Annotated in this window: 59 protein-coding genes and 2 pseudogenes (2 of these 61 cut by a window edge); 30 read left to right on the forward strand and 31 right to left on the reverse strand. The window is 70.3% G+C overall.

Annotated elements, in window-relative coordinates; translation table 11 throughout:
- Positions 1-180, forward strand: partial view of an alpha-glucuronidase family glycosyl hydrolase gene (locus tag ACYVF6_RS09890; protein WP_460518952.1) — the 3' end only. 2,685 nt of this gene lie to the left of the window's left edge; only the last 180 of its 2,865 coding nucleotides appear in the window; the start codon falls outside the window, past its left edge; the stop codon is at positions 178-180.
- A gap of 6 nt (positions 181-186) precedes the next feature.
- Here the strand turns inward: ACYVF6_RS09890 and ACYVF6_RS09895 are convergent, their stop codons facing one another.
- The 3 genes from ACYVF6_RS09895 to ACYVF6_RS09905 all read right to left on the reverse strand — a co-directional run bounded on the left by ACYVF6_RS09895 (position 187) and on the right by ACYVF6_RS09905 (position 2,520).
- Positions 187-1,230 carry a LacI family DNA-binding transcriptional regulator gene (locus ACYVF6_RS09895; protein ID WP_460518954.1) on the reverse strand — a complete coding sequence of 348 codons (1,044 nt, stop codon included), beginning with the start codon at positions 1,228-1,230 and terminating at the stop codon, positions 187-189.
- A 205-nt stretch (positions 1,231-1,435) separates the two neighbouring features.
- Entirely contained in the window at positions 1,436-1,957 is a 522-nt protein-coding gene (locus ACYVF6_RS09900) for a DoxX family protein (protein ID WP_460518957.1), read from the reverse strand.
- Between the two features lie 173 nt (positions 1,958-2,130).
- Positions 2,131-2,520 (reverse strand): hypothetical protein, encoded by a 390-nt coding sequence (locus ACYVF6_RS09905; protein ID WP_460518960.1) that lies wholly within the window; start codon positions 2,518-2,520, stop codon positions 2,131-2,133.
- A gap of 191 nt (positions 2,521-2,711) precedes the next feature.
- Between ACYVF6_RS09905 and ACYVF6_RS09910 the strand changes: the two genes are divergently transcribed.
- Together ACYVF6_RS09910 and ACYVF6_RS09915 are read left to right on the forward strand one after the other, a co-directional pair.
- Complete coding sequence (locus ACYVF6_RS09910) at positions 2,712-3,899, forward strand: hypothetical protein (RefSeq protein ID WP_460518963.1); 1,188 nt, start codon at positions 2,712-2,714, stop codon at positions 3,897-3,899.
- Positions 3,900-3,962: 63 nt separating this feature from the next.
- The gene (locus ACYVF6_RS09915; protein WP_460518966.1) at positions 3,963-4,340 is read left to right on the forward strand and encodes a hypothetical protein; all 378 of its coding nucleotides are present in this window, start codon (positions 3,963-3,965) and stop codon (positions 4,338-4,340) included.
- Here the strand turns inward: ACYVF6_RS09915 and ACYVF6_RS09920 are convergent.
- From ACYVF6_RS09920 to ACYVF6_RS09935, 4 genes are all read right to left on the reverse strand, one after another.
- Complete coding sequence (locus ACYVF6_RS09920) at positions 4,330-5,313, reverse strand: patatin-like phospholipase family protein (protein WP_460518969.1); 984 nt, start codon at positions 5,311-5,313, stop codon at positions 4,330-4,332. The genes ACYVF6_RS09915 and ACYVF6_RS09920 overlap by 11 nt on opposite strands.
- A 110-nt stretch (positions 5,314-5,423) precedes the next feature.
- Positions 5,424-6,698, reverse strand: a complete 1,275-nt coding sequence (locus ACYVF6_RS09925) for an RNA polymerase sigma factor (protein WP_460518971.1) — start codon at positions 6,696-6,698, stop codon at positions 5,424-5,426.
- 311 nt (positions 6,699-7,009) lie between these two features.
- On the reverse strand, positions 7,010-7,360 hold the full coding sequence (locus ACYVF6_RS09930; RefSeq protein WP_460518974.1) for a YciI family protein: 351 nt from the start codon (positions 7,358-7,360) through the stop codon (positions 7,010-7,012).
- Between the two features lie 22 nt (positions 7,361-7,382).
- Positions 7,383-8,087, reverse strand: a complete 705-nt coding sequence (locus ACYVF6_RS09935) for a DUF998 domain-containing protein (RefSeq protein WP_460518977.1) — start codon at positions 8,085-8,087, stop codon at positions 7,383-7,385.
- 153 nt (positions 8,088-8,240) lie between these two features.
- Between ACYVF6_RS09935 and ACYVF6_RS09940 the strand changes: the two genes are divergently transcribed.
- Both ACYVF6_RS09940 and ACYVF6_RS09945 read left to right on the forward strand, forming a co-directional pair.
- The gene (locus tag ACYVF6_RS09940) at positions 8,241-9,608 is read left to right on the forward strand and encodes a class I adenylate-forming enzyme family protein (protein ID WP_460518980.1); all 1,368 of its coding nucleotides are present in this window, start codon (positions 8,241-8,243) and stop codon (positions 9,606-9,608) included.
- The gene (locus ACYVF6_RS09945; RefSeq protein ID WP_460518983.1) at positions 9,605-10,735 is read left to right on the forward strand and encodes an epoxide hydrolase family protein; all 1,131 of its coding nucleotides are present in this window, start codon (positions 9,605-9,607) and stop codon (positions 10,733-10,735) included. Before ACYVF6_RS09940 ends, ACYVF6_RS09945 begins: the two co-directional genes overlap by 4 nt.
- A 4-nt stretch (positions 10,736-10,739) precedes the next feature.
- Here the strand turns inward: ACYVF6_RS09945 and ACYVF6_RS09950 are convergent, their stop codons facing one another.
- Positions 10,740-11,462 carry an AfsR/SARP family transcriptional regulator gene (locus ACYVF6_RS09950; protein WP_460518986.1) on the reverse strand — a complete coding sequence of 241 codons (723 nt, stop codon included), beginning with the start codon at positions 11,460-11,462 and terminating at the stop codon, positions 10,740-10,742.
- A 207-nt stretch (positions 11,463-11,669) separates the two neighbouring features.
- On the opposite strand from ACYVF6_RS09950, the gene ACYVF6_RS09955 reads away from it, so the two are divergent.
- The gene (locus ACYVF6_RS09955; protein ID WP_460518989.1) at positions 11,670-14,975 is read left to right on the forward strand and encodes an AfsR/SARP family transcriptional regulator; all 3,306 of its coding nucleotides are present in this window, start codon (positions 11,670-11,672) and stop codon (positions 14,973-14,975) included.
- Between the two features lie 89 nt (positions 14,976-15,064).
- Here the strand turns inward: ACYVF6_RS09955 and ACYVF6_RS09960 are convergent, their stop codons facing one another.
- Positions 15,065-15,697: a hypothetical protein gene (locus tag ACYVF6_RS09960; protein WP_460518992.1), complete on the reverse strand. Its 633-nt coding sequence runs from the start codon at positions 15,695-15,697 to the stop codon at positions 15,065-15,067.
- 96 nt (positions 15,698-15,793) lie between these two features.
- Between ACYVF6_RS09960 and ACYVF6_RS09965 the strand changes: the two genes are divergently transcribed.
- Positions 15,794-16,621: a class I SAM-dependent methyltransferase gene (locus tag ACYVF6_RS09965; RefSeq protein WP_460518995.1), complete on the forward strand. Its 828-nt coding sequence runs from the start codon at positions 15,794-15,796 to the stop codon at positions 16,619-16,621.
- Here ACYVF6_RS09965 and ACYVF6_RS09970 read toward each other — a convergent pair.
- From ACYVF6_RS09970 to ACYVF6_RS09980, 3 genes and pseudogenes are all read right to left on the reverse strand, one after another.
- Positions 16,585-16,902: a hypothetical protein gene (locus ACYVF6_RS09970; protein ID WP_460518998.1), complete on the reverse strand. Its 318-nt coding sequence runs from the start codon at positions 16,900-16,902 to the stop codon at positions 16,585-16,587. The two genes, ACYVF6_RS09965 and ACYVF6_RS09970, sit on opposite strands and share 37 nt — an antisense overlap.
- Before the next feature lie 25 nt (positions 16,903-16,927).
- A pseudogene (locus ACYVF6_RS09975) lies at positions 16,928-17,029 on the reverse strand (hypothetical protein); the annotation flags it as partial.
- Between the two features lie 24 nt (positions 17,030-17,053).
- On the reverse strand, positions 17,054-17,368 hold the full coding sequence (locus ACYVF6_RS09980; RefSeq protein WP_460519001.1) for a hypothetical protein: 315 nt from the start codon (positions 17,366-17,368) through the stop codon (positions 17,054-17,056).
- 45 nt (positions 17,369-17,413) lie between these two features.
- Here ACYVF6_RS09980 and ACYVF6_RS09985 point away from each other — a divergent pair, with 45 nt between their 5' ends.
- Positions 17,414-17,917, forward strand: a complete 504-nt coding sequence (locus ACYVF6_RS09985) for a universal stress protein (RefSeq protein WP_460519003.1) — start codon at positions 17,414-17,416, stop codon at positions 17,915-17,917.
- Positions 17,918-17,940: 23 nt separating this feature from the next.
- Here the strand turns inward: ACYVF6_RS09985 and ACYVF6_RS09990 are convergent, their stop codons facing one another.
- A complete protein-coding gene (locus ACYVF6_RS09990; RefSeq protein WP_460519005.1) occupies positions 17,941-18,816 on the reverse strand; it encodes an LLM class oxidoreductase in 876 nt (291 codons plus the stop codon).
- 180 nt (positions 18,817-18,996) lie between these two features.
- Here ACYVF6_RS09990 and ACYVF6_RS09995 point away from each other — a divergent pair, with 180 nt between their 5' ends.
- The 8 genes and pseudogenes from ACYVF6_RS09995 to ACYVF6_RS10030 all read left to right on the forward strand — a co-directional run bounded on the left by ACYVF6_RS09995 (position 18,997) and on the right by ACYVF6_RS10030 (position 26,519).
- Positions 18,997-19,875, forward strand: coding sequence for a glycoside hydrolase family 16 protein (locus ACYVF6_RS09995; RefSeq protein WP_460519008.1), 879 nt, complete (start codon positions 18,997-18,999; stop codon positions 19,873-19,875).
- Between the two features lie 14 nt (positions 19,876-19,889).
- Positions 19,890-20,972 carry a LacI family DNA-binding transcriptional regulator gene (locus tag ACYVF6_RS10000; protein ID WP_460519011.1) on the forward strand — a complete coding sequence of 361 codons (1,083 nt, stop codon included), beginning with the start codon at positions 19,890-19,892 and terminating at the stop codon, positions 20,970-20,972.
- Positions 20,969-21,811, forward strand: a pseudogene (locus ACYVF6_RS10005) (TIGR02452 family protein); the annotation flags it as partial. The gene ACYVF6_RS10000 and the pseudogene ACYVF6_RS10005, both read left to right, overlap by 4 nt.
- Positions 21,812-21,845: 34 nt before the next feature.
- Positions 21,846-22,556: a type 2 periplasmic-binding domain-containing protein gene (locus tag ACYVF6_RS10010; RefSeq protein ID WP_460519013.1), complete on the forward strand. Its 711-nt coding sequence runs from the start codon at positions 21,846-21,848 to the stop codon at positions 22,554-22,556.
- Between the two features lie 98 nt (positions 22,557-22,654).
- Entirely contained in the window at positions 22,655-23,434 is a 780-nt protein-coding gene (locus tag ACYVF6_RS10015) for a 6-phosphogluconolactonase (protein ID WP_460519015.1), read from the forward strand.
- Positions 23,435-23,451: 17 nt separating this feature from the next.
- Positions 23,452-24,732, forward strand: coding sequence for a family 4 glycosyl hydrolase (locus tag ACYVF6_RS10020; RefSeq protein ID WP_460519018.1), 1,281 nt, complete (start codon positions 23,452-23,454; stop codon positions 24,730-24,732).
- Complete coding sequence (locus tag ACYVF6_RS10025; RefSeq protein WP_460519021.1) at positions 24,729-25,736, forward strand: BadF/BadG/BcrA/BcrD ATPase family protein; 1,008 nt, start codon at positions 24,729-24,731, stop codon at positions 25,734-25,736. Before ACYVF6_RS10020 ends, ACYVF6_RS10025 begins: the two co-directional genes overlap by 4 nt.
- Positions 25,737-25,778: 42 nt before the next feature.
- A complete protein-coding gene (locus ACYVF6_RS10030) occupies positions 25,779-26,519 on the forward strand; it encodes a GntR family transcriptional regulator (RefSeq protein ID WP_460519024.1) in 741 nt (246 codons plus the stop codon).
- A gap of 104 nt (positions 26,520-26,623) precedes the next feature.
- Here the strand turns inward: ACYVF6_RS10030 and ACYVF6_RS10035 are convergent, their stop codons facing one another.
- Positions 26,624-26,779: a hypothetical protein gene (locus tag ACYVF6_RS10035; RefSeq protein WP_460519027.1), complete on the reverse strand. Its 156-nt coding sequence runs from the start codon at positions 26,777-26,779 to the stop codon at positions 26,624-26,626.
- A 93-nt stretch (positions 26,780-26,872) separates the two neighbouring features.
- On the reverse strand, positions 26,873-27,964 hold the full coding sequence (locus ACYVF6_RS10040) for a cobalamin-independent methionine synthase II family protein (RefSeq protein ID WP_460519029.1): 1,092 nt from the start codon (positions 27,962-27,964) through the stop codon (positions 26,873-26,875).
- Positions 27,965-28,020: 56 nt separating this feature from the next.
- On the opposite strand from ACYVF6_RS10040, the gene ACYVF6_RS10045 reads away from it, so the two are divergent.
- A complete protein-coding gene (locus tag ACYVF6_RS10045) occupies positions 28,021-29,172 on the forward strand; it encodes a baeRF2 domain-containing protein (protein WP_460519032.1) in 1,152 nt (383 codons plus the stop codon).
- 144 nt (positions 29,173-29,316) lie between these two features.
- On the opposite strand, the gene ACYVF6_RS10050 is transcribed toward ACYVF6_RS10045, so the two are convergent.
- Both ACYVF6_RS10050 and ACYVF6_RS10055 read right to left on the reverse strand, forming a co-directional pair.
- Positions 29,317-29,622 carry a hypothetical protein gene (locus tag ACYVF6_RS10050; protein WP_460519035.1) on the reverse strand — a complete coding sequence of 102 codons (306 nt, stop codon included), beginning with the start codon at positions 29,620-29,622 and terminating at the stop codon, positions 29,317-29,319.
- A 5-nt stretch (positions 29,623-29,627) separates the two neighbouring features.
- Positions 29,628-30,272, reverse strand: a complete 645-nt coding sequence (locus tag ACYVF6_RS10055; RefSeq protein WP_460519037.1) for a uracil-DNA glycosylase family protein — start codon at positions 30,270-30,272, stop codon at positions 29,628-29,630.
- A gap of 165 nt (positions 30,273-30,437) precedes the next feature.
- Here ACYVF6_RS10055 and ACYVF6_RS10060 point away from each other — a divergent pair, with 165 nt between their 5' ends.
- Genes ACYVF6_RS10060 through ACYVF6_RS10115 form a run of 12 tightly spaced genes read left to right on the forward strand, consistent with a single transcriptional unit; the run spans position 30,438 to position 37,682 of the window.
- Positions 30,438-31,397, forward strand: a complete 960-nt coding sequence (locus ACYVF6_RS10060; RefSeq protein WP_460519040.1) for an SDR family oxidoreductase — start codon at positions 30,438-30,440, stop codon at positions 31,395-31,397.
- A gap of 5 nt (positions 31,398-31,402) precedes the next feature.
- Positions 31,403-32,011: a DNA polymerase ligase N-terminal domain-containing protein gene (locus ACYVF6_RS10065; RefSeq protein ID WP_460519043.1), complete on the forward strand. Its 609-nt coding sequence runs from the start codon at positions 31,403-31,405 to the stop codon at positions 32,009-32,011.
- A 23-nt stretch (positions 32,012-32,034) separates the two neighbouring features.
- Complete coding sequence (ligD, locus tag ACYVF6_RS10070; RefSeq protein WP_460519046.1) at positions 32,035-32,949, forward strand: ATP-dependent DNA ligase; 915 nt, start codon at positions 32,035-32,037, stop codon at positions 32,947-32,949.
- Complete coding sequence (locus ACYVF6_RS10075; RefSeq protein WP_460519049.1) at positions 32,949-33,464, forward strand: hypothetical protein; 516 nt, start codon at positions 32,949-32,951, stop codon at positions 33,462-33,464. Before ligD (ACYVF6_RS10070) ends, ACYVF6_RS10075 begins: the two co-directional genes overlap by 1 nt.
- Complete coding sequence (locus tag ACYVF6_RS10080) at positions 33,461-33,712, forward strand: monovalent cation/H+ antiporter complex subunit F (protein WP_460519052.1); 252 nt, start codon at positions 33,461-33,463, stop codon at positions 33,710-33,712. Before ACYVF6_RS10075 ends, ACYVF6_RS10080 begins: the two co-directional genes overlap by 4 nt.
- Positions 33,709-33,978 carry a monovalent cation/H(+) antiporter subunit G gene (locus ACYVF6_RS10085; protein WP_460519055.1) on the forward strand — a complete coding sequence of 90 codons (270 nt, stop codon included), beginning with the start codon at positions 33,709-33,711 and terminating at the stop codon, positions 33,976-33,978. Before ACYVF6_RS10080 ends, ACYVF6_RS10085 begins: the two co-directional genes overlap by 4 nt.
- Positions 33,975-34,247, forward strand: a complete 273-nt coding sequence (locus tag ACYVF6_RS10090) for a Na(+)/H(+) antiporter subunit B (RefSeq protein WP_460519058.1) — start codon at positions 33,975-33,977, stop codon at positions 34,245-34,247. Before ACYVF6_RS10085 ends, ACYVF6_RS10090 begins: the two co-directional genes overlap by 4 nt.
- Complete coding sequence (locus ACYVF6_RS10095) at positions 34,247-34,987, forward strand: MnhB domain-containing protein (RefSeq protein WP_460519061.1); 741 nt, start codon at positions 34,247-34,249, stop codon at positions 34,985-34,987. Before ACYVF6_RS10090 ends, ACYVF6_RS10095 begins: the two co-directional genes overlap by 1 nt.
- A 3-nt stretch (positions 34,988-34,990) precedes the next feature.
- Entirely contained in the window at positions 34,991-35,356 is a 366-nt protein-coding gene (locus tag ACYVF6_RS10100) for a sodium:proton antiporter (RefSeq protein WP_460519064.1), read from the forward strand.
- A complete protein-coding gene (locus ACYVF6_RS10105; protein ID WP_460519066.1) occupies positions 35,353-37,077 on the forward strand; it encodes a complex I subunit 5 family protein in 1,725 nt (574 codons plus the stop codon). Before ACYVF6_RS10100 ends, ACYVF6_RS10105 begins: the two co-directional genes overlap by 4 nt.
- Before the next feature lie 32 nt (positions 37,078-37,109).
- The gene (locus tag ACYVF6_RS10110) at positions 37,110-37,343 is read left to right on the forward strand and encodes a hypothetical protein (RefSeq protein WP_460519069.1); all 234 of its coding nucleotides are present in this window, start codon (positions 37,110-37,112) and stop codon (positions 37,341-37,343) included.
- A gap of 6 nt (positions 37,344-37,349) precedes the next feature.
- Complete coding sequence (locus ACYVF6_RS10115; protein WP_460519072.1) at positions 37,350-37,682, forward strand: DUF3140 domain-containing protein; 333 nt, start codon at positions 37,350-37,352, stop codon at positions 37,680-37,682.
- A gap of 22 nt (positions 37,683-37,704) precedes the next feature.
- Here ACYVF6_RS10115 and ACYVF6_RS10120 read toward each other — a convergent pair whose 3' ends face one another.
- On the reverse strand, positions 37,705-38,502 hold the full coding sequence (locus ACYVF6_RS10120) for an Fpg/Nei family DNA glycosylase (protein WP_460519075.1): 798 nt from the start codon (positions 38,500-38,502) through the stop codon (positions 37,705-37,707).
- The gene (locus ACYVF6_RS10125) at positions 38,502-38,924 is read right to left on the reverse strand and encodes a CBS domain-containing protein (RefSeq protein ID WP_460519078.1); all 423 of its coding nucleotides are present in this window, start codon (positions 38,922-38,924) and stop codon (positions 38,502-38,504) included. The genes ACYVF6_RS10120 and ACYVF6_RS10125 overlap by 1 nt, the downstream gene beginning before the upstream one ends.
- Positions 38,925-39,011: 87 nt before the next feature.
- Here ACYVF6_RS10125 and ACYVF6_RS10130 point away from each other — a divergent pair, with 87 nt between their 5' ends.
- Entirely contained in the window at positions 39,012-39,275 is a 264-nt protein-coding gene (locus ACYVF6_RS10130) for a DUF6458 family protein (RefSeq protein WP_460519081.1), read from the forward strand.
- A 4-nt stretch (positions 39,276-39,279) separates the two neighbouring features.
- Here ACYVF6_RS10130 and ACYVF6_RS10135 read toward each other — a convergent pair whose 3' ends face one another.
- The 12 genes from ACYVF6_RS10135 to ACYVF6_RS10190 all read right to left on the reverse strand — a co-directional run.
- The gene (locus tag ACYVF6_RS10135) at positions 39,280-39,858 is read right to left on the reverse strand and encodes a type 1 glutamine amidotransferase domain-containing protein (protein WP_460519085.1); all 579 of its coding nucleotides are present in this window, start codon (positions 39,856-39,858) and stop codon (positions 39,280-39,282) included.
- A 9-nt stretch (positions 39,859-39,867) separates the two neighbouring features.
- On the reverse strand, positions 39,868-40,794 hold the full coding sequence (gene nrfD, locus ACYVF6_RS10140) for an NrfD/PsrC family molybdoenzyme membrane anchor subunit (protein WP_460519088.1): 927 nt from the start codon (positions 40,792-40,794) through the stop codon (positions 39,868-39,870).
- The gene (locus tag ACYVF6_RS10145) at positions 40,791-41,699 is read right to left on the reverse strand and encodes a 4Fe-4S dicluster domain-containing protein (RefSeq protein WP_460519091.1); all 909 of its coding nucleotides are present in this window, start codon (positions 41,697-41,699) and stop codon (positions 40,791-40,793) included. The genes nrfD and ACYVF6_RS10145 overlap by 4 nt, the downstream gene beginning before the upstream one ends.
- Positions 41,692-44,985, reverse strand: coding sequence for a formate dehydrogenase (fdh, locus tag ACYVF6_RS10150; protein ID WP_460519093.1), 3,294 nt, complete (start codon positions 44,983-44,985; stop codon positions 41,692-41,694). The genes ACYVF6_RS10145 and fdh overlap by 8 nt, the downstream gene beginning before the upstream one ends.
- 50 nt (positions 44,986-45,035) lie before the next feature.
- Positions 45,036-46,184: an enolase-like domain-containing protein gene (locus ACYVF6_RS10155; RefSeq protein ID WP_460519096.1), complete on the reverse strand. Its 1,149-nt coding sequence runs from the start codon at positions 46,182-46,184 to the stop codon at positions 45,036-45,038.
- 113 nt (positions 46,185-46,297) lie between these two features.
- A complete protein-coding gene (locus ACYVF6_RS10160; protein WP_460519099.1) occupies positions 46,298-46,687 on the reverse strand; it encodes an ATP-binding protein in 390 nt (129 codons plus the stop codon).
- A 125-nt stretch (positions 46,688-46,812) separates the two neighbouring features.
- The gene (locus tag ACYVF6_RS10165) at positions 46,813-48,012 is read right to left on the reverse strand and encodes a PP2C family protein-serine/threonine phosphatase (protein ID WP_460519101.1); all 1,200 of its coding nucleotides are present in this window, start codon (positions 48,010-48,012) and stop codon (positions 46,813-46,815) included.
- 117 nt (positions 48,013-48,129) lie between these two features.
- Entirely contained in the window at positions 48,130-49,044 is a 915-nt protein-coding gene (gene ligD, locus ACYVF6_RS10170) for a DNA polymerase domain-containing protein (RefSeq protein WP_460519104.1), read from the reverse strand.
- Between the two features lie 9 nt (positions 49,045-49,053).
- On the reverse strand, positions 49,054-49,962 hold the full coding sequence (locus tag ACYVF6_RS10175) for an ADP-ribosylglycohydrolase family protein (protein ID WP_460519106.1): 909 nt from the start codon (positions 49,960-49,962) through the stop codon (positions 49,054-49,056).
- 7 nt (positions 49,963-49,969) lie between these two features.
- Positions 49,970-51,433 carry a DUF2079 domain-containing protein gene (locus ACYVF6_RS10180; protein WP_460519109.1) on the reverse strand — a complete coding sequence of 488 codons (1,464 nt, stop codon included), beginning with the start codon at positions 51,431-51,433 and terminating at the stop codon, positions 49,970-49,972.
- A 37-nt stretch (positions 51,434-51,470) separates the two neighbouring features.
- Positions 51,471-53,012 carry a nickel/cobalt transporter gene (locus tag ACYVF6_RS10185; RefSeq protein WP_460519112.1) on the reverse strand — a complete coding sequence of 514 codons (1,542 nt, stop codon included), beginning with the start codon at positions 53,010-53,012 and terminating at the stop codon, positions 51,471-51,473.
- Between the two features lie 11 nt (positions 53,013-53,023).
- Positions 53,024-53,393, reverse strand: the final stretch of a protein-coding gene (locus tag ACYVF6_RS10190; protein ID WP_460519115.1) for a tetratricopeptide repeat protein. The gene runs 941 nt beyond the window's last position; only the last 370 of its 1,311 coding nucleotides appear in the window; the start codon falls outside the window, past its right edge — the gene reads right to left on this strand; the stop codon is at positions 53,024-53,026.

Consider the following 53,393-nt stretch of genomic DNA (forward strand, 5'->3'; position numbering starts at 1 on the left):
GCGAAGTCCGGCGGCGAGTTGCTGGCGGAGAGCGAGTTCCTGCAGAACGGCGTGTTCGCCTGGATCCGGTTCGCGCTGGACGGTGGTGCCACCGGCCGCGACGTGGACCTGGAACTGTCCAGCGTTCCTGGCCAGCACTGGCACCTCAACGCGTTCGTGCTGCTGGCCGCACAGGGTTGAGCGGGCTCAGCCCTTCGGTCGCGCGGGCGCGATCGTCGTGCCGGGAACGATCGAGCAGGGCACGACGATGCTGCGCCCGCGTTGGTCCGGGTCGCCGACCAGGCTGACGAGGGCGTCGACCGCTACCCGGCCGATCTGCTTCCTCGGGATGCTGAGGGTGTACCAGCTCGGCGCTTCGGGCGGGTCGGTGCCTTCGAGCACGACGACCGACACGTCCTCGGGCACGTGCAGGCCACGGACCGCGAGCCCTTTGCGCAAAGCCTCGGCCAGCGCACCGTTCTCGGCGACGACCGCGGTCTCCGGGCCGTTCGCGAGCCGGTCGAGCCAGTCGTCGGTGAGGCCGCTCTCGCTGTGGAAGCCCGGCGAACGGTCGACGAGGTGGTAGCGCTCGACGGCCTCGGCATAGCCGCGCCGCCGGTCCTCGAACGGCTCGATGTCGGCCTTCTCGCGGAGGTAGGCGAAGTGGCGATGCCCTTGCAGCACGAGCATGTGGACCATCTCGGCGGTCACGCCGGCGTAGTCGGGAACGATGCAGGGGATGTCGGCGCCCGGCACCTCGCGGCGGCCGATGTGGACGAACGGATAGCCGTCGTTCCACAGCCGTGCCAGGTCCTCCTTGTCGGTGGAGACGCCGAGCAGGATGCTGCCGTCGGCGAGGTTGAGCCGGTTGGTGCCGTCGCGGTAGACCCGCCGGCGGCCGTCGCCCGCACCTGTCGACGTGAACAGCACGATGTCGTAGCCGAGCTCTTCGGCACGTTCCTCGATGCCGAGCAGGAACTCGAAGTAGAAGTCCTCCCGCGCGTGCGGGAAGACCGGCTCGAAGGTGTGGACGCCGAGCAGGTGGTTGCGTTTGTTGCGCAGGTTGCGGGCGGAGACGTTCGGCACGTAGCCGAGTTCACGCACGGCGGCGAGGATCCGCTGGCGGGTCTCTTCGGGAATGCGCGTGGCGTCGTTGCCGCCGGCCAGCACGCGCGACACGGCACTTTGCGACACACCCGCGAGCCGGGCCACATCCGCCTGCCGCGGCGGCCGTTCGCGACGCTTGACCATTTCGACCGGCCTTCCTGCGGGTGCGGTGCCTCGACATGCTCATACGTATGCGCACAAGCTAGGGCCAGCGGCGAGCGATGTCAAGAGAGACTAGGCCGCCGCCGGGCGGTCCGCAGCCGAAGCGACTTTTCCCGAGGGGCAGAAACCAGCCGGCGGGGACGGATCCGATCCGTCCCCGCCGGGGCAAGTTCTGGTTGCTCCGCCGTCAGGCCTGGCGGCTCGCGCGGCGGTTGCGGTACCAGCGTGCGATCCAGTGGTCGACGCCCAGCCGGCCCGAGCCGGCGACGGCCACGACGAGGCTGAGCAGGCCGATCATGATGACCAGCTCCGGGCCGTTGTGGTCCATGGCGAACAGGCCGCTGGTGTGGACGAAGATCCAGGCGCCCGTCATGTTCGCGGCCATCGCGACGCCGATCAGCGGCAACGCGGCACCGGCGATCACAGCGATCCCGCCGGCGAACTCCAGGACGACGTTGAACGTCGCAGCGAGTGTGGGGAACGGAATGCCAGACTGCGCGAACATGCCACCCAGGCCGGAGAAGCTTCCACCGGCGAAGTCCCATTCCAGCTTCGCGTGGAGGATCATCACGACGCCCAGGCCGATCCTGGCAAGCAGCAGTACGAGGTCACGGCCGACCCCGGCAACGGCGGCCGTGCGGCGTCCGGTGGCGGTGGACGTGGAAGCGGTGTCGTTGGCGGGCGTCTGAACCGCGGTTTGGGTCGCCATTGCTCTTTCCCTTCATAGCTTTCGTTGTTCGTGTTGCCAGAAGAGACCAGAGCGGCCCGGAAAACTCATCGGTGCACCACGAAGAAAAGTTGGAGCGGGCTCCGGGAAGGTCGGCACACGGCCCCGGAGCCCGCTCCTTGTTCGCCCCTACCAAGGCGGTCTGTGGACGCTCGTCAGTCGTCGTCGTTGTCGAACGCGATGCCGCGCCAGTCGGTCACGCAGTCGCGGTCGATGAACGTCCAGCCGATGGCTGCGTTCGGGTCGCGAACGACAACGGCGGGGTCCGGGCCGTTGGCCGTGAACCGGTACCGCACTTCGGCCGACGGCGTGCCCACCGGGTCGCGCAGGGCACCGGTGTCGTAGTCGCTCGACGTGTAGTAGTTGGCGAACGCGCCACACGCGGGGTTCTCCGTGCTCGGCGAGCCGTCGGTGGCGACGTGCGGCGGCGCGTTGAAGTCGTAGCCGAGCGAACGCCGGTGTGCGATCCGGTTGCTCGTAGCGTCGCTGCACGACTCGGGCGCCGTGCCGGCCGACAGCGCTCCCGGCGGGATCCACGCGCACATGCTGCTCCGGCTCGGGGTTCCCGCCGCCGAGATCCCAGCCGACGAAGGGGATCGGGTGGCGCTGCTCCGCAACCGCCTCGACGGCCGGCGGGTCCTGGTCGTGCTCGACAGTCCGCCACTTCCCCCGACCACCACCCCACCAACCCAGGTACGCCCGCTGCTGGCCCGCCGAACCCGGCTGCGCGGCGATCGTGACCAGCCGGAACGCGCTCGCCGGCCTGGCCGCCGTCGACGACGCGCACGTGCTGACGTTGGACGCTCTGGAGCCGGACGAGGCGGTCGCCTTGCTGACCCGCGTCGTCGGTGCCGGCCGGGTACGCCGGGAGGTGGCCGCGGCCGGCGACCTGGCCGAGCTGGGCGCCCGGCTGCCCCTAGCCCTGCGGATCGTCTCCGCGCACCTCGCGACCCGGCCGGAGCTGGAGCTCGGCGAGCTGGCCGAACGACTGCGCGCCGGCAACCGGCTCGAGGCGCTCGCCATCCCCGACGACCCGCGCGCGACGCTCAGCGTGACCTTCGACCTGTCGTACCGCGCGCTCGGCGAGCCGGCCCGCCGCCTGTACCGCCTGCTGGGCGTCGTCCCAGGAGCCGACTGCACCCGCGAGACGGCGGCCGCCGCGCGCGACGTTGACGTCGCCGACGCGGAGCCGTTGCTCGCGGAACTGGCCGCCGCGCACCTCGCCGAGGAGCACGTTCCGGACCGCTTCCAGGTGCACGACCTGCTGCGTGAGGACGCCCTCGACCGCTGCTGTCGCGAGGACGACGAGCCGAGCAGCGTCGCCGCCGTGGCGCGCGTACTGGAGGGCTGGCTCGCTGCCGCCGGACAGGCCACGCTCGTCCTGGACGTAGGGGCGACCCGCAGGGTCACGACCGTTCGGACTCAGCACGGGCAGCAGCCCGGCGCAGGCATCAGCTCGCCCGCCGAGGCGGCCGCCTGGGTGGACGCCGAGCACGGCAACCTGCTCGCAGCGGTACGCCAGGCGGCCGCCGACGAAGCGCGCGGACCGGTGGCGCGGCTGTCGGTGTGGCTGACGGCGGCGCTGTACCGACCGTTGCACTTTCGCGGCTACTGGCAGGGACCTGCTCGCCCTGCGGCAGCTGTCCGCGCGTACCGCGGCCCGCATCGGCGACGGTGCGGGTCAGGCGCTGGCGCTGGAGGACGCCGGCTTCACCTCGTTGCAGGCGGCCGACACCGACCAGGCCATCGCGTCGGCCCAGCAGGCGTTGACGATCTGGCGTACGAACGCCAGGGCGACGCGGCTGCGGCCCGTCGCTGCTGGCGGCAGGCGCTCGACATCCTCGAGGCGATCGACGACCCGCGAGCGGCGGAGGTCAGAGCCCGCCTGGTGGAACCCGAGGGCTGGGCATCGGGCGTTGCCTGAGTGCCAACCAGCGTGCAACCCGCGTGCAACCAAGCCGCAGCCAAGCGGGCACAGGCTTTGGTCATGAGAGAGCGATTCACCTATGAGGTAGCGATCTGGGTCGACGGTTGCGGGGGTGGTGGTCGGGGGCAGTGGTGGGTCACGCTGATCCGCGAGGACACCTTCAGCCGCGACGCCGGCTCGATCGCCCGCAGCCTGCTCGAGCAGTGGATCGTCGGTCACCGGGGGCAGCTGCGCGGTGGCGGACGGGTGTTCGTGTACGACGGCCGCGCCGCCGCGCGTAACCGGCGGGCGGCGCCCCAGCACCTGGCCGCGACCGTACGCGTGCGCGTGTTCAGCGGCAGCCTCGCGCTGCGGGACGCCGATCCCGTCGCGGTGGCCTACCTCGCCGAGGCGACTCCCGACAACCCAGTGGATCTACAGGACCGGCTCAGCGCGTGACGGGGACCGGCGAGCGGAAGCGTTCCTTGTACGCCTCGAAGTCCCAGGTCTCGAGGAACGACTCGGCCGCGTCCCGGCCGGACTTGTAGAGCCGCGCCCGGGTCTCGTGGTCGAGGTCGAAGTCGATCGCGCTGACGTCGCTCGTGTCGACGAAGATGGTGCGCTCGATGGTGCCCGGCGCGTGGATGTGCATCTGGTCGTAGAAGCCCATCGCGGTGGCCACCATCGCCCGGCCCATGCTGATCGCGCCGCGCACGTGCATGAACGGCCGTGCCGAGTCCGGCCGCCCCGACAGCTTGATCCCGAACGTCGGCCAGCGCGGCGGGACCCCTTCCGTGCGGTCGAAGACGTCGATCGGATAGTTCGACAGCATCCCGCCGTCGAGCAGCCAGTGGTCGACCTCGTTCCTGCCGCGCAGCCGCGCAGGCTCGAAGAAGAACGGGATCGACATCGAGGCCCGTACCGCGTCCACGACTGGCACGTCGTCCGGGCTGATGCCGTAGACCGGCTCGTAGTGGAACGGCAGCCGGGCCAGCTGCCCGGTCGTGATGTCCGCGGCGTTGACGACGAGCCGGAAGCGCTCGTTCGGGTCCAGCGTCAGCTCCTGGTCGTGCAGCGCGAGATTGCCGAACGTGTGGACGTTGTGCCTGGCCAGCTGTTCGCCGAGCCACTTCTTGAGGTACTCGCCCTCGTACACGCCCTCGTCGAGGAAGATCGACAGGCCCTTGCCGAGCGGGCCCAGCTTGTCGAGCAGGTCGGTGTCGCGGAACTTCCGGTAGTCGACCGAGTTCATCAGCTCGGTCAGCTCGTCGGAGGAGCACCCGGCGGCGACCAGCGCCCCGACGACCGCCCCGGCCGACGTTCCGGCCACGCGATGAAAGCGATAGCCGTTCTCTTCCAGTACGCTGATCGCGCCGACGAGCGCGATCCCCTTTACGCCTCCGCCTTCCAGCACCAGATCGGCGTCCGGCATGATGCACCCCCTGTAGTGGAACCACTTCAAAGCCTCCACACGCTACGTGACAACAACCCGACCGGACGGGAGTCGTTGGTGCGAGCTTTGGGGCCGCGTGGGATTCCCTTTCAGGCAAGCTGTTCGGCGCGACGCACGAACACCGCGCGCTCACCCTCGTTTCGCGTCAGGGCGGCGGCCGCCTCGAACGCCGCTCGCGCCTCGGCCCGGCGGCCGAGCTTCTCCAGCAGGTCGCCGCGGGCGGCCGGAAGGTGGGCGTAGCCCTGCAGGCGGCGGTCTCCGGCCAGCGCCTCGACGAGTGCGAGACCCGCGGCCGGGCCGTCGGCCATGCCGACCGCCACCGCGCGGTTCAGCTCGACGATCGGCGACGGGGCGACCTGGGCCAGCACTTCGTACAGCCCCGCGATCTGTTTCCAGTCGGTCTCGTCGGCGGTGACCGCTCGCGCGTGGCAGGCCGCGATCGCCGCCTGGACGTAGAACGGGCCGGCCACGCCGCCCACCGACTCGGCGCGTTCCAGTGCCGCCAGCCCGCGCCGGATCAGCAGGCGGTCCCAGCGTCGCCGGTCCTGGTCGAGCAGCAGGATGGGTTCGCCGGACGGTCCGGTCCGCGCGGCGGTACGCGAGGCCTGGATCTCCATCAGCGCCACCAGACCGTGTACCTCCGGCTCGGTGGGCGCCAGCCCGGCCAGGATCCGGCCCAGCCGCAGCGCCTCCGTGCACAGCGCCGGCCGCATCCAGTCGTCGCCGGCGGTGGCGGAGTAGCCCTCGTTGAAGATCAGGTAGATCACGCCGAGCACCGACTGCAGCCGCCCGGGCAGCTCCGCGGCCGACGGCGTCTCGTACGGGACGTCCGGTGCGGCGAGCGCGCGCTTCGCCCGCACGATCCGCTGCTGGATCGTCGGCTCGGGCACGAGGAACGCCCGCGCGATCTCCTCGGTGCTCAGCCCGCCGAGCACCCGCAGCGTCAGCGCGACCCGGGCCTCCACCGACAGCACCGGATGGCAGGCGGTGAAGATCAGCCGCAGCAGGTCGTCGCCGATCGGATCGTCGAGCGCGGCCGCGAGGTCGGGGTCTTCGTGCTCCTGCAGGTCGCGGCCGATCAGCTCGAGCTTCCGCGCGTACGTCGACCGCCGGCGCAGCAGGTCGACCGCGCGGTGCTTGGCGGTCGCCGTCAGCCAGGCGCCGGGATTGTCGGGTACGCCGTCGCGCGGCCACTGCTCCAGCGCCGCGACCAGCGCGTCCTGCCCGAGCTCCTCCGCCGTGCCGAGGTCGCCCACGTAACGCGCCAGCCCGGCGATCACCCGTGCGGACTCGATCCGCCAGACCGCGGTGATCGCGCGGTGGGTGGCAGATTCTGACTCGTCGTCCGGAACGCGAATGACCACGTTAACCACGCTAGACGATCTATTCCAAGGGGTCGCCTGACGCGCGACGCCTGGCATCCACGCTGGCTGCGTTGTCGTCGATCGCCGGAGGCCCCTCCTGGCTCCTCCTCCGCCTTGCCAGCGCGGCGCCATGCGCCGCGCGCTTGACCGGCGACCCCTTGGAATAGATCGTCTAGTGGGTGGTTCGCCACGCGCCGGGGCGTGGTTAACCAGCCAATCACGTGGTTAACGTGGTCATTCGCGTTCCAGACGGGCGGGTGGGCCAGGCGGGCGGCGGCTGCGGTTCTGATTCAGCGGCTCCGCCGCGCGGCCTACGGCTCGAAGATCTGGCGGATCTCCGACTGCCCCTCCCAGCCCTCCCACAGGTCGAGGTGCAGCTTCATGAAGCGCTTCGTCCACTCGACCGCCTCTTCCTTCGACCGCGTCTCGTAGACGGCGTAGCTGATCAGTTCCTTGGTCTCGGTGAACGGCCCGTCGGTGATGCTCAGTTCGCCACCGGCGACGGTCACCCGGGCGCCCAGCGCGCTCGGCGCGAGTCCCGCGTTGTCGATCATGGCGCCGGCCTTGGTGGCCTCCTCGCCGAGCTGCATGATGCCTTCCAGCAGTCCGGCCGGTGGCGGCGTGGCGGGGTTGGTGCCGCTCAGGATCACGATGTAGCGCATGGCTTTGCTCTCTTTTCTGTGCTCAGTGGTTGGTCAGGCTACGGCGGTAGAAGTGCACGGAGAGGGCGGACACCCAGCTCCAGGCGACCAGCACGGCGACGACGAACGTGACGACCGTGGCGGGGTTGCCCTGGCCGGACGCGATACCCACGAAGCCTCCGAAGAAGATCACGCCGGTGACCGCGGAGTACGTCGCCCAGCCGCGGCTGCGCTCGCGAGCGAACCGGGTGGCGAGGACGAAGCAGGCGGCGATCAGGCAGAGGAAGCCGACTGCGCCGACCGCGAGGTGCAGCATCCCGTGCCAGCTCACGGCGTTGGCGTCCGCGGGCGTACCGGCCGGGAAGCCGGCTGCCGGATCGGCCCGGAACGCGCCGGCGCCGATCAGGCTCACGCCGTACACGCCGAGCAGTCGTGGCGCCCAGCGGCTGCCCCGAGATGAACGCAGCCCGGTTCCTCCGAGCGCACGGCTCAGGCCGACGGCCGCCGCGATCGTGAACAGGCCGCTGAGGACGAAGTTCGTGATCTGGATCCAGCCGAGGCTGCCGTTGGACAGCAGGCTCCAGGAGTGCCTGGTCAGGTCGAAGCCGTCGCGGGTCAGCGCCTGCGCGAGCGAGACGACGACGTAGAACGGGCCGGCCAGGACGCCGTAGCCCAGCAGCGACCTGGTGACGCGGGTCGCGGGGTCGCAGGTCACCGGGCGCTTGCTGCTGCGGGTGATGGTGCTCATTTGTGCCCTCATTTCGGAGGTTTCGGCGGCCGGTCCGTCCGGCCCTCTGACAACGCCTCGAACTAGACCGACTCGGATCGACATCGTCATCGAACTTTTCTCGGGGAATTTCGTGGACAGGGTGTGACCAGCGGTTCCTTGTTCCCTCAGCCCTTGCTCGAGGCGTTGGCGGCCTCGCCCGACCGTGTCGCGTTCGAGCACGGCGACCGGCGGGTGTCATACGCGGAGCTGCTCGACCTGATCCGTGGCACGGCCGCCGCGATGCGCGCCGACGGCCTGGCGCGCGGTGCGGTGGTGGCGGTGACGGTCTCGCTGACGCCGGAGGGGTTCGCGGCGCACCTGGCGGCGTACGCGCTGGGCTGCACGGTCGTCGCCGTCCGGCCCGGCTGGACTGACGAGCAGCTGGTCTCCGTGCTCGGCTCTCACGTCGTGGTCGCCGACGGGACGTACCGACCGATGCCTGCCGATTCGGTTGCTGCCGAGGCCCGGCCGGACGACCTCGCCAGGGTGAACTTCACCAGCGGAAGCAGCGGACGGCCGAAGGGCTGCTGCTGGACCTACGCCGCGCTGCAGCCGATGTTCCACCCGGGTCTGTGGGCGCCTCAGATCACCGAGCTGCTGGCGGGCTTCGACCGCTTCCTGGTGTTCGGTACCTGGTCGATGCCGGTCATGCTGACGTTCGCCGCGCGGACGCTGCTGACCGGCGGCACCGTCGTGATTGCCGACGACCTTCTGCCGCTCGCGCCCGCGATCGAACGGCATCGGACCACTGGTGCGGTGGCGGCGGTGCCTGCGTTCCACCAGCTGCTCGACGACCTCCGGGACACGCGTTACGACCTCGGCAGCCTGCGCGCGCTGGTCGTCACGGGTTCTCCGCTGGAGCCGCATCGCCTGGCCGAGGCGATCGAGCGGCTCGGGCCGGTGGTGTGGCAGGGGTACGGGCAGAGTGAGTCCGGCATGATCTCGCTGCTGACGCCGGCCGATCTCGCCGACCGGCCCGAGCGTGCGCTGCGTTCGGTGGGCCGGATCCTGCCGCACGTCGACGTCGAGATCCGGGACGGCCGGGTCTTCGTGCGGTCGGCGCAGCAGATGGCGGGCTACTGGGGCGCCGATGCGGCGGAGGACGCCGAAGTCCTGCGCGACGGCTGGCTCGACACCCGGGACCTGGGCGCGCTGGACGACGACGGCTTCCTCTACCTGACCGGCCGGGCGCGGGACATCATCCTGGTCGACGCGCACGTGCTGTACGCCGCGCCGATCGAACGGGTGCTGGCCGCTGCCGCCGACGTGGACCAGGCCTACGTGGTCGGGGCGCCGGACGAGTGGACGGGCGAGGCGGTGCACGCGTTCGTCGTACCGGCCGGTTCGCGGGCGCCCGACCTGCACGCGCTGGCGGCCGCCGTCCGGGAGGAGCTGGGCGAGGAGTCCGTACCGAAGACGATCACCGTGATTCCCGAAGCTCCGCTGGGCGCGGGCGGCAAGCCCGACAAGCTCGCGTTGCGTGCCAGACTGATCGGGTGACGATCGAGCCCTTCTCCATCGAGATTCCCCAAGCGGCGTTGGACGATCTGCGCGACCGGCTGGAGCGGGTCCGCTGGCCGGCGGAGGTTCCGGGCGCGGGCTGGGTGCGCGGCGTGCCGGTCGGCTATCTGCGGTCGCTCGCCGACTATTGGCTGCACGACTACGACTGGCGTACGCACGAGGCGGCGCTCAACCAGATCCCGCAGTACCTCACGACGATCGACGGGCAGCCGATCCACTTCCTGCACCTACGATCGCCGCACGCGTCCGCGCTGCCACTGGTGATCACGCACGGCTGGCCGGGCTCGTTCGTCGAGATGCTGAAGCTGATCGAGCCGCTCACCAACCCGGGCTCCGGCGACCCGGCCGACGCGTTCCACGTCGTCGTGCCGTCGATTCCGGGCTTCGGCTTCTCCACGCCGCTGCAGGCGGGCTGGCACAACCGGCGGATCGCGCGGGCCTGGCACGAGCTGATGCTGCGGCTGGGCTACACCCGCTACGGCGCCCACGGCGGCGACTCCGGCTCGATCGTCTCGCCGGAGCTCGGCCGGCTCGCGCCGGAGCATGTTGTGGGCGTACACATCTACGCGAACATGGATCCGCCTGCGCTGAGCGCGGAGGAGTACGCCGCGTTGACGCCATCGGAGCGGGCGCGCCTGGAGGCGACGCGGGCCCTGCTGGCCACCGGCTCGGGCTACGGCGAGATCCAGGCGACCAAGCCGCAGACGCTGGCGTTCGCGCTTTCCGACTCGCCGGTCGGTCAGCTGGCGTGGATCGTCGAGAAGTTCAAGGAGTGGACGGATCCGGCGCGCTCGCTGCCCGAAGACGCGGTCGATCGGGACCAGCTGCTGACCAACGTCAGCCTCTACTGGCTGACCGGCACGGGCGCGACCTCCGCGCAGCTCTACTACGAGGTACGCGCCGACGCCGCCGGCCCGCCCGTGCGTTCACCCGTGCCGACAGGGATCGCAGTCTTCCCGTACGACCCGGCGATCCGCGGCCGGCTGGACCGCCTGCACACGATCGTGCACTGGTCGGAGTTCGACCGGGGCGGCCACTTCGCCGCGATGGAAGCACCCGACCTGCTGGTGGACGACCTGCGGGCGTTCTATCGCGGGCTGCGCTGAGGCCCTACAGCCGGAGGATCGCCTGGTGCAGCTCGCGGGTCGCGGGCGACGGATCGGCGCCGAGCTCTTCGCTCAACGTCGTACGCAGCCGCTCGTACGCCAGCAACGCGCGGGCCACCTCTCCCGCGGCGAGCTGTGCGCGCATCAACGCGCGGCAGCCTGTCTCGTCGAACGGGTCCGCGTCGACCGCTGCCTGGGCGAGGCCCGCCGCCAGCTGCGGCGCGTCGGTACGCAACGCCGCCTCGGCCGCGGTGTGCCGGGCCCGCCGCAGCAGCTCGGCGTGGACGTATCGCGCCGGCAGCGGCCAGCCCGCCGTCGCCGCCTCGATGAGCACCTCGCCGTCGAGCAGCCGTAGCGCCTGCCGGGCACCGGCCAGGGCGGCGCTCGCCGACGGCTCGTTCTCGGCGGCGGTGACGAGCCGGTCGGCCTCGGTGAGGTCGACGCCAACTGCGGGACCGAGGCGGTAGCCGCCGCGCCCGCCGACGATCGTGTCCGTACCCAGTGCCGTACGGACCCGGCTGACCAGCGTCGCGACGTTCTCTTCCGGCCGTTTCGGTGGCGCGCCACCCCACAGCACGCCGATGATGCGGTCAGTGGGCAGCAGCTGGCCCGGCTCGACCGCGAGCAGGGCGAGTAACGTGCGTGCCTTCCGGCTGCCCACATCCGTCGCGGACAGCGGGCTGCCGTGCCGGCACACCAGGAACGTGCCCACCAGCCGAATCGACAACGCCGGAGCTCCGGCCGGCGCCTTTCCGAGGCGAGGTGCGATTGGTCCCCTACTGTGGTGATGCATCCGGATCCCCCTACTTTGGCCAAGCGGACAATCGGTTTCGTCCGCAACCATGTCGGAGGGTTCTGGGCAACGACTGGGCATTCGCTGGGCACGGATCGGGCATCGGTGGAAGAATGCGGGCCTCGACCGTCTGGGGTGCGTATGCGGTTCCACGTTCTCGGGCCGCTGGAGGTCTGGCACGACGACCAGCAGCTCGCCGTCGGAGGGCCACAGCAGCGTGCGCTGCTCGCCGTCCTGCTCCTCTACGCCAACCACGTCACTTCCTCAGACCAGCTGATCGCGTACCTGTGGGCCGAGCAACCACCACCGACGGCCCGCGGCCTGTTGCAGGGGTGCGTCGCCGGCCTGCGTCGCGCGCTCCGGCACGACGAGGAGCAGCGGTTGCTGACCCGGGCGCCTGGTTACCTGCTCGACGTACGACCCGGCGAGCTTGATCTGGATCGCTTCGCGGACGCGGAGCGAACCGCGCGACAGCTGGCGGCCCGCGGTGGCCGGCCCGACCTCGAACGAGCCGCGACGCTGCTGACCGAAGGGCTGTCACTGTGGCACGGGCCGGCGCTCGCGGACGTCGCGCTGGAGGCCTGCCGGGCAGAGGCGACCCATCTCGAGGAACGCCGGATCGCTGCCGTCGAGGACCTGGCCGACGTCGAGCTGCGCCTTGGCAGGAACGCGAAACTGGTCAGCGAGCTGCCGCTGCACATCGAGTCGTATCCGTTGCGCGAACGGCTCTGGGCCCAGCTCATGCTCGCGCTGTACGGAGCCGACCGGCAGGCCGAGGCGCTGGAGGCGTACCGACGGCTTCGGGAGACGCTGATCGAGCAGGCCGGCGTCGAGCCGGGTGCGACCGTACGCCAACTCCAGCACGACATCCTGGCGGGAGCCGACGCTCTCGACACCTACCTGGGCGCGCGGCGCGCCAAGCCTCTCGACGTCTCGAGCGGACCTGAGCGGCCGCCGCTGCCCGCCGGTCCGGCACAGCTGCCGGCGGCGCCGTCGGCGTTCACCGGCCGCGCTCGCCAGCTGAAGCGGCTCGACGAGTTGCTGTCCGGTAGCCGCGACACCGTACGGATAGCGATCATCACCGGGACGGCGGGCGTCGGCAAGACGGCGCTCGCCGTGCACTGGGCGCATCAGGCGCGCGAGCGGTTCGGCGACGGTCAGCTCTACGTCGACCTGCGGGGATACGCACCGGCAGTCGCACTCAGCCCGATCGAGGCGCTGTCCGGCCTGCTGCAGGCGCTCGGCCTGCAGGCGAAGGAGATTCCTGCCGAGCTCGACGCCGCGGCCGGGCTCTATCGCACGCTGCTGAACGACAAGCGCGTGCTTGTCGTACTGGACAACGCCCACAGCGTCGATCAGGTCCGCCCGCTGCTGCCGGGTAGCCCGGACTGCCTGGTGGTGGTCACCAGCCGCTACCGCCTCGGTGGGCTGGTGGCCCGCGACGGCGGCCGTCCGGTCGTGCTCGACGCACTCGACCCCGACGAAGCCGCCACACTGCTCGGCAGCATCCTCGGACCGGAACGGGTGGCGGCCGAGCCCGAAGCGACGGCCGGCCTGGCCGAGGTGTGTGCCCGGTTGCCGCTGGCGTTGCGGATCGCGGCAGCCAACCTCGCGTTCCGTCCAGAGCAGAAGGTCGCGGACCAGGTGGCCGAGCTCACCGGCGGGGACCGGCTCGGCGGGCTCGCGGTCGCGGGCGACGAGCGGAGTGCCGTCCGGGCGGCGTTCGACCTGTCCTACGGAGCGCTCGATGCTGGTACGCAGCGGCTGTTTCGCCTGGTGGGCCTTGCGCCTGGGCCCGACGTCACAGCGTCGTCCCTCGGCACGCTCGCAGGCGTTCCGGCCGGGTCGGCGTCGAGCGGACTGGACCAGTTGGCCGACGCGCACCTGATCGGCCAGTGGGCGCCGGGCCGCTACGCCTTCCACGACCTGCTTCGCCTGTACGCCGCCGAACGTTGCCTCGCCGACGAGCCGGACGGCGTGCGGGCGGACGCCCTCAGCCGGCTGGTCGAGGCGTACCTGCACACCGCGGACACCGCGGCGCGGCTGCTGTTCCCGGAGAAGCTGCGGCTGCCGTTGCCGGAACGCGACCGCGCGGAGTTGGCCCGGTTCGAGACGCCGGCCGACGCTCTCGCCTGGCTGGACGCCGAGCGCGCCAACCTGCGCGCGATCGTGCAGCACACCTCCGAGCACGGGCCGCGGCAGACCGCCTGGCTGCTCGCCAACACGTTGCAGGGCTACTTCCACTCGCGGATGCACGTACTGGACTGGCTGGCCGTCGGTGAGGCGGCGCTGGCGGCCGCCGAGACCGAGTCGAACCCAGGCGGTCAGGCAGCCGGCCTGCTGAGCCTGGGCGATCGGGAGGAACGGCTCGGGAACTACTCGACCGCGGCCTCGCACTACGGCGAGGCGTTGGAGCACGCCCGGCAGGCCGGCTGGCTGGAAGCGCAGGCGAGCGCGCTCGGCGGTCTGGCGATCCTCTATCGCCGGACGGGACGCGCGCAGGAGGCTGCCGGCCTGTACGCCGAGGCGCTCGAGCTCGACCGGCGTTCCCGCTGGGTGCCCGGACTGGCGTCCCGGCTCGTCGGGTTGGGCAACCACTACGCCGAACAGGGCCGGCTCGAGCAGGCGGTGAAGTACTACGTCCAGGCGCTGGAGGCGGTCAAACAGACCGGTTCACTCAGCGGCGAGGCGGTCATCCTCGGCAACTACGGCGAATGCTGCCTGGTGCTGGGACGCTACGACGAGGCGCTGGACCACTTCACTCGTGCGCTCGCGCTCAATCGTGAGATCGGGCATCGTGGCAAGGAGGCCGACACGTTGCGGGAGCTCGCCGCCGTGCACTGCGACACCGGCAACCATCGCGAGGCTCAGGAGCTCGCGCGGGCTGCCGTGACGCTCGCCCAGGAGATCGGCGACCGGCGGTACGAGGCCGATGCGCTGAACACGTTGGGAACTGTGCTGCACAGCGTCGGGCAGTTCGACTCCGCCATTGGGTTTCACCTGCAGGCGTTGGCGATCGCCCGCGAAACCGGAGCCCGGCAGCACGAGGTGACGGCACTCGTCGGGCTGGCCCACTCCTACCAGCATCGGGGCGAGTCCATACGCGCGCTGGAGTGCGCGGACCAGGCCCGCGAGCTGGCGGGACGACTCGGCCATCGGCTGCTGGAAGGTCCGGCGCTGACGGCCGGCGCGATGATCAGACTGGTGCAGGGTGACCTGGACGGCGCGGTCGCGGCGGCGGAGGCGGCGTTGTTCGTTCACCAGGAGACTGGTCACCGGCTGGGGCTGGCACGTACGTATCTGGTGCTGGGTCGTGCGTTGTATGCGCGCGGCGAGACAGCGGCCGCGGTGGCTCGCTGGGAGCAGGCGCGGGACGGGTTCGTCGCGTTGGGTCTGCCGGAGTCCAGTCACGTGGAGACGTTGCTGCGGGCGGAACCGCCTGGGTGACCTGGGCTCCCTTTCTTTTTGGGGTGGCCGGTGGTGGGCGACGGCCCGCGCCGTCACCCACCAGCGACCGCCCCTGTCCCGGTTGTGGTCTACGCGCCGCTGAGGATCGCCTTGACGGCTGCCTCGGCGGCTTCCTTCGCGACCTTCTCGGCCAGCTCCATGCCGAGTTCCTTCAGTTGCTGGCCCCAGGTCCGGCTGCTCGGCCAGCCGATGTCGCCGGTCGGGCCGCTGCGGTCGAAGTGGAGCAGCGGCTCGTGGGCCACGCTGTTGAAGATCGCCCAGTACTTCCTGGCCTCGACCGGCGTCCCCGGCTTCCCGCCGACGATCTGCCATTCGTACTTGGCCGGCTTCGACCAGTTCAGGTTGATGCCGACCGGACGCTCGTCGTAGTAGACGAACGAGGGCTCGATGCCGTAGCCCATCGCCACCTTCTCGCCGTACTTGATCGGCTCGGACTGGTTGCCGTTACGGGCGAAGAACCAGCGCGTGACCTTCTGTACGGTCTTGGGTTCGCAGTCGTCGGTGAAGCCGAGGTTGATACCCATGGTCTGCTTCTCGTACTGCAGGCACTTTCGGATCGCGGCGTTCTTGAGCGCATAGTTCCGGCTCGACGAGTCGGCGAATTTCGCCTTGGGTAGGACCAAACCGTTCTGGTCCGGGCCGATCATCCATTGTTTGTAATGGGCCTTCAGCTTCTCCGTGGCCTCGGTAAGGTCGCTCATCCTGTTCCTCCCTGGTCGCGCGACGTGATGTGACCCGGCCATCGTGCTGGTGGGGATCGCAACCAGGTTGCAATGCGATTTCAGAGGATCGGTCCCATGAACGAAGCCGAACCGAACGCCGGCGCCGGCGCAGGTGCGATGTGGGCGCTCGGCGACTATCCGAAAGTGGCCGCCGACGTGCTGACCGACCTGGGTCGGCAGTTGGTTTCGGCGGCAGGCATCGAGCCCGGGCAGCGGGTGCTCGACGTGGCGGCCGGCAGCGGGAACGCGGCCGTCCAGGCGGCCTTGGTCGGAGCGGACGTAGTGGCGTCCGACCTCACGCCGGAGCTGTTCGTGGCCGGCCGCGCGGTGGCGGCAGCCCGTGACGTCTCCCTGAAATGGGTGGAGGCCGACGCCGAGCACCTGCCGTTCGCCGACGGTGAGTTCGACGTCGTGATGTCGTGCATCGGCGTGATGTTCGCGCCCGACCACCACGCGGCCGCCAACGAGTTGGTGCGGGTGTGCCGTCCGGGCGGCACCATCGCGCTGCTCAACTGGACGCCCGACGGATCGATCGGTGACTTCTTCAGAGTCTTCGCGCCCTACGCGCCGTCACCGCCGCCCGGCTTCGTCTCGCCGGTGATGTGGGGCAACGAGGCATACGTACGTGAGCTGTTCGGCGATCGCGTGTCCGGGCTCGACGTCAGCCCGGACACGCTGCCGGTCGACCACTTCGGCTCGCCGGAGGAGTTCGTGGAGTATTACAAGGCCCACTTCGGCCCGACGATCGCGACGTACGCGAGCGTGGCCGGCACCGAGCGCGCCGCGGAGCTGGATCGAGACTTCTTGACCTACGCGATCCAGACCAACCGCGGCGAGCCGGACGGGCCGGCGATCTATGGCTTCGACTACGCGGTGATACGGGCGACCAGATCCGGCCAGTAGATCGCGAGCCGGCTGTCGCGCTTGTCGATGACGTGGGCACCGGCGAGCCGCTCGTCGGGCGTGCCGGCCGGATGCAGCTCGATCCGCGGCGGCCTGGCCGGATCCCAGCAGCGGACGTGGCCGGCCACGCGTCCGGCGAGCGCGTTGCCGTGGCCCACGACGCCGAGCTCCCAGATTCCCTTGCCCACGCGGCGATTGGTGAGGTAGGCGAGACGTGCGTCGTCGCAGACTGCCGCGCCTCCCCAGGTGAAGGTCGCTCGCGGCGTCGAACGTGATGGCATAGTTCCAGCCGGGCAGGCGCAACGGCACGACACACCGGCCGCCGGGCGCGAGTTGCCCGAGCCAGGCAGCGGGGACGTCCCAGGCGCCGGTGGTCACGATCAGCCGGTCGTACGGCGCGTTCGGCGCATATCCCCTCCGCGCCGTCGCCGGTCACCACTGTGACGTCCGGAAAGCCCGCGCTCGCCAGCGCCGGCCGGGCCGGACATCCAGCTGCTCCAGCATCCTGGCCACGATGGAGGGCGCGGAGGCAGAGCTCTGGGCACTGCCATCGGGATGCCGCTTGGTGATGACGGCGTCGTCGGCGTACGCCTGCGCCAGCGACACCTCCGGAACGAACAGATGCCGCGGCACCGCCTGGAACGCACCCTCGACCGCATCGGACCGGATCGGCCCGCCGTATGCCCGCAAGCCGGCGATCAGGGCTTCCTTCAGGGCTGCGTGGGAGGGCTGCGTGTCGGCGGTCATGCGGGAGGAGTTTGCCATCGACCACCCCCATGAAAAGCTGGCCTTGTGAGCGCCGAAGGGGTCAGCCGGGACGAGCTGGTCGAGGAGTACGGGCCGGCCTGGGAGCCGGGACCGTACGAAGCGGGCACGGACGGGCCGCGGACGATTCTGGTCGGGATCGACGGGTCACGGACGTCGCTGCGGGCCGGTGCGTACGCCGGTGGGCTGGCCAGGCGGCAGGGCGCGCGGCTGGTCGTCCTGTACGTCGCCAGCATGTCGTCGTGGTCGGGGATGGTGCCGGCCGCGGTCGCGGTGCAGGAGCAGACGTTCAACGAGTCGATCGACGAGCTGCGGGCGCAGATCCGGTCCCGGGTGCACGAGGCGGAGATCCCCATCACGTTCGTCGTACGACGGGGAGATCCGTTCGGTGAGATCCAGCGGGCGGCGACCGACTACCGCGCGGACATGGTGGTCGTCGGATCGTCGGAGCAGGCCGGCCATCGGCTGGTCGGCTCGATCGCGGCCCGGCTGGTCAAGGCCGGGCGGTGGCCGGTCACGGTCGTGCCGTAAGGCCGGCCACCACGAAATCAGCCTCAGCGCCCCTGGACGTACTTCGCGCGCGCTTCGGCCAGCACCTCGACCGCCGCCGGGTCGCACGGCTCGGGGTTGCAGATCACCTCGGCCACGCCCTCGGCCTCCCAGGCGGCGAACGCCTCCGCGATCGCGTTCGCGTCGAGCGGCAGGCCCTGCTTGAAGTCCGGTCCGATCAGCAGGCCCGCCGTCCGTTCGAGTGTCGACGGATCGCGCCCGACCTTCTCGCAGGCCGCGGTGAGCTCGGCGTTCGACTCCCGGAACTTGTCGGTTGGCAGGCCGTACCACGCGAGGTTCCACGTGTCGGCGTACCGCGCGGTGATCTCCAGCATCCGCGGCCGCTTGGCGGCGATCAGGATGTTCGGCGGCACGCGCCCCGGCCGTTCGCGGACCGGCGCGGAGTCCACCTGGTAGTAGTCGCCGTTGAACGTCGCCCGGCCGTCGCGCAGCATGGACGTGATGATCTGCGTCGCCTCGTCGAAGCGACCGGCCAGATGATCGTACGGGATGCCGAACGCGTCGAACTCCGGCTTGTGCCAGCCCGCGCCGAGGCCGAGTACGAGCCGGTTGTCGCTGAGGTCCTGCAGGGTGTCGGCCATCCGGGCCAGCACGGCCGGCGGCCGGAACGCCGTACAGAAGACCAGGCACCCGAGCCGCACGGTCGAGGTCGCCTCGGCCAGACCGGTGAGCACGGTCCACGCCTCCCAGGGCGACTCGGCGGCCTTCTCCGGACCTTCGTCGAGCAGATGGTCGTAGACCCAGATCGTCTCCAGCCCGCCGGCCTCGGCGGCGAGCGCGAGTGAACGGATCTCGGCGTACGGCTGCGGTACACCCGGCGAGGCCATGGCACCCACCGGCAACATCACACCAATTCGCATGGCAACCGAACCTAGCGCTCTTTTCGCGCCGGCCACTTCCGCTCCGCCGTGTGCGGCTTTGTTCGGTTCGCGCCGCAAGGCGTGACTTCGCCCAATCGCTCACCTAGCCTCTGGCGGCGTAAGGCCCGATCAGCCGCATCAGCTGTACCAACCCGCATCAGCCGCATCTGGAGGCCAGCCATGCCGCGACCAGGAATGCCTCGTCGTTCGATCTTCCGCGCCGCCGCAGCAATCGGTGCCGGCGCCGCCGCGTCGGCCATCGCGACCCCCGCCTGGGCCCAGGTCGGCCGGCCGCGTCCCGCCCAGGTCGACCGCGCCACACCGCTCGGCGTCCGCCCGCTGGTCGGCGGGACGGCGCAGTCGCTGGTGTTCTCCGACGAGTTCACCGGCGCCAGCCTGGACACCGCCAAGTGGAACGCGGTCGAGCAGCACCGCGCGCCCGGCAACCACGGCGTCGACTACTGGTACAAGGCCGCCAACGTACGCCTCACCAACGGCGCGCTCGCCCTCGACATCAGCCGGCTCGGCACCGACTCCTACGGCGGCTCGCGGGTCGACAGTCAGGGTAAGTACGACTTCACGTTCGGCACGATCGAGTTCAGCATCCACGTGCCCCCGACGATCGGGCACCTGGCCGCGGCCTGGCTGCAGGCGACCAACGGGCTCACACCGGGTGGAGCCGTCGACGGCACGGCAAGAGACGGCGCCGAGATCGACGTCACCGAGACGTTCAGCACCGGCGACCAGTTCGGCGTCACGATCCACTGGGACGGCTACGGCGCCGACCACCAGCAGTCCAACACCGTCGCGAACGCGCCCGGCCTGCACGACGGCAGCTGGTACCACACGTTCACGCTCAACTGGAGTTCCACGCGGATGACCGTGAGCTACGACGGCACGGTCGTGCGGACGATCACCGATCCCAAGCTGATCAGCCAGGTCAGGGAGTTCCCGATCGTGTCGAACGAGATCATCGGCTACGCCCAGGGCGACATCCACGACGCGCCACTGGACTGGCACTCGACGATGTACGTCGACTACATCCGCGTCTGGCAGTAGCTGGCCGGTAAGAGATGTCGTTCACGCTCCGGCAGAACGCGATTCTGCGTGCGGTCCGGCGGGACGGCTCGGTGCGGGTCACCGTCGTCGCCGCCGAGCTCGGCGTCTCGCCGATGACCGTACGCCGGGACCTCGCCGTGCTCGCCGCGGCCGGTGAGGTCGAGCGGGTGTACGGCGGTGCCGAGCTGCCGCGCCCGCTGGCGGCCCGGACGCCCGCGTTGCGCCCGGTACGCACCCAGCCGTTGTCGATCGGGATGGTGGTGCCCGGGGACACGCAGTACTACCGCGAGGTGATCCGCGGCGCGCAGGCGGCGGCCGAGGCGATGGGCGCGCGGCTCACCGTCGGGATCTCCTACTACGACGAGACGCAGGATCGCGCGCAGGTGGACAGGCTGCTGCGCAACCAGATCGACGGCCTGCTGCTGACACCGACCGACCCGCTGCTCAAGGCGTCGGACGACCTCACCTGGATCAGGCGGATCCCGGTCCCCACGGTGATCGTCGAACGCCGGCCGGAGCCGAGCACGGGGCTCGACCTCGTCGACTACACCGCGTCCGACCACGAGCGGGGTGCGTTGCTGGCGCTGCGGCACCTGGCCGACCTCGGCCATCGCCGGATCGGCCTGCTGGCCTCCGACACCCCGACGACGAGCTGGCTGGTCCGCGCGTTCGCCACGGCACGGGCGGAGTTCGGGCTCGCTGCCGACGTGCCGTTCGTCGTCGACCATCCGCAAGGAGACTTTGACATGGTCAAGGCGTTCCTCGACCTGGCGATCGAGGCCGAGGTGACGGCGGTCGTCGCGCACCCGGATCCGCAGGCGGCGATCCTGCTGCAGCAGGCTGTGCAACGACAACGGACCGTCCCGGACGACCTCGCGATCGTCGCGTACGACGACGACCTGGCCGCGCTGTCCGACGTCCCGTTGACGGCCGTCGCACCACCCCGCCACGAGGTCGGCCGGACCGCGGCCGCCCGGCTGGTGCACCGCCTGCGCGAGGGCCGGTCGGCCGTGCCGCAGCACATCCTGCTGGTCCCGCGGCTGAACGTACGCGCGTCGACGCGACCGGCCGCCGAGGGGCGATACTGCTCGGCATGACAAGAAGGAGTGGGGTGGGTAGCGCGGCCGGAGGCCGCGGTGGGCTGGGTAAGCACAGCCGACGCGCGATCGCCGAGGAGACGGTCGCTGTGCTGGAACGTGGTTCGTACGTCGCGCCGTCCGGCCGGGTCGTGGAGCTGACCGACCGGCTGGCCCGGGCCGTCAAGGACACCCGGCTGTACCGGCCGGAGGACCTGGCCGAGCTGCTGCGGCGACTTCCGGACGCGCCCGGTGAGCTCACCACCCGGATCGAGGTGACCGCCGAGACCTCGCTGGCGGCGGCCCGCCGGCTGCCAGGCGCCGCTTGCCTGAACTTCGCCTCGGCCAAGCACCCGGGCGGCGGCTTCCTGAGCGGCGCTGAGGCACAGGAGGAGGCGCTGGCGCGGTCGTCGGGACTGTACGCCAGCCTGCGCGCGGCGCCGGAGTTCTACGCGTTCCACCATGCGCGACGAGACCTCCTCTACAGCGACCACATGATCTACTCGCCGGGCGTGCCGGTGTTCCGCGACGACGACGGCACCCTGTTGGAAGATGCTTACGACGTGGCGTTCCTGACCTCGGCGGCCCCGAACCGCGGCGCGATCCAGGACCCCGTGGAGGCCGGCCGGGTGGGCGGAGTGCTGCGTACGCGGGTCGCCAAGGTGCTCGCGCTGGCGCACGCGCACGGCCACCGTCGGTTGGTGCTGGGCGCGTGGGGCTGCGGGGTCTTCGCCAACGACCCGGCCGAGGTCGCCGGTGCGTTCGCGACGCATCTGCTCGGCGACGGGCAGTTCGCCGGACGTTTCGAGCACGTCGTGTTCGCCGTTTACGACCGGGCACCTGGCGCGCCTCGGCTGGCGGCGTTCCAGAGGGTGTTCCGGCAGCCTCCGCCGCATGGTGGACATCGCGGGCGACTTGGCGCCGACGGGGACGTTGCGGGCTTCGATCAACCTGGGCAACCCCGTGTTGGCGCACGGCACACCCGACGCGCCGGGTGGCGTGACAGTCGACCTGGCACGGGAGGTGGGCGCGCGGCTGGGCGTGCCGGTCGAGCTGGTCTGCTTCGACGCGGCGCGCAAGTCGTTCGAGGCGCTGACGAGCGGCCAGGCCGACCTCGGGTTCCTGGCGATCGAGCCGGCGCGGGCGGCCGAGGTCGCGTTCACCGCGCCGTACGTGGTGATCGAGGGTGTGTTCGCCGTACCGCAGGAAGCCGGCTTCCAGACACCCGCGGATGTCGACGAGGAAGGCGTGCGGATCGGCGTGAAGCAGGGCTCGGCCTACGACCTGTATCTCACCCGGACGCTCCAGCACGCGACGGTCGTACGCGGTGCGGAAGGCGTCGAGGTGTTTCGTGAGCAGGAGCTCGAGGTGGCGGCGGGGATCCGGCAGCCGATCACCGCGTATGCCGCCGAGCATGCCGACGTACGCGTGATCCCGGAGCGTTTCATGCAGATCCGGCAGGCGGTGGCCACGACCAAGGACCGCCGCCCGGAGACGGTGGCGTACCTGTCGGAGCTGGTGGAGGAGCTGAAGGCGAGCGGCTTCGTCGCCGAGGCCCTCAGCCGCGCGGGCCAGGCCGACGCGACGGTCGCCCCACCGGCGTAGCGCGTCGCGCGCGGCCGACTGCGGCCATCCGAGCCGGCTAGACCAGTCAGACCAGTTACGCTCACACTGGTCAACTGGTCGAGAGGCGTGGAGGTGGGATGGCGCCCGTGCGGGTGTTCGCTGATCCGGTCGCGCTCGGCAGGGCACTCGCGGACCGGATCGCAGACGGCATCGAGGTGGCCAACCAGGCCGGCCGGCCCTACCTGCTCGGCTGTCCGGGCGGCCGCTCCGCGCAGACCACCTACACCGCGCTCGCCGGCGGGGTACGCGAACGCCGGCTTGACGTGTCCCAGCTGGTGATCGTGATGATGGACGAGTACGTCCTGCCGGTGAAAGCGACGCCGGGCACGTACGAGCCTGTCGCCGACGGCCTGCCGCACAGCTGCCGCGGCTTCGGCCGCGACCAGATCGCCGGCCCGCTGGGCGTCGCCCCCGCCAACCTGTGGCTGCCCGACCCCGCCGACCCGGCCGCGTACGACCGGAGGATCGCGGCCGCCGGCGGCATCGACCTGTTCGTCCTGGCGTCCGGCGCGAGCGACGGCCATATCGCGTTCAACCCGCCGGGTTCGCCGGCCGACTCGACCACGCGCATCGTCGAGCTGCCGGAGTCGACCCGGCGCGACAACCTCGTCACGTTCCCCACGTTCGAGAGCCTCGCCGGGGTACCCACCCACGGCGTCACCGTCGGCATCGGGACGATCGGAGCCCTTTCCCGGCAGGCGATCCTGATCCTGCACGGCGAGGACAAGGTCACGGCGGCCGCCAGGATCACCGCCACCGAACGCTACGACTCCAGCTGGCCCGCGTCCGTCGTCCACGCGTGCGAGCAGCCCGAGATCTTCGTCGACAAAGCCGCTGCCGGCGGCCCGCCGCGTTAGTCAAGGAGAAGACCCCCATGGCAAGGATCAAGCTCGCCTACCTCGGTGGCGGTTCGACGCGTGCCGCCGGCACGATGGCGTCGTTCGTCCACCACGGCGCGCAGTTCGACGGCTCCGAGGTCGTCCTCATCGACCTCGACGAGGAACGCCTCGGGCTGGTGAAGCAGCTCGCCGAGAAGATGGCCGCCAACGCCGGACTCGACCTCACGATCACCGCGACGACCAACCGCCGCGAAGGGCTGCGCGACGTCGACGCCGTGCTGTCCAGCTTCCGGCCCGGCGGCTTCGAGGCCCGCGCACTCGACGAGCGGATCCCCGTCAAACATGGCGTTCTGGGGCAGGAGACGCAGGGCCCGGGCGGGTTCTTCATGGCGCTGCGTTCGATCGCCGTCATGCAGGGGGTCGCCGACGACCTGGCCGCCGTCGCGCCCAACGCCCGGATCTTCAACTACACCAACCCCGTCAACATCGTCGCGCAGGCGATGACGACCTATACCGACATCCCGATCGTCTCGCTGTGCGAAGGGCCGATCATCTTCCCGCGGGGTGTCGCGGAGGTGGCCGGGCTCGACCCGGACCTGCTCCAGGCGACCATGGTCGGCATCAACCACAACTGCTGGAGCGTCGAGCACACCTACCAGGGCGAGGACCTGATTCCGCTGCTGCGCAAGGCATACGAGGCCGGCGACAGGTCGAGCCGGCTGCTCCGGCTCGCGGTCACGATGGAGTCGGTCCCGTCGTCGTACTTCGTCTACTACTACTTCCGTGACGAGGAGCTGCGCCACCAGCAGGGCGCGCCGACCACCCGCGCCGAGGACATCATGGCGTCGGTGCCGGACTACTGGAAGCACTACACCGAGCAGGCGCGGTCACCCCACCCGGAGCTCGACCCGGCCCGTTCGCGCGGCGGCATTCACGAGCTGGAGCTGGCGATCGACGCGATGAACGCGTTCTACAACGACACCGGCGAGACGCTGCCGGTCAACCTGCCCAACGCCGGCGGCGCGCTCCCCGGCTTCGACGAGGACGTCGTGGTGGAGATTCCGGCTCGCGTCGACGCAGGCGGGTTCACGCCGATCCCGCAGAAGCCGTTGCCGCATGCCGTACGCGGGCTCGTGCAGGCGCTGGCCGAGCACCAGGTGCTGGCCGCGAAGGCCGCCTGGGCAGGCGACGCGCGGGACGGGCTGCGCGCGCTGGCGGCGCACCCGCTCGTACCCTCGTTGCCGGTCGCCGAGGAGCTGTACGCCGAGATGGCGCTCGCGCACGCGGCACACCTGCCGGATCGCCTGCTCCCGTGACCGCCACGTTTCACCTGGGCGTCGACGCCGGCAACAGCAAGACGGCGGCCGCGGTGGCCGACAGCACCGGTGTTCTGCTCGGCGTCGGGCGAGAGGGACAGGGTGACATCTACGGCGCCGCGTCGCCGCAGGTCGCGGTTGACGCCGTGCTCGGCGCCATCCGGACCGCGCTGTCGGAGGCGGGGATCTCGCTCGACCGGCTGACGTCTGCCGCGTTCCGGCTGGCCGGCATCGACTGGCCGGAGGACGACGCGTTCTGGCAGGAGACGATCGACCGGTGCCTGCCCGGTATCGGCAAGGTGTCGATCCTCAACGACGGCTTCGCCGCAATCCGCTGCGGTGAGCCGTCCGGAATGGGAGTCGCCATCGTGTCGGGTACGGCCGCGGCAGTGGCGGCACGCGGGCCGGCGGGACAGGAGTGGAGCCTGAGCTTCTGGCTGCAGGACAACCTCGGCGCCGGCGGGCTCGGGCATGCGGCACTCCGCGCGGTCTGCCTCGCGGACCTGGGTATGGCGCCGTCGACGTCGCTGACCTCGAAGTTGCTGGCGTACTTCGGGACGCCCGACGTCGAGAGTCTGCTGCACTTCTTCACCGGACGGGAGCAGCCGGGCAGCTGGCTGCACCATGCTTCCGCGGCCAAGGAGGTCACGAAGGCTGCTGCGGAAGGGGATGCGATCGCGTGCCAGATCGTCGAGACGCAGTGCGAACGGCTGGCGGAGTACGCCGCGACGGCTGCCGCGCGGGTCGGCTTCGACCTGGCATCTGCTGAGATCCCTGTGGTGCTTGCCGGTTCGGTGCTCACCGGCACCGGGTCACCGGTCGCCGCGACGCTGGCGGCGGCGCTGAAGGCTCGGTTCGAGACCGCCGGACCGCGGCTCGCGGTGTTCCCACCGCTGGTCGGCTCGGTGCTCGACGCGCTGGCCGAGGCGGACGTGCCGATCACGCCCGCCGTCCTGGAACGGTTGCGGGCGACCGTACCCCCGGCCGAGTTCCTGCGGACCTGAGTTAGGTTCCTTTTTGTCATGGAGCGTGTCATGGAGCACGGCATGGAGCAACGCACTGGTCCAAGCTCGGGCACAGCGGTCGACGAGGCGTACGCACGTCTCGCCGAGGCACTGCGTCGTGAGGTCTACGGCGCCGCCGGTGCCCGGCTGCCGGGCGAGCGGGAGCTCGCGACCCGGCTGGGGGTGAGCCGGGCGACGTTGCGGCAGGCCCTTGGCCTGCTCGCCGACGAAGGGAAGCTGCGGCGCTCGGCGCAACGCGGGTGGTTCGTACCGCCACAGGTGATGGGCGAGCCCCCGAGTGTGTTGCAGAGCTTCACCGAGATGGCCGAGGCGCGTGGACTGCGGGCGAGCTCGCACATCCTCGAGCAGCTCGAACGGGCGGCAACGCTGGAGGAGGCTTCGCGGCTGCGGATCGCACCGTCCGCGCCCGTTCTGGTGGTGCGCCGAGTGCGCGGCATGGACGACGTACCGATCTGTCTCGACACGACGGTGTTGGTAGGCGCCCGCGTGTCGCCGTTACGCGAAGCCACGCTGGAGGATCGGTCGCTGTACGAAGCGCTCGCGTCCCTGTGCGGGATCGTCGTGACGCGCAGTTCCTATGCCGTACAAGCAGAAGCGGCCGGCGAGCTCGCCGCCGAGTTGCTCGACATCGCGGTGGGATCGCCTGTGCTGGTGGGGCACGAGGTCACCTACGACACCGCGCAGATCCCTGTTCTGTTGAGCACCACGGTGTATCGCGGCGACGCGTACCGCTTCGAGGCGGACCTCTATCGCCCGCTCTGAGTGCCCGGCCAGTGTCAAGCGTTACCGAACATGGAGCGGGCGCCGAAGCCGTTCGGCCCGGCGCCCGCCGTGTGGCAGGGATGTTTCCTTGTCAGTCTGGTGCGTCAGAACCAGACTTTTCGACCGGCGACCGGACGCCCGACGCCGCCGAGAATCCAGAAGACAACGCCGACGACGGCCAGGATGGCGCCGATCGTCCAGAGAATGGAGATTCCAAGCGCCCAGCCCAAGATGAGCAGGATAACGCCGAGAATAATCACGGTTATTACCTCTTTCGGCCTCGAATGTCCGGCTTTCAGACCCCCAATTCGCCGTGCGCTGCCGTGGTTCCCTGGACGAGCGACCGCAAACAATCACCAGAGTCGTTCCGAGGCCGCCCTGGCGCCTTCCGCGAGAGCGGCGAGCTTCTCCCAGGCCACTTCGGGCCGAACGGTCGGAGTGGTCGCGAATGTCGCATAGCCGCAGTCCGATCCGGCGATGACGTTCTCCCTGCCGACAAGTGACGCGTAGCGTTCGATGCGTTGCGTCACCAGGTCGGGATGTTCGACGTAGTTCGTCGTGGAGTCGAGCACGCCTGGGATCAGCACCTTTCCGTCCGGCAGTTCGACGTCCTCGAACAGCGCCCACTCGTGTGCGTGCCGAGGGTTGGCGCCCTCGAACGAGATCGCGTCCGGCCTGGCCGCGAGTACGAGATCGATCAGGTCGCGCAACGGCACGTCGTCGGTGTGCGGGCCCTCGTAGTTTCCCCAGCACAGGTGGAGCCGCAGAGCGTCACCCGGGATGTCCCGGGTCGCGTGGTCGAGCGCGGCGAGATGCAGCTCGGCGCGTTTCCTCAACTCTGACAGGTCTTCGCCGGCCTGCCATGAGGTGAGGTCCGGGCAGTCGAGCTGGAGCAGGAGGCCGGAGCGGTGAATTTCGTCGTACTCCGCCTTCATCGTGTCGGCGAGCGCCCAGATGTAGTCCTCGTGCGTGTCGTAGTACTGGTTGTCGAGGAACAGTGCGATGACGCCGGGGGAGGCAGCGGTCAGGAACGCGTCGGTGGTCTCACTTCCGGCCAGGCCGGCTTGGAGATTCGCGACGTCTGTGCGCACCGGGCCGAGGTCGGGGTAGTCGAGCGCCGCCACACAGGCAGGGCGGTCGAAGTCCGTCCGCCCGGACCGCGGCGCGGACTGGCCGCCGAAGCCGGTCAGGCGTTCCTTCACATACGTGGAGTAGCCGATCTTGCCGGCCTCGCCGTCGTTCACCACATCCAGGCCGGCGTCCGCCTGCCGGCGTACGACGGTCCGGACGGCATCGGCGATCCGATCCGGCAGGCCGGGATCGGCGGGCTCGCCGCGGTCACGGCGTTCGAGCGCCTCGGCGAGCGTGCTCGGCCGCGGCAGGCTGCCGGTATGCGTGGTCAGGATGCGTTCGGTGGATCGATGCATGACTCGCGTTTCCCGCACGTACACGATCCATTCGCGCGCGTGTCAGACGGCTTGACAGGGGTAGCACAGAGCGAATGAAACCGACTCATCTACAGGACATCTACGACTCCTCCGGGCCTTTCGCGACGGCGTACCTGGAAGCTGTGCGGCCGGATGCGAGCTCGTCGGAGTCGGTCAACCTGCGCTGGCGTGCGCTGTGCGAACACCTGACCGGAAAGGGAGCCGACGCCGAGACGATCGCCGCCATGACGGAGGCGGTCGAGGCGCTCGCACCCGGTCGCGTGGCGGCCCGCGGGCTGGTGCTCGTCGCCAGTGGTGGCGCGCTGCTGCTCTCCGACTCGGCCGGCACCGCGGACGGTGGTGACCGGGCGCGCTGGGCGCCACTGCCGGACCTCGGCAGATACATCCGGTCCAAGGTCGCCGCGCGCCGCCAAGTCCTCGCGGTCGTCGACAGGTCGGGCGCCGACCTGCTCGTACGCGACGTCACGTACAGCCGCTATCGCCACGTGGAAGGGCGGTCACACCCGCTGCACAAGGTGCGAGGCGGCGGCTGGGCACACAAACGGCTGCAGAACACCGTCGACGAGGTCTCCGAACGCAATGCCGCGACCGTCGCCGAGGAGATCACACGGGTCGTCGCGCAGGCCAAGCCGGCGGCGATCGTGCTGGCCGGTGAGGTCGACGCGCGCTCGCGGGTCTACCACCACATCCCGCAGACGTTGCGGGAACGGGTGACGGTCACCGACCGCGGTGCCCGCGCTCCCGGCGGCAACGAGGACCTGAGCGCCGTGATGGAGGACGTCGCGGCCGAGGTCGAGGAACGCGAACGCGAAGAGCTGCGCGAGCGGCTCGAGTCCGGCCTCAGCACCGAGGCCGCGGTCCAGGACACGACGGACGTGCTGGCGGCGTTCCGGCACAGTGCGGTGGAAGCCCTGCTGTACCTGATGAACGAGAACCAGGCCGGCCCGTTCGTCGAGCAGCTGGAGGCCGAGGTGGCGATCGGCCCCGAGCCGATCCAGCTGGCGCGGACGGCCGACGAACTGCGCGCCACCTACACAGAGGACCTCGAGGTCATCCACGACAAGCTCGACTCCGCCGTCATCCGGGCCGCCATCATGACCGACGCCGAGATCGAGGTGGTCGACACCGAGAGCTGGACCGGTCCGGTGGCCGCGCTGCTGCGTTTCCCCACCCCGGTGACCGTACCCGGCCCGCGTTCCAGCTGAGCCGGAGCGGGCCCTGAGATAAGCCCTGAGATGGGCTCTGAACGGGCGGGGAGGGAGAAGCCGGCCGGTGCACCCCACGCGGGTGACGCACCGGCCGGCTCAGGCGCCGGACAGTTCCGGCCGGACCCGCTCCATCCGGCGTCCCTACACGTCCGGGTCGGCGCGGCGGGCGTCCGCGATCCTGGCGAGCACGTTCTGGGCCGAGGCCACCTCGTCCTCGACCGCGGACTCCGGCCGGGTGCCCTGCGCCCGCCGGATCTCCGCCAGCTCCAGGACGAGTAGCGCCTCCCGTTCGAGCAACTCGGTGATCTCGCCGCCCGGCGCGCCGGCGTAGAACCCCGCGGGCTGCGGTGACTGCGGCCCGAGCGGCTCGGTCTGGACCGGGAACAGCTCTTCCCGCCTGGCTCGGACGTCGGCCAGCTCACGGCTCACTTCTGCTTCGGTGCGCATCGCGTTTACCTCCTCGAGCGCCGATTCAGTGCCTTCGCCGCTACCCGCAGGTCGGCGACGAAACTCTCGTACGCCTCGTCCCGGTCCGGCGCGCGGAGCACGGCCGACGGGTGGACGGTCACGATCGTCACGGGCTGGGGGTTCTCCTCGGAGTTGTCGGCGTCGGAGGCCGAGAGCGGCGGCAGGGTGAGCCGCTCGCCGCGGTGCTCGGTCAGCTTGAACGACGGCCCGAACACGGCCTTCGCGGCGGTCGCGCCCAGGCAGAGGAGTACCTCGGGGTCGACCAGTTGCAGCTCGGCGATCAGCCACGGGCGGCAGGCCACGATCTGGGTACGGTTCGGCGTCTTGTGCAAGCGGCGCTTGCCGCGTTCCTCGCGCGTGAACCGGAAGTGCTTGACCGCATTGGTGACATATGCGTCCGAACGGTCGATCGACACCTCGGCCAGCGCCTTCCACAGCAGTCCACCGGCCGGTCCGACGAACGGCTCGCCCTTGCGATCCTCCTGGTCACCGGGTTGCTCGCCCAGCACCATCAGGCCGGCATCGGGGTCGCCGTCGCCGAAGACGGTCTGGGTCGCATCTTGGTGGAGATCGCACCGCTGGCAGCCGGCGGCTTCGGCGCGTACCCGGTCCAGCTTGGTGGCGCCCATCGAAGCACCTCGAAGTTTGAGCGCTGCGGCCCGGCCACTTGGGCCGGGTGCCGCAGCGCGGGGGCAGACATCGATGCCGATTCCCGGCAGGTTCGGCGTTACACATAAGCGGAGGGGTCTTTTTGCCCGCCGGTTTGCGGGCGGGGGGCGGGGTAACCGGACACCATGAGCTCCCGAGTGGTTGTGGTGACGGGCGCGACCGCGGGTGTCGGCCGCGCCGCCGCGCGTGCGTTCGCCGAACGAGGGGACCGGGTCGCGCTGCTGGCCCGTGGCGAGTCCGGCCTCGAGCAGGCCGTGGACGGAATCCAGGGCACCGGCGGTACGGCGATCGGCATCGCTGCCGACGTGTCCGACCCGGAAGCGGTCGACGCGGCAGCCGAGCGGGTCGAACGTGAGCTGGGCCCGATCGACGTGTGGGTCAACAACGCGTTCGCCACCGTGTTCGCGCCGTTCACCGAGATCGAGCCGGCGGAGTTCCGGCGCGTCACCGAGACCACCTATCTCGGATACGTCCACGGCACCAAAGCCGCGCTGGCGCGGATGCTGCCGCGCGATCGAGGCGTCGTCATCCAGGTCGGTTCGGCCCTGGCGTACCGCGCGATCCCCCTGCAGTCGGCCTACTGCGCGGCCAAGCACGCGATCAAGGCGATGCACGAGTCGTTGCGCTGCGAGCTGCTGCACGACGGATCCGGCGTGGCGACGACGATGGTCCAGCTGCCCGGGCTGAACACGCCACAGTTCGACTGGGCGCTGTCCAGGATGCGTCGCAAGGCCCAGCCGGTGCCGCCGATCTTCCAGCCCGAGGTGGCCGCCCGGATGATCGTCCACGCCGCCGACCATCCGGGCCGGCGCGAGTTCTGGGTCGGCTTCTCGACGGTGGCGACGATCCTCGCCGAACGGGTCGCGCCCGGTCTGGTCGATCGCTACCTCGCACGTACCGGCTACGACTCGCAGCAGACCGGACAGTACGAAGCAGCCGGCCGGCCGGAGAACCTCTGGGAGCCGGTCGACGACGAGCCGGACCGACGCTACGGCGCCCACGGCCGGTTCGACGACCAGGCCAAGCAACACAGCCTCCAGGCCTGGCTGTCGCGGCACCGGCCCGCGTTCGGGCGGAAGGGCTAGGAGACATGGCCAAGCACAAGCAGGGCGACCTGACCGACTACAAGCACAAGCGCGACTTCCGCAGGACCGGCGAACCGAAGGGCACCGGCTCGCGCGGACGCGAGCACAAGCAGCCGCGGTTCGTGGTCCAGCGCCACGACGCCTCCAGCCTGCACTTCGACTTCCGGCTCGAGGTCGATGGCGTACTGAAGTCGTGGGCGATCCCCAAGGGACCCTCGCCGGACCCGAGGGAGAAGCGGCTCGCCACACCGACCGAGGACCACCCGATGGACTACGCCGGCTACGAGGGCGTGATCCCGGAAGGCGAGTACGGCGCCGGTTCGGTGATCGTCTGGGACACCGGAACGTATGAGAACCTCTCGGAGCACAAGGGCGACGAGCTGCCGGTGGACGACGCGCTCGAGCAGGGCCACGTCAAGGTGCGCCTGCACGGTGAGAAGCTGCACGGCGCCTACGCCCTGACCCGGTTTCGCGAGGAACGTGGCAAGGCGCAGTGGCTGCTGGTGAAGGTCGACGACGAAGGCGCCAACCGCAAGGACAAACCAACAGTGAGCCGACCCGAGTCCGCGCTGACCGGCCGTACCAACGAGGATGTCGCGGAAGAGGAGTCGTGACGAGGCCGGCTTGGCGAGAACCGATGCTGGCGACCTTGACGGACGAGCGATTCTCCAGCCCGGACTGGATTTTCGAGCGCAAGGTCGACGGTGTGCGGTGCCTGGCGGTCCGCGACGGCGACGGCACCGAGTTGTGGTCGCGCAATCACAAGCCGATGAGCCTCAGTTATCCAGAGCTCTGCGCCGCGCTGGACCAGCGTGGCCCCGACCGGTTCGTCGCCGACGGGGAGATCGTCGCGTTCGACGGTGCTCAGACCAGCTTCGCCAAGCTGCAGGCGCGGATCCATCTCACCAAACCGCAGGACATCGAACGTACGGGCGTCACGGTCTATCTCTACCTGTTCGATCTGCTGGTACTCGAAGACACCGACCTGACGCGGCAGCCACTGCGTGAGCGGAAACGCCTCCTGCGCGCCGCGTTCGACTTCGGTGACCCGGTGCGCTGTTCGACGCATCGCAACGAGGAAGGCGAGAAGTACTACGAGGAGGCGTGCGAGAAGGGCTGGGAAGGCCTGATCGCCAAGCGCGCCGACGCGCAGTACACCTCCGGCCGGTCGCGGGACTGGCTGAAGTTCAAGTGCGTAGCCGGCCAGGAGTTCGTCGTGGGCGGATTCACCGATCCGCAGGGTTCACGACAAGGGCTCGGCGCACTCCTGGTTGGTTACTTTCAGGGCGACCGGCTGCGTTACGCGGGCAAGGTCGGCACCGGTTACAACGCCGAAACCCTGCGGATGCTGGAGAAACAGCTCGGCAAGCGCGAGCGTGCCGCCTCGCCGTTTGCCGACACCGTTGCGGAGAAGGGGGCGCACTGGGTGGAGCCGGAGTTGGTGGCGCAGATCGGCTTCACCGAGTGGACCACCGCCGGTCGCCTGCGGCATCCCAGATACCTCGGCCTGCGGCAGGACAAGGCCGCCCGCGAAGTCGTCCGGGAGGGCTGATGGCCACCCTCAGGAGAGGTCTCGTCCTTCTGCTGCCGGCAACCGGGTTCACCGGCCTCTATCTCCTGCTGCTGTCGACGATCGACCTGGCCGAGGTCGTGGTCGCCGTGACGATCGGCCTGGTTTCCGCCGCGGCAGCCGGCTTCGCCGCCCGGACGACCGGCACCTCCTACGCGCCACGCGCCCGCTGGGCCGGCTGGCTGGTGTCGCTGCCGGGCGCGATCGGCCGGGACACCATCGCGGTGATCGGGTTCACGGCCGTACGGCTGGTACGGCTCCGAGCCGCCCGCGGCGGTGGGTCGGGCTTCGACGTCGAGTCGTTCGACCGGATCCGCGCCGGTGCACGGGAAGAGGCGGATGGCCCGCGCTGGCGCGCGTACGCGACGCTCGTGCTGTCGACCGCGCCCGGCACCTACGTCGCCGAGGTCGAGCACGCCGAGGATCCGGAGCTCGACGTGCTGGTCGTCCATCGCGTCGGCGAGATCGGCCCGCTGGAACGGAGGGTCACGTCATGACGTGGCTCGCGGCCGCGCTGGTGCTGTTGGCCGGCGGGCTGTTCCCCTGCCTGGCCGGGCTGTTGCGCTCCGGGCCGGTGCACCGGCTGGCGGCTCTGCAGGCCAGCGCCGTCGTGGCGACCGTCGTGTTGCTGTTGCTCGCCGCCGGTTTCGGCCGTCCGGTCTACGCGGACGTGGCGTTGCTGCTGGCCCTGCTCAGCCTGGCAGGCGTGCTCGCGTACGCGCGATTCTTCGGCAGGCTGCTGTGAGCCAGATCCTGTTGTGGGCAGGGGTGGCGCTGATGGTGTTCGCGTCGCTCGGGACGGTGGTGATCCGGCCGCTGGAGGACCGGCTGCACGTCTCGGTGTTGCTGTCGGCCATCGGTGCGCCGTTGGTGGTCGTGGCGCTCCTCGTCGACCGCGGGTCTTCGCTGCCGGTCTTCAAGCTGCTGCTCGTGCTGGCGTTGCTCGTGCTGACCGGCTCGGCCGCGACCGTGGCGCTGGCCCGGGCCGGCGTCAGGAGGAGCCGCCGATGACCGACCTGCTGATCCTCGTCGTGCTGTTGCTCACCGCGATGATGGCGACCGCGGTCGTCCTGACACGGGAACCGGGCCGGCAGGCGATCGTGTTGTCCGGTTACGGATTGGTGCTCACGATCCTGTTCGTGGTTCTGCAGGCGCCCGACGTCGCGATGTCGCAGCTCGGCATCGGAACAGCCGTCCTTCCGCTGATCACCTTGCTGACGATCGCCAAGGTCGGACGCAGCGAGCGCAGCACGGATCGCCGGAACGAACGGGAGCGGTGATGCGCGCACGGCTGGTCCTGTTCGGCATCGGTGCGCTCGGCCTGCTCGCGTTGCTGGCGATCGGGTTCACCGGCCTGCCGGAGTTCGGTTCGCAGAGCCACCCCTACGGCGACCGGGCCGTGGCGGCCGCCGAGCAGCAGCACACGGCGAACGCCGTGGCGTCGGTGACGTTCGACCAGCGCTCGTACGACACGCTCGGCGAGGAGTTCATGCTGTTCACAGCGGCGCTCGGGGCTGTCGTGCTGCTGCGGCGGGTGCGGCACGAAGAGGAGGAGGACGGCTGGCAGCACACCTACGGCCCGGCAGAGGTGTTCGACGCGGTCCGCCTAGTCGGGCTGGTCCTGCTCCCTGTCACGGTGGTTGCCGGCGCCTACGTGATCCTGCACGGCCACGTCAGTCCCGGCGGTGGGTTCCAGGGCGGTGTGGTGCTGGCGACCGGGTTGTTGCTGCTCTACCTGGCCGGCGACTACCGGGCGCTGGAGGCGATGCGGCCGGTGCCGGTGTTCGAGGTCGGTGAGGCGATCGGCGCGGCGGGCTACGTCGTGGTCGGCCTGCTCGGGCTGACGACCGGCGGCGCGTTCCTGCTGAACGTCCTTCCGCTCGGTCGGTTCGGCAGCCTCGGCTCGTCCGGCATCGTGCTCGCGCTCAACATCACCGTGGGCGTCGAGGTGGCTTCGGCGATGATGCTCATGGCGGCGAAGTTCCTCGAACAGGCGCTGCTGATCCGCGAGGAGGGCTGACTCGTGTTCACCGGCTCGGTGCTCTCGCAGGCGCCATACCTCGTTGCCCTCTGGGTGTTCCCGGTCGGCTGCTACGGCATCGTGTCCAGCCGCAACCTCGTGCACGGCGTGGTGTGCCTGTCCGTCGTCCAGTCCTCGACGTACGTCCTGTTGCTGCAGGTCGGCTATCGCCGGGGTGGGACGGCGCCGGTCTTCTCCGACGTGCCGCTCGGCACGCGGGTGGTCGATCCGGTGGTGCAGGCGCTCACGCTCACCGACGTGGTTGTCGGGTCGAGCGTGACGGCGTTGTTGCTGGCGATCACCGTGCAGGTCGCCAAGCGGCACGGCACCGTCGACCCGGAGCGACTTCGTTCGCTGGAACACACATGACGGGGTGGCCCGCGCTCATCGTCGCGGTGCCCTTGCTGGCCGCGGCGTTGCTGGCGGCGGCCGGGCACTGGCTGCCGAGGATCGCCACCGAGACGATCGCGGTCGTGGCCGCGACGGCCGGCACGGCTCTCGCGCTCTTCGCCATGGTGTCGCCGCCCGAACGGGTGACCTGGCTCGGCGGCTGGGCGCCGCGCGGCCCCGAAGGCGTCGGCATCGCTCTGGTCGCGGACCGGTTCGGCACGGGGCTGGCGGTATTGGCAGGTCTGCTCGTGGTGGCCGGGCTGGTCTACACGTGGACGTTCTACGAGGATGTCGCCGCGTCCTATCACGCGCTCATCCTGGTCTTCCAGGGTGCGCTGGCCGGATTCGCGCTGGCCGGCGACCTGTTCAACGCGTTCGTGTTCTTCGAGCTGATGGGTGCGGCAGCCTATGTGCTGACCGGCTATCGCGCCGAGGAGCCCACGAGCGTGCAAGGTGCGCTGAACTTCGGGATCGTCAACTCGCTCGGCGCCTCCTTCTGCCTGCTCGGGATCGCGTTGCTGTACGCGCGAACCGGGGAGCTCAACCTGCGGGCGGCCGGCTCGGCGCTGGCCCAGGGGCATTCCGACGGGCTGGTCGTGGCGTCGTTCGCCTTGCTGGCCGGCGGATTCCTGGTCAAGGCGGCGGTCGTGCCGTTCCACTTCTGGACCGCGGACGCCGAAGCGGTCGCGCCGAGTCCCGTCTGCGCGCTGTTCTCGGGCGTGATGGTGATGCTCGGCTGCTACGGCGTCGCGCGCGTGTGGTGGGAGGTCTATGCCGGGGTGCTGCCGGCGCCCAGCGTGCGGCGGGCGCTCCTCGTGCTCGGCGCGATGACCGCGCTCGTCGGAGCGGCGATGTGCCTGGCACAGCGGCACGCCAAACGCATGCTGGCGTACTCCACGATCAGCCATGTCGGCGTTGTCCTGCTGGGGTTCGGCGTCCTTCGTGCAGAGGCAACGACGGGCGCTGCCGTCTACCTGGCCGGGCACGCGGGCGTGGCCGCCGGGCTCTTCCTGGCGGCCGGTGGGCTGCTCAACCGCTTCGGGACGGTCAACGAGCGGGACCTGTTCGGCCGGGCCCGGCGGATGCGGTGGACCGGAACGGCGTTCGTCGTCGGCGCGCTCGGGCTGAGCGGCGTTCCCGGGCTGGGACTGTGGTCGGGGAAGGCACTGACCGAGCACGCACTTGTGTCGGCGGGCCTGTGGCCGCTGGTGCCGGTCGTTCTGGTTTCGGCGGCGCTGACCGGGGCAGCGGTGCTCCGGTTCGCGGCCCGGACGTTCGCCGGTGTGGGAGAACCAGTGCGAAGGGATGCGGAAGCGGAGGCCGAGGAGCAGGAAGAGGATCCGGAAACGCAGTCCCGGCTGCGCCGCCTGCCGGTCGCGATGCTCGTACCGATGACGGTGCTCGTGCTGGCGCCTGTCGTCACCGGGTTGCCGTGGTTCGTGCGCGGGGTGGATCCGGAGGCGCCGAGCCCGTGGTCGTGGCCCGGTGTGGTTCTCGGCCTGGCCGGTGGCGGGCTGACCGTGCTGGTGGCCGCGGCCGGTCTGTGGCGCAGCCGCCTGCCAGGTGCGGTTGCCATGGCGGCCAAGGCTTTCCGGCCGGCCGGGCGAGCGCTGGTGGCGGTGCATCGCAGTCATATCGGCGACTACGTGGCGTGGACGCTCGTGGGCGTGGTGTTGCTGGCCCTTCTGGCAGGGGTGTGAATGGGTGTCCGAGGCAGGGGTAAGCGCGAGACATGAGTACCTACATGCCGGATCCCGACCTGCCGGGTGAGCCGGAGGACCCGGACCAGGCGGAGTACGAAGCGCTGCGGACGGACGAACTACGCCCGGAGACCGACGTGACGGAGTACGAGCCGCCGGACCAGCCGAGCCCTGGCCTGGAGGATCCGCCGACCCCGGCCGACGAACAAGCCGGCGAGACGCTCGACGAGCGGATCGCGCAGGAGGAGCCCGAGGAAGGGATGTGAGACGTCGTGGCGCGCTCGTTGCTGGAGACAGAGGAGATTTGGGAACGGTTCCACGCGGTGGTGAACATGACGTCGCGGGAACTGCTCGACTGGCTGGGTACGCAGCCTGACCTGGCGCCGCATCCTGGGGAGAAGCCGGCTGAGCTCGGCGTCGCCGTGGTCCAGGTCCTGGGCAAGCGCCGCACCGACCTCACCGACGACGACCTGGAAGTGATGCGCAAGGTCGTGGATGTCGTCGAGGCGGAGACCGCCGACGTCACAGACGAAGAGATCGCGGGCGACGAGCGAAGGCGCTACCGCCTGCTGAACGTCGGCCACGATCCGCTGCGCGGGAGATAGGAACCGGCGTTTCCCCCTTACGTCATTGACAGTTCGGGCACCACACCGTGCTCCGGCCCGCAACGCGGGACCGCCGTAGCTTGGTGCCGCAGCGAGGGCAGATCGCCTCGCTGTCGTCACGGCGGGCGGTGAGCCAGCCGCGCTTCGGCGGCACCCTGCCGGCCTGGATCGAGGCCCGCAGCACGGTGCGCATCGAGCGGTGGAGCTTCGACAGTTCCGGATCGGACAGGTCGTTGCTCCGCCTCGTCGGCCGCAGGCGGGCTCGCCACAGGATCTCGTCGGCCAGCAGGTTACCGAGGCCGGCGACCACGGTCTGGTCCATCAGCGCGGCCTTCAGCGCACTCCGTTTCGCCTGCAGGCGTTCGCGGAACTCGGCCGCCGGTACGTCGTTGGCGTCCGGGCCGAGGTCGCGAAGCAGGCCGGCCACCTGGTCGTCGTTCGCGGCGAGGCGGATGCCCTGGAGCTTGCGCAGGTCCCGGTAGCGCAGCTCGCGCCCGCCGAGCTCCAGCAATACCCGATCGTGTGGATGCCTGGCCTCCTCCGGCGAGGCGGACAACAAGCTGCCCGTCATGCCGAAGTGGAACACCAGCGTCGGCTCGTCGGGCTGGTGCCTTCGGCCCGAACGCAACGGTGCGAGCAACCACTTGCCGTGCCGCCGGGGCGCGACGAGCGTCCGTCCCGACAGCTCCCGGCCCAGCCGGCCGGCACCGACCTGTTCGAGCACACCGGAGTCGAGGACCCGTACGTCGTCGATGCGCTTGCCGGCGCCGTTCCGGGCCAGGACGCGGCGAAAGCCTTCCACATCAGGAAGTTCGGGCATCAGAGGTTGGGTTCGGCCAGGCTGATGTCGGAGAGCACCGAGTCGCCGTCGGATTCGGCGGCGAAGTCGCCGAGGGAGACGATGCCGACCAGGCGGCCGCTGTCGACGACCGGCAGCCGGCGGACCGCGGCCTCGCGCATGATGATGAGGGCGTCGTCGGCGGTGGTCTCCGGGCGGACCTCGAGGACGTCGGAGCTGCAGATCTCACCGACCCTGGCCTGGTCCGGGTCGAGACCGTCGGCGAGCACGCGGATGACGAGGTCGCGGTCGGTGACGATGCCGGCGAGCTGGTCGGCCTCGACCACGAGTACATCGCCGACGTGCCTCTCGCGCATCAGCTTCGCCGCATCGCGGGCGGTGTCGGCCGTCGAGGCGGTCGTGACGTCCAATGTCATCACATCGGCGACGGTTTGTGCTGCCATGGGCGATGTCTCCTTGCCTGGTTGAGATCAGCTGCGGTTGATTTCCCGGCGCGCGGGTATCACCGGCGCCTGAGGAGGGAATACATCATGAGTCTTGGTGCGGGAATCTTTCTGATCGCGCTTGGAGCGGTGTTCACGTTCGCGATCCGGGGTGACCTGGGATGGCTGGATATCCAGGCCACCGGCGTCGTGCTCATGCTCACAGGCCTTGTCATCGTAGGGATGGTGGTCATGGTCCGCCGCCGTCGTCGCGGAACGGTCACGCAGGAACGGACGTTCCACGAAGGCCAGCCGGAAACCGTCAGCGAAACTCGCGTCTACCGCGACGACGACGATCCCACTCACCTCTGAGCCGCTAAACGCTGCGGGCCTGCGCGGCGTGCTTGCCTTCGGCGAACTCCTCGACCAGTTTCGAGCAGAACGCCGGCAGGTCGCCCGGGTTGCGGCTGCTGACCAGACCCTGGTCGGTGACCACTTCCGCGTCGACCCACTCGGCGCCCGCGTTGCGCAGGTCCGTCCGCACGCTCGGCCACGACGTCAGCCGCCGGCCGCGGACGACATCGGCTTCGACAAGCGTCCACGGGCCGTGGCAGATCACCGCGACCGGCTTGGTCTGTGCGAAGAAGTCGCGTACGAAACCGACCGCCGCGTCGTTGGTGCGCAGCTGGTCCGGGTTGGCCACACCGCCAGGCAGTACGAGCGCGTCGTACTCGTCGGCGATGGTGTCCGGCACGGTCCGGTCGACCGCGAACGTGTCGGCCTTGTCGAGATGGTTGAACGCCTGGATCTCGCCCTCCTTGGTGGAGACGAGCACAGGCGTGCCACCCGCGTCGCTGACGGCCTTCCACGGCTCGGTCAGCTCGACCTGCTCGACGCCCTCCGGCGCCACCAGGAACGCGACTGTACGTCCGTTGAGTTGGTTGGTTGTACCCATAGGGCGGCGCTACCCGTGTGCCTCCTCGGCAAACCGCCGCCGCTCCCGCTGGGGCACGACGACGTACTTCGGGTCTCGTGCGGATTCCTTACCCGCATAGAAGATCCCGAACCTGGTGCACAGGCCTCCCGCCAGCAGCGCCGAGCCGGCGAGCGCGGACAGCACCCGGCTTCGCCTGCTCAGCAACGCCAAACCGCCGCCGGCGGCGGTCAGCGCGCGGCCGGCCTGCAGCAACCTACGTGGCCGCCCGATCCGGTACGGCTCGCCGGCCAGGCTGTCGCCGCGCTCGATCCGGGAGGCCGCGGCCTGCTCCAGGCCCGCACCCACAGCGATGATCGTGCGTACCGGCGCGAGCTCCCGCTCCGGCACCAGCATCATGGCGGCCCCACCAGCGCTCGCCAGCGCGCTGCCGGCGAACAGGAACGGCAGCTCGGGGTAGTGCTCGTGCCAGGCCGGAATGGCCGTGTCGGCGAGCAGAACCGCTGTATAGGTGGCCATTCCGGGCCCGAGCACGCCCGCCGCCGCGCCGGCCAGCTGCCCGAGCCGCGGTACGAGACCGGTCGCGGCAGACAGTGCCGCGGCGACCGCGAGCCCGGAGAACGGCGCGAGGATCCAGGACCCCACCGACAGCGGCGACGTGGGCTTGAAGACCCTGAGCATGTTGAGGAAGCGCTCCGGCCGGCCCAGGTCGTGTACGAGCGCCCCCACGCTGCCCAGCGCGCCACCGGCCGCCACGTAACGCGTCGTCCGGGCGAGTGCCCGATAGCCCGCCAGCTCCGCCGCGGCGGAGGTCGTCGCCGAGACACCGGAAAGCCCACCGAGGAAGAGATACAGCGGAACGTCGGGGACCTTCCAGGTCGGCTGCTTGAGGATCGGCCGCCCGTAGTAGGAGCCGAACTCCGCATCCGGCACCATCTCCTGCTCGCCGCGCTTCATCGCCGCCTCCCGAACAGCGAGCCCGCGAACGAGACCGCGACCGTCGCGGCCACGGTCAACGCCGCGAGTCCGGCGTGCCTCCACATCGAGGGCAGGTCGCGCGTGGTGACGACGGGATCCGGAGGCAGGCCGTAGACCTCGGGCTCGTCCAGCAACAGGAAGAACGCGCCGTCGCCGCCAACGCCGTCGGAGGGGTCGGCGCCGTAGAGCCGGGCGGCGGAAAGGCCCTTGTCGTGCAGCTCGGCGACGCGCCGCTCGGCCCGGTCCCGCAGCTCCGTCAGCGGCCCGAACTGGATGGAGTCGGTGGGGCAGGCCTTGGCGCACGCGGGCTCCAGGCCGTCACCCAGCCGGTCGTAGCACATCGTGCACTTGAACGCCCGCCCATCGCCCGGCCGGAGGTCGATCACGCCGTACGGGCAGGCGGTCACGCAGTAGCCGCAGCCGTTGCAGATGTCGGGCTGCACGACCACGGTGTCGTACTCCGTACGGAACAGCGCCCCTGTCGGGCAGACGTCGAGGCAGGCGGCGTGCGTGCAGTGCTTGCAGACATCGCTCGACATCAGCCAGCGCACGTCGCCGTCCTGCACGTCGCCGTCCTGCGCGGCGCTGTCCTGCGCGGCGCCGTCCTGCGCGGCGCCGTCCTGCGCGGCGCTGTCCTGCACAGCACCGGGTGGTCCCATGCCCGGCATCCCGAGGTCGACGGCCGACGCCGGCTCGACCTTCTGCTCGACGAACGCCACGTGCCGCCACGTACTGGCACCCAGCGCTCCGGTGTTGTCGTAGGACATGCCGAGCAGGTCGAAGCCGTCGTCGGGAACGCCGTTCCACTCCTTGCAGGCGACCTCACAGGCCTTGCAGCCGATGCACACCGAGGTGTCGGTGAAGAAGCCGACCCGTTCAGCCATCGCTACCTCCGTTGTCAGCTCCGTCGTCGGCACCGTCGTCGATGCCGGCCCGCGACCGGTACGAAGCCAGGAAGTCCAGCAACGCCGGGCCGCGCGGCCGCCGTCCGGGCCGGATGTCGCAGCTGGCGGCCTTGGACTCCTGGATGTGCACGTTGGGATCCAGCACGAACGCCAGCAGCTCGTTGGCGCCGTCGCCGGTGATCAGTCCGTTGCTTCCCCAGTGGTACGGCAACCCGACCTGGTGGACGATCCGCCGTTTCATTCGTAGCGGCTTCATCCGGTCGGTCACCAGCACGCGCGCCTCGATCGCCGTGCGGGCCGACACGATCGTCGCCCATTCGAGATGGTCCAGGCCGCGCTCGGCGGCCAGCTCCGGCGAGACCTCGCAGAAGAACTCCGGCTGCAGCTCCGACAGGTACGGCAGGGTCCGGCTCATGCCGCCGGCGGTGTGGTGCTCGGTCAGCCGGTACGTCGTGAACACGTACGGGAAGACCTCGCTGCCCGGCTCGGATCCGCTGGGGTTGTGGGGGTTCAGCCGGTGCGGAAAGAGCTGCCTGGTCGGGTTGGCCCGCTGCCCGTACAGCGGATTGTCGAACGGCGACTCGTCCGGCTCGTAGTGCGCCGGCAGCGGCCCGTCGGCCAGTCCGGCGGGCACGAACAGCCAGGCCTTGCCGTCGGCCTGCATGACGAACGGGTCGGTTCCGGCCAGCGCTGCCTGGGCTCTCGCATCGTCGGGCGGCTGGTACGACGGTGGCTTGTCGGCCTCGAAGTCGGGAACGTCCTCTCCGGTCCAGCGTTCCTGGTCGGCGTCCCACCAGACGTAGCGCTTGCGCTCGCTCCACGGCCGGCCCGCCGGATCGGCCGACGCACGGTTGTAGAGGATGCGCCGGTTGGCCGGCCAGGCCCAGCCCCAGCCGGGTGCGACCCACGACTGTTCCTTGCCTGGCTGGCGATTCGCCGCGTGGTTGTGCTCGTCGGCGTACACCCCGCAGTAGATCCACACGCCGCACGCCGTGGAACCGTCGTCCTTCAGCTGGGTGTAGGCCGAGAGCGCGCCGTCCGGACCGAAGCCGTTGATCTCGCGCAGCACCGTCTCGGCGCTCGGGTCCGCCGTCTCACCCGAGACGGGGTAGTCCCAGGTGAGATCGAGCAGCGGCCGGTCTCGTGGATCGGTCGACCCGGCGAGCTTCGATCGGATGATTCGCCCGAGGTGGTAGTAGAACCACAGCTCGCTGCGCGCGTCGCCGGGTGGCTCGACGGCCTTGTGGTGCCACTGCAGCAGCCGTTGTGTGTTGGTGAACGTGCCGTCTTTCTCGGTGTGCGCTGCCGCGGGCAGGAAGAACACCTCGGTCGGGATCTCGTCGGTCCGCAGCTCGCCGGTCTCGATCTCCGGACCGTCCTTCCAGAACGTCGCGCTCTCGATCAGCTGCAGGTCGCGGACGACCAGCCAGTCGAGGTTGGCCATGCCGAGCCGCTGCAGCTTCGCGTTCGCCGATCCGACGGCGGGGTTCTCACCGACCAGGAAGTAGCCCTTGCACTCGCCGGAGAGCTGGTTCATCACGGTCTGGTAGGTGCCGTGGTCGCCGGTCAGCCTCGGCAGGTAGTCGAAGCAGTAGTCGTTGCTCTCGACAGCCGACGAACCCCACCAGGCCTTGAGCAGACTGACGACGTAGGAGCGCATGTTGCCCCAGAAGCCGGCCCGTCCCGAGTCGGCTGCCACGAACGTGTCGAGGTCGAGGTTCTCGTGCGCGTGCGGCATCGGGATGTAGCCGGGCAGGATGTTGAACAGCGTCGGAACGTCGGTGCAGCCCTGGATGCTCGCGTGCCCACGCAGGGCGAGGATCCCGCCGCCGGGGCGGCCGATGTTGCCGAGCAGCGTCTGCAGGATCGCGGCCGTACGGATGTACTGCACGCCGACGGTGTGCTGGGTCCAGCCGACGGAGTAGCAGATCGCCGTGGTGCGCTCGCGTCCGGAGTTGCGGGTGATGGCGGAAGCGACCTGCGCGAACGTCTCCGGCGGGATGCCGCACACCTCCTCCACCATGTCCGGCGTGTAGCGCGCGAAGTGCCGCTTCAGCACCTGGAAGACACACCGCGGATGCTCCAGCGTCGGATCGGTCTTCGGCTTCGTCCGCAGGGTGGCACCGCCGCTGCCGAACGTGTCCGGCCGTTCGGACGTGCGATGGGAGGTGCCGTCGCGCAGTTCCTCGTCATCGGAGATCCCCTCGTCGAGCTCGTCACGTTCACCCGCTGCGGCAGGCACTTCGGCGTCTTCGTACGCCCACGACTTCACGTCGTAGTGGCGATGCTCCGGGTCGAAGCCCGAGAACAGCCCGTCGAGGTCCTCGGTGTCGAGGAAGTCCTCGCTGAGGATCGCCGGGGCGTTGGTGTAGGCGACGAGGTAGTCGCGGAACTCGAGCCCGTTGCTCAGCACGTGGTTGACCAGGCCGCCGAGGAACGCGATGTCACTGCCCGCGCGCAACGGCACGTGCAGGTCGGAGACCGCACTCGTGCGGGTGAACCGCGGGTCGACGTGGATGATCGTCGCTCCGCGCGCCTTGGCCTCCATCACCCACTGGAACCCGACCGGATGGCACTCGGCCATGTTCGAGCCCTCGATGAGGATGCAGTCGGCGTTTTGCAGGTCCTGCTGGAACGTCGTGGCACCGCCGCGACCGAAGGAGGTTCCCAGACCGGGAACCGTGGCGGAGTGTCAAATCCGGGCCTGGTTCTCGATCTGGATCGCACCGAGAGCGGTGTAGAGCTTCTTCATGAGGTAGTTCTCTTCGTTGTCCAGCGTCGCACCACCCAGGCTGGCGATGCCGAGCGTACGCCGGACCCGCATGCCGTCAACTTCCTCTTGCCAGGAGTCGCGGCGAGTCTGGATGACCCGGTCGGCGATCAGGTCCATCGCCTGGTCGAGCGGCAGCCGTTCCCAGTCGCTCGCGTGGGGTCGCCGGTAGAGAACCTCGGTCACGCGGCTGGGGCTGGTCACCAGCTGCTTGCTGGCCGAGCCCTTCGGGCACAGCCGGCCGCGCGAGATGGGGGAGTCGGGGTCGCCCTCGATCTGGGTGACCTGCCCGTCCTTGACGTAGACGCGCTGGCCGCAGCCGACCGCGCAGTAAGGGCACACAGAGGGGACGACCTGGTCCGCCTCGGCGGTGCGTGCGGTGAGGTTCCTGGTGCGTTCCGAGGTCACGGCGCTGCCGCGGCCCAGCGGATCGGTGCCGGTCAGCTGTCGGAAGACCGGCCAGCCGGAGATCCAGGTGCGTACGCTCCCAGCCATCGTCTACCTCCGATGGCGACGTTCCCCGGCTGTCGTGGGGCAAACCTGGGTCAGCCGGCGACCAGGTCCAGCGAAACGTCCGGAACAGGCAGCCCGAATCCCGGAGCCGCCGGAACGTGCAGGCGGCCTTCGACCAGCTGGTAGCCGGAGGAGTCGACGCCGGTCGTATGGCCGGGCACGCCCTCGACCGTGAGTACGTTTCCGAGCCCGAGCGCCATCTGCGCGGCGTACAGCGTCTTCAACGGCTGACCCCACGCGTGCGGCGAGGCCCAGGTGCCGATCTCCAGCAGTGCCGGCGTGATCGCCCGCCACGGAGTCAGCCCGTAGCCGACGACGTCCATCAGCAGCACGTCGAGCAGCCGGTCCTCGGCCAGCCGGAGCAGCTGGGGAATCTCCGGCTGCGCCTCACCGTCGGCGACGACCGTGGTCGCCCCATGTTCGTGGAGCCGGCCCTGCAACGCCGCGAGGTCGTCGTGGTTCTCGCGGAACGGCTCCTCGATCCAGAACAGGTCGCAGTCGTGCACGGCGTCGAGATAGTCCAGGAAGCCGGTTCCGGTGTATCCGTCGTTCGCGTCGACCAGGATCCGGATGTCGGGGTAGGTCTCGCGCACTGTACGGGTGACCTCGATGTCGCGCCGGACGCCCGCGGCGGGATCCATCCAGCGGTTGCCGCGGCCGATCTTGAGCTTGAGCGCGCGGAAGCCGGCGGCGTAGTCGGCCTTGCAGTTGTCGAGCACGGCCGCGATGCCGCGTGGCGCGTCGTCCGGGTCGAGGTCGTCGAAGTAGATGGCGCCGGAGTAGCAGGTGACGGCCCGGTCGCCGTCGGCCGAACCGTCCGGCGGGCCGTCGCCCAGCAGCCGGGACACGGGTACGCCGAGCAGCTGCCCGGCCAGGTCGTGCAGCGCGAAGTCCAGGGGCTCGGCCGAGGTGTCGAGCACGCCGGCGCCGGCGTCGAACACGTCGCCGAGCTCGCGGCCCACGAAAGCGTCGAGCCCGGCCCGGTCGCCGCGGCCCGCGAGGCCCCAGCCGGTCGCGCCGGAGTCGGTCGTGACGACGAAGATCCGGACGGGACCGCCGGCTCCGTGCGAGCCCAGCCGCGCGTTGCGCCCGATCGTGCGAGGGTAGCGATCGAGCAGCTCGGCGGTCTCGATCCGTGCGATGCGATGTCCGGCCGGAGTTGACGGGGTCGCTGCGGTCATGTGTCCATACAACCCGCCCGGCGGTGGCACCCGCGGGATTTGTGGCCGGACACGGACGGGCAGCACCGGACACCACCGCGGCCCGGCGTTCGGCTACCGCACTGACTCGAGACCTACCCGAGCTCCGCCCAGACCTGTTTGCCCCGGCCCGGACGCGGTTCCACGCCCCATCGGTTCGACAGCTGCGTCACGATCAGCAGGCCGCGCCCGGCCTCGGTGTCGATGGTGGGTTCCTGAAGAGTGGGAAGTTCCTCCGAGCCGTCGTCGACGGCGATGCGCAGCCGGCCGTGCTCGTCGACCCGAACGTCAAGTCGCAGTTGACCTGCGTTGGCGGCGTGCTGTACGGCGTTGGTGATCAGCTCGCTGGCCACGATGCCGGCGTCCTCGAGCAACTGTGCGCGCCCCCAGCTGGTCAGGACCTGGTGCAGGACGTGCCGAGCGGTCGAGGCGGCCTGCTCCTTGGGGGGCAGGTCGACCTCCAGACGCCATACGGCCTCAGCCATGTGCCACGCCTCCCTGTGCTCGTGGCGTGAGTTCGTACGTTCCCGCCGGACCGGTCCGAAAACCAGATTGAGTGGTCGGGCCGTCCCACAGCCCCCACCCACCACTCTGATTTCGGCCCTTCGGGTCACCCCTCTTCGGGGCGGCCTGCGACCAGCAGGGCGGCGTCGTCGGCGGTGATGTCGACGTCGATCAGCTGGGCCACGATGCGGGCGCAGACCTCGTCCGCCGTGCCCTTTTCGACCAGCGTGCAGAGCCGTTTCAGGCCCTCGTCGAACTCCTGCCCCCGGCGTTCGATCAGGCCGTCGGTGTAGAAACAGACCAGCGAGCCGGGCGGCAGGTCGACCGTCGTCGTGGTGCGCGGGTGGCCGAGCTCGACACCGATCGGCAGGTCGGACTCGAGTCGCAACACCTCGGCCGGTGACCCCGTTGTCGCGAACACCGGTGCGGGGTGTCCGGCCAGTGAGACGTGGATACGCTCGAGCGACGGCTCGATCATGGCGTAGACCACGGTGGCGAACATCCCCGCCTCGAAGTGCTGTGCCTTCCTGTCGAGCTTGGTCAGCACCTCGGCCGGGTCGGAGTAGTCGAGTGCGTAGGCGCGGAGGGCGGAACGCAGCCGGCCCATCACGACCGCCGAGCGCAGGCCGTGCCCGACGACATCGCCCATCACGATGCCCAGCCAGCCGGACGGCAGCGTGAAGACGTCGTACCAGTCGCCGCCGACGCCGGAACGGGAGTCGGGGATGTAGCGTGCGGCCAGCTGCAGTCCGGGTAACTCCGGCAGCGTGGGTGGCAGCAGGCTCCGCTGCAGAGCGGCCGCGGCCCAGCGGTCGACCCTGGTCAGCCGAGCCTCGGTGGCCAGCGCGGCCCGGTCGGCGACGAGTTGGAGCAGCATGACGTCATCGTCGGTGAACCGGCGGTCACTGAGCGACCCGACATGGAGTACGCCGACGAGCTCACCGCCGGCCAGCATCGGGACGCCGAGCACGGCGCGGATGCCCTTCTGGATAAGGATGGGGTTGACGGCGTTGGCCGCTGTGATCTGGTCGAGGATCACAGGCCGCTTCTCCGCCGCGACCCGGCCGGCGAAACCTCGCCCGATCGGAACCCGGAAGCCCTGCCGGACCTCCTCCTCGAGCCCGATCGCGGCGGTGGCGTAGAGCGTCCGGGACGGCATGTCGACGAGCATGACGGCGGCGGTGTCGACCTCGAGGATCTCGCGTACACGGTCGAGCAGCGCGGCGAGCAGGTCGTCGACGTCCAGGTGGGCCAAGGCGGCGTCGGTGACGGACTCGATCCGTCTCAGCCGATCCTCACTGTCCACGCGTGCTCCTCTGAAGCAAGGTCTGGGCTGTTGCGGCAGTGAGTGTATCCCGCTGAATCGCAGGCGGGAGCGCTTTTGACGGCGCCCTTCGGATGAACGGTCCATACGTGCCACGGCTCAGCGGAGCCGCCCGCGGGCCCGCTTGGCAGAGGTGGCGTGCTTGGCCAGGTCATGCCACGGGTCGGCCTTGCGGGCGAGCCGCTTGGTGACGCCGCCGACGGTGTGGCCCGCGGGTTCCGTACGGCCGAGCTCGTCCCAGTCGATCGGGGTGGCGACGGGCGCTCCGGGGCGGGCACGCGGGGAGTACGGCGTGACCGCGGTCTGCCCGTAGGCGTTGCGGTTGGTGTCGACGAAGATCCGGTCGCCGCGCTTGTCCTTGCGCTGCTCGACGGTGAGCCGGTCGGGCTCCTGCTCGACCAGCCGTCCGGCGAGCTCGCGGGCGAACGCGCGGACCAGTTCGTAGTCGTCCTTGCCGTCCAGCGGTGCGACGACGTGGAACCCCTTGCCGCCGGTGGCCTGGACGAACGGGGTCAGGCCGACCTCCTCGAACAGGTCGCGGGTCTGCCGCGCGGTGGCGCGCAGCGTCCTGAGGTCGCCGTCGCTGTTGGGATCGTCCGGCGGGTCGAGGTCGATCACCAGCCGGTCGGGGTACTCCAGCGCGTCGACCGTCGAGAGCCACGGGTGGAACTCCAGGCAGGCCTGGCCGGCGAGGTAGACGAGTGTGGCGGCGTCGTCACAGATCACGTGCTCGACCGGCGCCTCCCCGGATCGTTGGGGGACGGCGACGGTGTGGATCCAGTCCGGGAAGTAGTCACCGGCCGCCTTCTGGAAGAAGCCCTCAGCCTCGATCCCGTCCGGGAAGCGCCGCATCGACAGCGGCCTGCCGCGCAGGTGCGGCACCATCGCATCGGCGACCGAGGTGAAGTAGTCCACGAGGTCGCGCTTGGTGAGATGGTCGCCTGGATAGAGCTCCTTGTCCGGATTGGAGAGCTCGACCCGCTGGCCGGCGACCTCGATGGTGGGCTTGCTCATCGTGAGCTCCTACCCGCGACGGCCTCCGGAAAACTGAGCCTGAAGCCACGCCGGCAGCGGCTCGCGGTCCGCCTGCCACGATTCCGGAAGGCCGGTCGCACCGAGCCGCGCACCCACGATGCCACCCACGATCGCGCAGGTGGTGTCGACGTCGCCGCCGGTCTGGGCCGTTGTCCAGAACGCCTCCTCGAAGTCGTCGAGGTGGCGGGCGGCCGCCCACAGCGCGAACGGCACCGTGTCGTGCGCGCTGGTGTACCGCCCGTTGCCCAGCTCGTGTACGGCGATCTTGGCGTACGGCACATGGGCGAGGCCTCTGGCCGCCCACACGCCGCCCTGCACCCGGCCGGGCGGCGTCAGCTGGAGCACCTGGTCGAGGAACGCGCGCGGCTCCAGCGGAGCTTCGCCCGCGGCGAGTGCGGCCGCGACTGCCACCGCGACCGCGCCGGCCACGCCGTCCGGATGAGTGTGCGTGACCTCGGCCGACAGCGCGGCCTCACGCGCGGCCAGCTCCACGTCGTCGGCGAACCACGCGCCGAGCGGTGCGACGCGCATCGCGGCGCCGTTGCCGTACGAGCCCTGGCCGTCGAAGAGCCCGGCGGCCAGCGCACGCCATGGATCGCCCTCGCGGACCAGCCGGAGCAGGCGGTTCATGGCCGGTCCGTACCCGCGGTCGAAGTCGTGGTGCTCGGCGAAGCTGGCGGCGAGCTGGTCCTGGTCGACCCGGCCCGCGCGGTCGAGGACGGCGAGGATGGAGCAGGCCATCTCGGCGTCGTCGGTCCATTGCCACGGCGCCGGCGGCAGCTGCCGTTGTTCGAGAGCGGTTCGGTTGGCCGGAATGAAGAACTGGGATCCGAGCGCGTCGCCGAGTGCCAACCCGTGCAGCGATCCGAGCGCCCGTTGTCGTCGATCTGAGGTCATCTGCCGGTCATTGTCGCACGCGGTGGAGGACGACGTAGCCGTTCTGGACGTAGACGACGCGGTAGCCCTTGCGGAGCAGTTTCGCCACCTGTTTGCGCTGGGTGCGCACGCACGTCGACCTCGGCTGGGTGTACTTCGCGCAGTCGGGGCGCTTGGTGTCGGCCACCACCCAGGGTGCGCCGTGTGACCTGGCGTCCCACAGCAGTACGGTCCTACGTTGGCTGAGGCTCGGGCCGACGTGGTTGGCGGCCTCGACAGTGACGCCCTCGGGCACGGCCTTCGCCGCGGCCCGCGCGGCGGCGACGTCGCGGTCGTCGCGGTAGAAGGTGGGGTCGAACAGCCGGCCGACGGGGTTCTGTGGCAGCAGCGCGAGCGTGACGCCACACGCCAGGGCAGCCCACGCAACCGCGAGCGAACGTGGTCGCAGGCCGAGTCGCAGGTCCCTCGCCGTGAGCCAGTGCTGGACTCGCGCCACACCGTCGACACCGGCACAGATCGCGACGACGATGACGAACGCGTCGTAGTGGAAGTCGCCCGCCCACCACGTGGGCGCGTTCGACAGCATCCGTTCGAGCAGCAACGGAACGGCCGCCAGGAACAGCGGCGACAGCAGGCACGCGAACAGCAGCGGGCCGACCAGCTCGAGCATGGTGACCAGCTTGACCTGCGGGCTCACGAGATTCGTCAGCACCAGCAGGGGATCGGTCACGACGGTGTGCAGAACCTCCGGCACGTTCGCGCCGAGATGCTCGTACGCCCAGAAGACCGTGGGGTCGCCGCCCATCGCGGGAATCAGTACGCCGCGGATCAGCGCCATGGCGGAGATCCCGCCCACGAGGTAGGCCGCGCCGAACGCACGCCGGCGGGTCAGCAGCAGGAAGCACCCGAAGCCCGCCAGCAACAGGTCCAGATCCTCCTTCACCAGCAGCAGGCCGAACGCCGCGAGCGAGGCCTGCCACGGCCTGCCGGCGTCGAAGCGCTCGATCAGCACGGCGAGCAGCAACGGGACGAACGCCACCTCGTGGAAGTCGAACGCGGCAGCCTGGCAGACCGCGGCCGACGCGACGTACACGACCGCGACGAGGTACGCCGGCACGGTGCCGAGCTTGCGCCGCGTGTAGAGCCAGAGTGGCGGGACCGCCGCCGCGAGCAGGACGGCCTGCGCGACGATCAGCGTCTGCGGCCCGTCGTGGATCCAGTACAGCGGCGCGAGTACGGCAAGCATCGGCGAGAAGTGGTCACCGAGCTGGATGAAGTCGGTGCCCTGGCCGAGGAACGCACCACGCGCGGGTGTCGTCGGCGGCCCGAAGCCGGCATAGCCTCGGACCGCCTGGTCAAAGATGACGAGATCGAACGTCGTGGCGCGGAAGTTTCGCAACCTGAGCAGGCCGACCGTGGCATAGGTGAACGCCGCCGTGAGGCACACCAGCCCGACGCAAACGCGGTGTCGGCTGAGCCGGAGCTGGGCCATCCGGCTCAGCATAGCGAATTCGGTATCAGCCTTCGGGTCAGCCGATCGCGATCACCGTGCCGAGACCCTTCGCCGTCAGGCCGACGCCCAGCACGATGACGACGGCCGCGGTCGCGATCGGAACGAGACCGAGCAGCCGCGTCCTGCCCTTGTCCAGCAGGCGATCTCGCAGGTGGTCGCTCAGCCGGACGAACAGCAGGCCGGCCATGACGAGCGTCAGTGCCATGCCGATTCCGTACGCGAGGACGAGCAGGATGCCGAACCAGGTATGGCCGAATGCGGCCGCGCCGAGCAGTACGACGATCGCGGACGGGGTGGGCACGAGCCCGCCGGCGATGCCCATCACGACGATGCCGGCGCGGCTGCGCGGCCTGCCGTTCGCCCGCGTCCTGGACCCGTGGCTATGGGTGTGGCCGTGGGTGTGCCCGTGCGGATGATCGTGGGAGCGCCCGTGGTGGTGATGGCCGTGGTCGTGTGCATGTCCGTGGTCATAGTCGTGCCCGTGGTCATGGTCGTGCCCGTCCTGGGGTGCGTGCCGCCGGCGCCGGATCGCTCCACGGCACAAGGTGACTCCGACCACGCACACCAGCACACCGCTGATCAGGCCCAGCCAGGGAAACAGCAGCTCCGGCGCGAACGCCGTCCCCACGGCCACCAGCAGCCCGAGCAGCAGCACGCCGCCCGTGTGCGTCGCCGTCACGGTCGCGCCGAGGATCAGGACGTCGCGCAGCGACTGCTCGCCTCGCCCGGCGGCGTACGCCGCCATGATGGTCTTGCCGTGCCCGGGCCCGACCGCGTGCACCGCACCGAGCAGGATGGACGCCGCGAGCCCGGCCAGCCCCAGCCCGAACGTCAACCGCTGCTGGGAAACCAGCTCGGTGAACCGCGCCGTCGCCCGGTCCAGCACACTCGGCGTCACACTCTCGAACGGACTCGCGCCCGCCTCCCGCCGGTCCGCGGCCGGCCCACTCACACCGAGCCCGACGTGTGCCGAGCGGACGTCGAGCGGCGAGCTCAGCCGGTCCTTCGGGTATCGCGTCAACCGGCCGCTCAACGAGTCGCGCGGAACGTCCGCCGACCGTACGAGGCTCCCGCGCGCGGTGATCTCCCGCCAGCCCACCGTGTCGCCGGCCGCGCGGTTCTCGAACGCCAGCCGGCCGTCCCCGGCAGGCAGTGCACCACTGATCGCGCACTCGACCCGCATCAGCGGCAGGTCGGCCTGCCCCTTTCCGAGGCGGCCGCCGGACCGCGTCAGGCGCAGCGGCACCGCGGTGCCGTCCACGGTCGCGGTCAGCTCGCCGATCACCGCGCGGCAACGCTCGCCGGCCCAGACGGTGAGCTCCTCGTCCGAGATCTTCCTGTCCCGGTTGACGTCCAGCCGATCCCTGACGCGGGCCGTGGCGATCTCGGCGTAGTCCTCCACGTGGTCCACGGCGAGCCGGCCGGCCGCCGCCTCCAGGCCGTCGTAGCGGTTGATGCTGAAGTTGCTGACCGGATGGGCCGAGGCGAGGTTCGCCGTTACCAGCAAGCCGATCAGAGTGGCGACCAGGGTCGCGGCCAGGCGCAGGAGCGATCTCATCTTCGCGTTCCTTACTTCGTGAGCTCGGCCAGCGCGGCCCGCGCTCGTGGCGCGTGCAGCGGCGAGAAATGGGGGTCGATCGCAAGTGCCCGCGAGAGCAGCTGCCTCGCCTTGGTGTTCTGGCCGAGCGCCTTCGCGATCATGCCGTGGTGGTACGCGAACGTCGCGCTGCGATAGCCGGTACGCGCGGCCTGCCCGGCGTACGTGATCGCCTCCCGGTCGCGGCCGGCCATGTGCAGCGACCAGGCCAGCGCATCCGCGACGTGGATGCTCTTGCGGCGCTTCCACTCCTGCCGCGCCTCGCGTACGGCCTGCCCGGCAGAGCCGTGATCGGCCTCGAACAACGCGGTCTCGAGGTCGGTACGCACGCCGCCGGCCTTC

This window comes from Flindersiella endophytica (genome assembly GCF_054779015.1).

What these genes read in the sequence shown, in the direction of transcription:
- ACYVF6_RS10095 (WP_460519061.1), top strand. Translation starts at nt 34,247, where the DNA reads ATGCGCGCACGGCTGGTCCTGTTCGGCATCGGTGCGCTCGGCCTGCTC.
- ACYVF6_RS10120 (WP_460519075.1), bottom strand. Translation starts at nt 38,502, where the DNA reads ATGCCCGAACTTCCTGATGTGGAAGGCTTTCGCCGCGTCCTGGCCCGG.
- ACYVF6_RS10080 (WP_460519052.1), top strand. Translation starts at nt 33,461, where the DNA reads ATGACGTGGCTCGCGGCCGCGCTGGTGCTGTTGGCCGGCGGGCTGTTC.
- ACYVF6_RS10160 (WP_460519099.1), bottom strand. Translation starts at nt 46,687, where the DNA reads ATGGCTGAGGCCGTATGGCGTCTGGAGGTCGACCTGCCCCCCAAGGAG.
- ACYVF6_RS09935 (WP_460518977.1), bottom strand. Translation starts at nt 8,087, where the DNA reads ATGAGCACCATCACCCGCAGCAGCAAGCGCCCGGTGACCTGCGACCCC.
- ACYVF6_RS10000 (WP_460519011.1), top strand. Translation starts at nt 19,890, where the DNA reads ATGTCGTTCACGCTCCGGCAGAACGCGATTCTGCGTGCGGTCCGGCGG.
- ACYVF6_RS10090 (WP_460519058.1), top strand. Translation starts at nt 33,975, where the DNA reads ATGACCGACCTGCTGATCCTCGTCGTGCTGTTGCTCACCGCGATGATG.
- ACYVF6_RS10010 (WP_460519013.1), top strand. Translation starts at nt 21,846, where the DNA reads ATGGTGGACATCGCGGGCGACTTGGCGCCGACGGGGACGTTGCGGGCT.
- ACYVF6_RS10130 (WP_460519081.1), top strand. Translation starts at nt 39,012, where the DNA reads ATGAGTCTTGGTGCGGGAATCTTTCTGATCGCGCTTGGAGCGGTGTTC.
- ACYVF6_RS10185 (WP_460519112.1), bottom strand. Translation starts at nt 53,012, where the DNA reads ATGAGATCGCTCCTGCGCCTGGCCGCGACCCTGGTCGCCACTCTGATC.
- ACYVF6_RS10055 (WP_460519037.1), bottom strand. Translation starts at nt 30,272, where the DNA reads ATGGGCGCCACCAAGCTGGACCGGGTACGCGCCGAAGCCGCCGGCTGC.
- ACYVF6_RS09900 (WP_460518957.1), bottom strand. Translation starts at nt 1,957, where the DNA reads ATGGCGACCCAAACCGCGGTTCAGACGCCCGCCAACGACACCGCTTCC.
- ACYVF6_RS10105 (WP_460519066.1), top strand. Translation starts at nt 35,353, where the DNA reads ATGACGGGGTGGCCCGCGCTCATCGTCGCGGTGCCCTTGCTGGCCGCG.
- ACYVF6_RS09965 (WP_460518995.1), top strand. Translation starts at nt 15,794, where the DNA reads ATGAACGAAGCCGAACCGAACGCCGGCGCCGGCGCAGGTGCGATGTGG.
- ACYVF6_RS10175 (WP_460519106.1), bottom strand. Translation starts at nt 49,962, where the DNA reads ATGACCTCAGATCGACGACAACGGGCGCTCGGATCGCTGCACGGGTTG.
- ACYVF6_RS10125 (WP_460519078.1), bottom strand. Translation starts at nt 38,924, where the DNA reads ATGGCAGCACAAACCGTCGCCGATGTGATGACATTGGACGTCACGACC.
- ACYVF6_RS09905 (WP_460518960.1), bottom strand. Translation starts at nt 2,520, where the DNA reads ATGTGCGCGTGGATCCCGCCGGGAGCGCTGTCGGCCGGCACGGCGCCC.
- ACYVF6_RS10045 (WP_460519032.1), top strand. Translation starts at nt 28,021, where the DNA reads ATGAAACCGACTCATCTACAGGACATCTACGACTCCTCCGGGCCTTTC.
- ACYVF6_RS09970 (WP_460518998.1), bottom strand. Translation starts at nt 16,902, where the DNA reads ATGCCATCACGTTCGACGCCGCGAGCGACCTTCACCTGGGGAGGCGCG.
- ACYVF6_RS10075 (WP_460519049.1), top strand. Translation starts at nt 32,949, where the DNA reads ATGGCCACCCTCAGGAGAGGTCTCGTCCTTCTGCTGCCGGCAACCGGG.
- ACYVF6_RS10050 (WP_460519035.1), bottom strand. Translation starts at nt 29,622, where the DNA reads ATGCGCACCGAAGCAGAAGTGAGCCGTGAGCTGGCCGACGTCCGAGCC.
- ACYVF6_RS09915 (WP_460518966.1), top strand. Translation starts at nt 3,963, where the DNA reads ATGAGAGAGCGATTCACCTATGAGGTAGCGATCTGGGTCGACGGTTGC.
- ACYVF6_RS10060 (WP_460519040.1), top strand. Translation starts at nt 30,438, where the DNA reads ATGAGCTCCCGAGTGGTTGTGGTGACGGGCGCGACCGCGGGTGTCGGC.
- ACYVF6_RS10065 (WP_460519043.1), top strand. Translation starts at nt 31,403, where the DNA reads ATGGCCAAGCACAAGCAGGGCGACCTGACCGACTACAAGCACAAGCGC.
- ACYVF6_RS09995 (WP_460519008.1), top strand. Translation starts at nt 18,997, where the DNA reads ATGCCGCGACCAGGAATGCCTCGTCGTTCGATCTTCCGCGCCGCCGCA.
- ACYVF6_RS09895 (WP_460518954.1), bottom strand. Translation starts at nt 1,230, where the DNA reads ATGGTCAAGCGTCGCGAACGGCCGCCGCGGCAGGCGGATGTGGCCCGG.
- ACYVF6_RS09990 (WP_460519005.1), bottom strand. Translation starts at nt 18,816, where the DNA reads ATGCGAATTGGTGTGATGTTGCCGGTGGGTGCCATGGCCTCGCCGGGT.
- ligD (WP_460519046.1), top strand. Translation starts at nt 32,035, where the DNA reads ATGCTGGCGACCTTGACGGACGAGCGATTCTCCAGCCCGGACTGGATT.
- ACYVF6_RS10155 (WP_460519096.1), bottom strand. Translation starts at nt 46,184, where the DNA reads ATGACCGCAGCGACCCCGTCAACTCCGGCCGGACATCGCATCGCACGG.
- ACYVF6_RS09930 (WP_460518974.1), bottom strand. Translation starts at nt 7,360, where the DNA reads ATGCGCTACATCGTGATCCTGAGCGGCACCAACCCCGCCACGCCGCCA.
- ACYVF6_RS10110 (WP_460519069.1), top strand. Translation starts at nt 37,110, where the DNA reads ATGAGTACCTACATGCCGGATCCCGACCTGCCGGGTGAGCCGGAGGAC.
- nrfD (WP_460519088.1), bottom strand. Translation starts at nt 40,794, where the DNA reads ATGAAGCGCGGCGAGCAGGAGATGGTGCCGGATGCGGAGTTCGGCTCC.
- ACYVF6_RS10145 (WP_460519091.1), bottom strand. Translation starts at nt 41,699, where the DNA reads ATGGCTGAACGGGTCGGCTTCTTCACCGACACCTCGGTGTGCATCGGC.
- ACYVF6_RS10015 (WP_460519015.1), top strand. Translation starts at nt 22,655, where the DNA reads ATGGCGCCCGTGCGGGTGTTCGCTGATCCGGTCGCGCTCGGCAGGGCA.
- ACYVF6_RS09980 (WP_460519001.1), bottom strand. Translation starts at nt 17,368, where the DNA reads ATGACCGCCGACACGCAGCCCTCCCACGCAGCCCTGAAGGAAGCCCTG.
- ACYVF6_RS09920 (WP_460518969.1), bottom strand. Translation starts at nt 5,313, where the DNA reads ATGCCGGACGCCGATCTGGTGCTGGAAGGCGGAGGCGTAAAGGGGATC.
- ACYVF6_RS10180 (WP_460519109.1), bottom strand. Translation starts at nt 51,433, where the DNA reads ATGGCCCAGCTCCGGCTCAGCCGACACCGCGTTTGCGTCGGGCTGGTG.
- ligD (WP_460519104.1), bottom strand. Translation starts at nt 49,044, where the DNA reads ATGAGCAAGCCCACCATCGAGGTCGCCGGCCAGCGGGTCGAGCTCTCC.
- ACYVF6_RS10135 (WP_460519085.1), bottom strand. Translation starts at nt 39,858, where the DNA reads ATGGGTACAACCAACCAACTCAACGGACGTACAGTCGCGTTCCTGGTG.
- ACYVF6_RS10020 (WP_460519018.1), top strand. Translation starts at nt 23,452, where the DNA reads ATGGCAAGGATCAAGCTCGCCTACCTCGGTGGCGGTTCGACGCGTGCC.
- ACYVF6_RS10030 (WP_460519024.1), top strand. Translation starts at nt 25,779, where the DNA reads ATGGAGCAACGCACTGGTCCAAGCTCGGGCACAGCGGTCGACGAGGCG.
- ACYVF6_RS09955 (WP_460518989.1), top strand. Translation starts at nt 11,670, where the DNA reads ATGCGGTTCCACGTTCTCGGGCCGCTGGAGGTCTGGCACGACGACCAG.
- ACYVF6_RS09960 (WP_460518992.1), bottom strand. Translation starts at nt 15,697, where the DNA reads ATGAGCGACCTTACCGAGGCCACGGAGAAGCTGAAGGCCCATTACAAA.